Origin of the sequence: Bacillus sp. S/N-304-OC-R1, from assembly GCF_019749375.1 — a bacterium.
Taxonomy (GTDB): Bacteria; Bacillota; Bacilli; order Bacillales; family Cytobacillaceae; genus Cytobacillus.
Genome location: NZ_JACWFE010000013.1, coordinates 1 through 57,282 on the forward strand (window position 1 = coordinate 1; position 57,282 = coordinate 57,282).

General features: G+C 36.5%; 65 protein-coding genes and 1 riboswitch (1 of these 66 only partly in view). Of the genes, 49 read left to right on the top strand and 16 right to left on the bottom strand.

Going from position 1 to position 57,282, the window contains the following annotated elements; all coding sequences use genetic code 11:
* Positions 1–200: 200 nt before the first annotated feature.
* From cccA to H0173_RS10550, 3 genes are all read left to right on the top strand, one after another.
* Positions 201–563, top strand: a complete 363-nt coding sequence (gene cccA / locus H0173_RS10540; protein WP_221846489.1) for a cytochrome c550 — start codon at positions 201–203, stop codon at positions 561–563.
* 187 nt (positions 564–750) lie between these two features.
* Positions 751–1,479 (top strand): tRNA (adenine(22)-N(1))-methyltransferase, encoded by a 729-nt coding sequence (locus tag H0173_RS10545; RefSeq protein ID WP_221846492.1) that lies wholly within the window; start codon positions 751–753, stop codon positions 1,477–1,479.
* Complete coding sequence (locus H0173_RS10550; protein WP_221846493.1) at positions 1,457–2,572, top strand: Nif3-like dinuclear metal center hexameric protein; 1,116 nt, start codon at positions 1,457–1,459, stop codon at positions 2,570–2,572. Before H0173_RS10545 ends, H0173_RS10550 begins: the two co-directional genes overlap by 23 nt.
* Before the next feature lie 51 nt (positions 2,573–2,623).
* Here H0173_RS10550 and H0173_RS10555 read toward each other — a convergent pair whose 3' ends face one another.
* Both H0173_RS10555 and vrrA read right to left on the bottom strand, forming a co-directional pair.
* Entirely contained in the window at positions 2,624–3,562 is a 939-nt protein-coding gene (locus H0173_RS10555; RefSeq protein WP_221846494.1) for a 4-hydroxy-3-methylbut-2-enyl diphosphate reductase, read from the bottom strand.
* Positions 3,563–3,729: 167 nt separating this feature from the next.
* Positions 3,730–4,359 (bottom strand): VrrA/YqfQ family protein, encoded by a 630-nt coding sequence (gene vrrA, locus H0173_RS10560; RefSeq protein ID WP_221846495.1) that lies wholly within the window; start codon positions 4,357–4,359, stop codon positions 3,730–3,732.
* Positions 4,360–4,552: 193 nt separating this feature from the next.
* On the opposite strand from vrrA, the gene H0173_RS10565 reads away from it, so the two are divergent.
* On the top strand, positions 4,553–5,866 hold the full coding sequence (locus H0173_RS10565) for a DEAD/DEAH box helicase (protein ID WP_221846496.1): 1,314 nt from the start codon (positions 4,553–4,555) through the stop codon (positions 5,864–5,866).
* Positions 5,867–5,886: 20 nt separating this feature from the next.
* Positions 5,887–6,780 (top strand): deoxyribonuclease IV, encoded by an 894-nt coding sequence (locus tag H0173_RS10570; protein WP_221846497.1) that lies wholly within the window; start codon positions 5,887–5,889, stop codon positions 6,778–6,780.
* 64 nt (positions 6,781–6,844) lie between these two features.
* Here H0173_RS10570 and H0173_RS10575 read toward each other — a convergent pair whose 3' ends face one another.
* A complete protein-coding gene (locus H0173_RS10575; RefSeq protein WP_221846498.1) occupies positions 6,845–7,099 on the bottom strand; it encodes a DUF2624 domain-containing protein in 255 nt (84 codons plus the stop codon).
* A 164-nt stretch (positions 7,100–7,263) separates the two neighbouring features.
* Here H0173_RS10575 and H0173_RS10580 point away from each other — a divergent pair, with 164 nt between their 5' ends.
* The 3 genes from H0173_RS10580 to H0173_RS10590 are packed head-to-tail and all read left to right on the top strand — an operon-like array spanning position 7,264 to position 9,343.
* A complete protein-coding gene (locus tag H0173_RS10580; RefSeq protein ID WP_221846499.1) occupies positions 7,264–8,061 on the top strand; it encodes a metal ABC transporter ATP-binding protein in 798 nt (265 codons plus the stop codon).
* The gene (locus tag H0173_RS10585) at positions 8,055–8,891 is read left to right on the top strand and encodes a metal ABC transporter permease (RefSeq protein WP_221846500.1); all 837 of its coding nucleotides are present in this window, start codon (positions 8,055–8,057) and stop codon (positions 8,889–8,891) included. Before H0173_RS10580 ends, H0173_RS10585 begins: the two co-directional genes overlap by 7 nt.
* Before the next feature lie 38 nt (positions 8,892–8,929).
* Positions 8,930–9,343: a Fur family transcriptional regulator gene (locus H0173_RS10590; RefSeq protein ID WP_221846501.1), complete on the top strand. Its 414-nt coding sequence runs from the start codon at positions 8,930–8,932 to the stop codon at positions 9,341–9,343.
* A 31-nt stretch (positions 9,344–9,374) separates the two neighbouring features.
* Here the strand turns inward: H0173_RS10590 and H0173_RS10595 are convergent, their stop codons facing one another.
* Positions 9,375–9,944, bottom strand: coding sequence for a 5' nucleotidase, NT5C type (locus H0173_RS10595; protein ID WP_221846502.1), 570 nt, complete (start codon positions 9,942–9,944; stop codon positions 9,375–9,377).
* Positions 9,945–10,221: 277 nt separating this feature from the next.
* Between H0173_RS10595 and H0173_RS10600 the strand changes: the two genes are divergently transcribed.
* The gene (locus tag H0173_RS10600; RefSeq protein WP_221846503.1) at positions 10,222–10,617 is read left to right on the top strand and encodes a DUF308 domain-containing protein; all 396 of its coding nucleotides are present in this window, start codon (positions 10,222–10,224) and stop codon (positions 10,615–10,617) included.
* A 56-nt stretch (positions 10,618–10,673) separates the two neighbouring features.
* Here H0173_RS10600 and ispG read toward each other — a convergent pair whose 3' ends face one another.
* Positions 10,674–11,792 carry a flavodoxin-dependent (E)-4-hydroxy-3-methylbut-2-enyl-diphosphate synthase gene (gene ispG / locus H0173_RS10605; protein ID WP_221846504.1) on the bottom strand — a complete coding sequence of 373 codons (1,119 nt, stop codon included), beginning with the start codon at positions 11,790–11,792 and terminating at the stop codon, positions 10,674–10,676.
* Between the two features lie 125 nt (positions 11,793–11,917).
* Positions 11,918–12,250 carry a hypothetical protein gene (locus H0173_RS10610; RefSeq protein WP_221846505.1) on the bottom strand — a complete coding sequence of 111 codons (333 nt, stop codon included), beginning with the start codon at positions 12,248–12,250 and terminating at the stop codon, positions 11,918–11,920.
* Between the two features lie 167 nt (positions 12,251–12,417).
* Between H0173_RS10610 and H0173_RS10615 the strand changes: the two genes are divergently transcribed.
* Positions 12,418–14,124, top strand: coding sequence for a methyl-accepting chemotaxis protein (locus tag H0173_RS10615; RefSeq protein ID WP_221846506.1), 1,707 nt, complete (start codon positions 12,418–12,420; stop codon positions 14,122–14,124).
* A gap of 28 nt (positions 14,125–14,152) precedes the next feature.
* Here the strand turns inward: H0173_RS10615 and H0173_RS10620 are convergent, their stop codons facing one another.
* Positions 14,153–14,923: a DUF1189 domain-containing protein gene (locus tag H0173_RS10620; RefSeq protein WP_221846507.1), complete on the bottom strand. Its 771-nt coding sequence runs from the start codon at positions 14,921–14,923 to the stop codon at positions 14,153–14,155.
* A 197-nt stretch (positions 14,924–15,120) separates the two neighbouring features.
* Here H0173_RS10620 and H0173_RS10625 point away from each other — a divergent pair, with 197 nt between their 5' ends.
* From H0173_RS10625 to phoU, 10 genes are all read left to right on the top strand, one after another.
* On the top strand, positions 15,121–16,791 hold the full coding sequence (locus H0173_RS10625; protein WP_260631137.1) for a Na/Pi cotransporter family protein: 1,671 nt from the start codon (positions 15,121–15,123) through the stop codon (positions 16,789–16,791).
* A 64-nt stretch (positions 16,792–16,855) separates the two neighbouring features.
* Positions 16,856–17,335, top strand: a complete 480-nt coding sequence (locus H0173_RS10630; RefSeq protein ID WP_221846846.1) for a DUF456 domain-containing protein — start codon at positions 16,856–16,858, stop codon at positions 17,333–17,335.
* A gap of 178 nt (positions 17,336–17,513) precedes the next feature.
* Entirely contained in the window at positions 17,514–18,122 is a 609-nt protein-coding gene (locus tag H0173_RS10635) for a superoxide dismutase (RefSeq protein WP_221846509.1), read from the top strand.
* A gap of 123 nt (positions 18,123–18,245) precedes the next feature.
* Positions 18,246–19,463 (top strand): MFS transporter, encoded by a 1,218-nt coding sequence (locus tag H0173_RS10640; RefSeq protein WP_221846510.1) that lies wholly within the window; start codon positions 18,246–18,248, stop codon positions 19,461–19,463.
* Positions 19,464–19,642: 179 nt separating this feature from the next.
* Entirely contained in the window at positions 19,643–21,802 is a 2,160-nt protein-coding gene (locus tag H0173_RS10645; protein WP_396021215.1) for a peptidoglycan D,D-transpeptidase FtsI family protein, read from the top strand.
* 206 nt (positions 21,803–22,008) lie between these two features.
* On the top strand, positions 22,009–22,998 hold the full coding sequence (locus tag H0173_RS10650; protein WP_221846511.1) for a PstS family phosphate ABC transporter substrate-binding protein: 990 nt from the start codon (positions 22,009–22,011) through the stop codon (positions 22,996–22,998).
* Positions 22,999–23,076: 78 nt separating this feature from the next.
* A complete protein-coding gene (pstC, locus tag H0173_RS10655; RefSeq protein WP_221846848.1) occupies positions 23,077–24,021 on the top strand; it encodes a phosphate ABC transporter permease subunit PstC in 945 nt (314 codons plus the stop codon).
* Positions 24,022–24,900, top strand: coding sequence for a phosphate ABC transporter permease PstA (pstA, locus tag H0173_RS10660; RefSeq protein WP_221846512.1), 879 nt, complete (start codon positions 24,022–24,024; stop codon positions 24,898–24,900). It abuts the gene before it with no gap.
* Between the two features lie 64 nt (positions 24,901–24,964).
* On the top strand, positions 24,965–25,759 hold the full coding sequence (gene pstB, locus H0173_RS10665) for a phosphate ABC transporter ATP-binding protein PstB (protein WP_313770633.1): 795 nt from the start codon (positions 24,965–24,967) through the stop codon (positions 25,757–25,759).
* A gap of 25 nt (positions 25,760–25,784) precedes the next feature.
* Positions 25,785–26,441, top strand: a complete 657-nt coding sequence (gene phoU / locus H0173_RS10670) for a phosphate signaling complex protein PhoU (protein WP_221846514.1) — start codon at positions 25,785–25,787, stop codon at positions 26,439–26,441.
* Positions 26,442–26,469: 28 nt separating this feature from the next.
* Here the strand turns inward: phoU and H0173_RS10675 are convergent, their stop codons facing one another.
* Both H0173_RS10675 and H0173_RS10680 read right to left on the bottom strand, forming a co-directional pair.
* Positions 26,470–26,943, bottom strand: coding sequence for a hypothetical protein (locus H0173_RS10675; protein ID WP_221846515.1), 474 nt, complete (start codon positions 26,941–26,943; stop codon positions 26,470–26,472).
* A gap of 2 nt (positions 26,944–26,945) precedes the next feature.
* On the bottom strand, positions 26,946–27,320 hold the full coding sequence (locus tag H0173_RS10680) for a hypothetical protein (RefSeq protein WP_221846516.1): 375 nt from the start codon (positions 27,318–27,320) through the stop codon (positions 26,946–26,948).
* A 360-nt stretch (positions 27,321–27,680) separates the two neighbouring features.
* Between H0173_RS10680 and H0173_RS10685 the strand changes: the two genes are divergently transcribed.
* The 11 genes from H0173_RS10685 (at position 27,681) to H0173_RS10735 (ending at position 37,395) form a co-directional block, all read left to right on the top strand.
* Complete coding sequence (locus H0173_RS10685) at positions 27,681–28,322, top strand: hypothetical protein (RefSeq protein ID WP_221846517.1); 642 nt, start codon at positions 27,681–27,683, stop codon at positions 28,320–28,322.
* A gap of 77 nt (positions 28,323–28,399) precedes the next feature.
* Positions 28,400–28,549, top strand: a complete 150-nt coding sequence (gene rpmG, locus H0173_RS10690) for a 50S ribosomal protein L33 (protein WP_057771568.1) — start codon at positions 28,400–28,402, stop codon at positions 28,547–28,549.
* 74 nt (positions 28,550–28,623) lie between these two features.
* Positions 28,624–29,196 (top strand): 5-formyltetrahydrofolate cyclo-ligase, encoded by a 573-nt coding sequence (locus H0173_RS10695; RefSeq protein ID WP_221846518.1) that lies wholly within the window; start codon positions 28,624–28,626, stop codon positions 29,194–29,196.
* The gene (locus H0173_RS10700) at positions 29,189–29,968 is read left to right on the top strand and encodes a DUF92 domain-containing protein (RefSeq protein WP_221846519.1); all 780 of its coding nucleotides are present in this window, start codon (positions 29,189–29,191) and stop codon (positions 29,966–29,968) included. The genes H0173_RS10695 and H0173_RS10700 overlap by 8 nt, the downstream gene beginning before the upstream one ends.
* Before the next feature lie 59 nt (positions 29,969–30,027).
* Positions 30,028–30,225, top strand: a complete 198-nt coding sequence (locus H0173_RS10705) for a hypothetical protein (protein WP_221846520.1) — start codon at positions 30,028–30,030, stop codon at positions 30,223–30,225.
* Positions 30,226–30,364: 139 nt separating this feature from the next.
* Entirely contained in the window at positions 30,365–31,909 is a 1,545-nt protein-coding gene (locus H0173_RS10710) for a rhomboid family protein (protein ID WP_221846521.1), read from the top strand.
* A 36-nt stretch (positions 31,910–31,945) separates the two neighbouring features.
* Positions 31,946–32,146 carry a YqgQ family protein gene (locus H0173_RS10715; protein WP_221846522.1) on the top strand — a complete coding sequence of 67 codons (201 nt, stop codon included), beginning with the start codon at positions 31,946–31,948 and terminating at the stop codon, positions 32,144–32,146.
* A 435-nt stretch (positions 32,147–32,581) separates the two neighbouring features.
* The gene (locus tag H0173_RS10720; RefSeq protein ID WP_221846523.1) at positions 32,582–34,474 is read left to right on the top strand and encodes an LTA synthase family protein; all 1,893 of its coding nucleotides are present in this window, start codon (positions 32,582–32,584) and stop codon (positions 34,472–34,474) included.
* Between the two features lie 101 nt (positions 34,475–34,575).
* Positions 34,576–35,763, top strand: a complete 1,188-nt coding sequence (locus tag H0173_RS10725; RefSeq protein WP_221846524.1) for a M14 family metallopeptidase — start codon at positions 34,576–34,578, stop codon at positions 35,761–35,763.
* 154 nt (positions 35,764–35,917) lie between these two features.
* The gene (locus H0173_RS10730; RefSeq protein ID WP_221846525.1) at positions 35,918–37,060 is read left to right on the top strand and encodes a YqgU-like beta propeller domain-containing protein; all 1,143 of its coding nucleotides are present in this window, start codon (positions 35,918–35,920) and stop codon (positions 37,058–37,060) included.
* Between the two features lie 20 nt (positions 37,061–37,080).
* On the top strand, positions 37,081–37,395 hold the full coding sequence (locus H0173_RS10735) for an MTH1187 family thiamine-binding protein (protein ID WP_221846526.1): 315 nt from the start codon (positions 37,081–37,083) through the stop codon (positions 37,393–37,395).
* Positions 37,396–37,441: 46 nt separating this feature from the next.
* On the opposite strand, the gene H0173_RS10740 is transcribed toward H0173_RS10735, so the two are convergent.
* Positions 37,442–37,615: a DUF2759 domain-containing protein gene (locus tag H0173_RS10740; protein WP_221846527.1), complete on the bottom strand. Its 174-nt coding sequence runs from the start codon at positions 37,613–37,615 to the stop codon at positions 37,442–37,444.
* A 107-nt stretch (positions 37,616–37,722) separates the two neighbouring features.
* On the bottom strand, positions 37,723–38,214 hold the full coding sequence (locus H0173_RS10745; RefSeq protein ID WP_221846528.1) for a hypothetical protein: 492 nt from the start codon (positions 38,212–38,214) through the stop codon (positions 37,723–37,725).
* 119 nt (positions 38,215–38,333) lie between these two features.
* On the opposite strand from H0173_RS10745, the gene H0173_RS10750 reads away from it, so the two are divergent.
* The gene (locus H0173_RS10750) at positions 38,334–38,969 is read left to right on the top strand and encodes an MBL fold metallo-hydrolase (protein ID WP_221846529.1); all 636 of its coding nucleotides are present in this window, start codon (positions 38,334–38,336) and stop codon (positions 38,967–38,969) included.
* A gap of 177 nt (positions 38,970–39,146) precedes the next feature.
* Positions 39,147–40,202 (top strand): class I SAM-dependent methyltransferase, encoded by a 1,056-nt coding sequence (locus H0173_RS10755; RefSeq protein ID WP_221846530.1) that lies wholly within the window; start codon positions 39,147–39,149, stop codon positions 40,200–40,202.
* A 61-nt stretch (positions 40,203–40,263) separates the two neighbouring features.
* On the opposite strand, the gene H0173_RS10760 is transcribed toward H0173_RS10755, so the two are convergent.
* Together H0173_RS10760 and H0173_RS10765 are read right to left on the bottom strand one after the other, a co-directional pair.
* Positions 40,264–40,509 (bottom strand): DUF2626 domain-containing protein, encoded by a 246-nt coding sequence (locus tag H0173_RS10760; protein ID WP_221846531.1) that lies wholly within the window; start codon positions 40,507–40,509, stop codon positions 40,264–40,266.
* Between the two features lie 145 nt (positions 40,510–40,654).
* The gene (locus H0173_RS10765; protein WP_221846532.1) at positions 40,655–41,356 is read right to left on the bottom strand and encodes a helix-turn-helix transcriptional regulator; all 702 of its coding nucleotides are present in this window, start codon (positions 41,354–41,356) and stop codon (positions 40,655–40,657) included.
* A gap of 285 nt (positions 41,357–41,641) precedes the next feature.
* Between H0173_RS10765 and comGA the strand changes: the two genes are divergently transcribed.
* The 8 genes from comGA (at position 41,642) to H0173_RS10805 (ending at position 45,934) form a co-directional block, all read left to right on the top strand.
* Entirely contained in the window at positions 41,642–42,712 is a 1,071-nt protein-coding gene (gene comGA / locus H0173_RS10770) for a competence type IV pilus ATPase ComGA (RefSeq protein ID WP_221846533.1), read from the top strand.
* Positions 42,699–43,730 (top strand): competence type IV pilus assembly protein ComGB, encoded by a 1,032-nt coding sequence (comGB, locus tag H0173_RS10775; protein ID WP_221846534.1) that lies wholly within the window; start codon positions 42,699–42,701, stop codon positions 43,728–43,730. The genes comGA and comGB overlap by 14 nt, the downstream gene beginning before the upstream one ends.
* 2 nt (positions 43,731–43,732) lie before the next feature.
* Entirely contained in the window at positions 43,733–44,071 is a 339-nt protein-coding gene (comGC, locus tag H0173_RS10780; protein WP_221846535.1) for a competence type IV pilus major pilin ComGC, read from the top strand.
* Positions 44,068–44,508: a competence type IV pilus minor pilin ComGD gene (gene comGD / locus H0173_RS10785; RefSeq protein ID WP_221846536.1), complete on the top strand. Its 441-nt coding sequence runs from the start codon at positions 44,068–44,070 to the stop codon at positions 44,506–44,508. Before comGC ends, comGD begins: the two co-directional genes overlap by 4 nt.
* Positions 44,492–44,827, top strand: coding sequence for a phosphatase (locus tag H0173_RS10790; protein ID WP_221846537.1), 336 nt, complete (start codon positions 44,492–44,494; stop codon positions 44,825–44,827). Before comGD ends, H0173_RS10790 begins: the two co-directional genes overlap by 17 nt.
* Positions 44,784–45,254 carry a competence type IV pilus minor pilin ComGF gene (gene comGF / locus H0173_RS10795; RefSeq protein ID WP_221846849.1) on the top strand — a complete coding sequence of 157 codons (471 nt, stop codon included), beginning with the start codon at positions 44,784–44,786 and terminating at the stop codon, positions 45,252–45,254. Before H0173_RS10790 ends, comGF begins: the two co-directional genes overlap by 44 nt.
* Positions 45,247–45,627, top strand: a complete 381-nt coding sequence (comGG, locus tag H0173_RS10800; protein ID WP_221846538.1) for a competence type IV pilus minor pilin ComGG — start codon at positions 45,247–45,249, stop codon at positions 45,625–45,627. Before comGF ends, comGG begins: the two co-directional genes overlap by 8 nt.
* A gap of 94 nt (positions 45,628–45,721) precedes the next feature.
* Positions 45,722–45,934: a YqzE family protein gene (locus H0173_RS10805; protein WP_221846539.1), complete on the top strand. Its 213-nt coding sequence runs from the start codon at positions 45,722–45,724 to the stop codon at positions 45,932–45,934.
* 16 nt (positions 45,935–45,950) lie between these two features.
* Here H0173_RS10805 and H0173_RS10810 read toward each other — a convergent pair whose 3' ends face one another.
* Both H0173_RS10810 and H0173_RS10815 read right to left on the bottom strand, forming a co-directional pair.
* Positions 45,951–46,745, bottom strand: coding sequence for a YqhG family protein (locus H0173_RS10810; protein WP_221846540.1), 795 nt, complete (start codon positions 46,743–46,745; stop codon positions 45,951–45,953).
* A complete protein-coding gene (locus H0173_RS10815; protein WP_221846541.1) occupies positions 46,714–48,411 on the bottom strand; it encodes a DEAD/DEAH box helicase in 1,698 nt (565 codons plus the stop codon). The genes H0173_RS10810 and H0173_RS10815 overlap by 32 nt, the downstream gene beginning before the upstream one ends.
* Before the next feature lie 212 nt (positions 48,412–48,623).
* Positions 48,624–48,713, top strand: a riboswitch (glycine riboswitch).
* Between the two features lie 246 nt (positions 48,714–48,959).
* On the opposite strand from H0173_RS10815, the gene gcvT reads away from it, so the two are divergent.
* The 3 genes from gcvT to gcvPB are packed head-to-tail and all read left to right on the top strand — an operon-like array spanning position 48,960 to position 52,885.
* Positions 48,960–50,066 carry a glycine cleavage system aminomethyltransferase GcvT gene (gcvT, locus tag H0173_RS10820; protein ID WP_221846542.1) on the top strand — a complete coding sequence of 369 codons (1,107 nt, stop codon included), beginning with the start codon at positions 48,960–48,962 and terminating at the stop codon, positions 50,064–50,066.
* A 19-nt stretch (positions 50,067–50,085) separates the two neighbouring features.
* Positions 50,086–51,432 (top strand): aminomethyl-transferring glycine dehydrogenase subunit GcvPA, encoded by a 1,347-nt coding sequence (gene gcvPA / locus H0173_RS10825; protein WP_221846850.1) that lies wholly within the window; start codon positions 50,086–50,088, stop codon positions 51,430–51,432.
* A complete protein-coding gene (gene gcvPB, locus H0173_RS10830; RefSeq protein WP_221846543.1) occupies positions 51,425–52,885 on the top strand; it encodes an aminomethyl-transferring glycine dehydrogenase subunit GcvPB in 1,461 nt (486 codons plus the stop codon). Before gcvPA ends, gcvPB begins: the two co-directional genes overlap by 8 nt.
* A 50-nt stretch (positions 52,886–52,935) precedes the next feature.
* Here gcvPB and H0173_RS10835 read toward each other — a convergent pair whose 3' ends face one another.
* On the bottom strand, positions 52,936–53,316 hold the full coding sequence (locus H0173_RS10835; protein ID WP_221846544.1) for a rhodanese-like domain-containing protein: 381 nt from the start codon (positions 53,314–53,316) through the stop codon (positions 52,936–52,938).
* 174 nt (positions 53,317–53,490) lie between these two features.
* Between H0173_RS10835 and H0173_RS10840 the strand changes: the two genes are divergently transcribed.
* From H0173_RS10840 to H0173_RS10860, 5 genes are all read left to right on the top strand, one after another.
* Positions 53,491–54,327, top strand: a complete 837-nt coding sequence (locus H0173_RS10840; RefSeq protein WP_221846545.1) for a lipoate--protein ligase family protein — start codon at positions 53,491–53,493, stop codon at positions 54,325–54,327.
* 124 nt (positions 54,328–54,451) lie between these two features.
* Positions 54,452–55,351, top strand: a complete 900-nt coding sequence (locus tag H0173_RS10845; RefSeq protein ID WP_221846546.1) for an ABC transporter ATP-binding protein — start codon at positions 54,452–54,454, stop codon at positions 55,349–55,351.
* 2 nt (positions 55,352–55,353) lie between these two features.
* Positions 55,354–56,094: an ABC transporter permease gene (locus H0173_RS10850; protein ID WP_221846547.1), complete on the top strand. Its 741-nt coding sequence runs from the start codon at positions 55,354–55,356 to the stop codon at positions 56,092–56,094.
* A gap of 4 nt (positions 56,095–56,098) precedes the next feature.
* A complete protein-coding gene (locus tag H0173_RS10855; RefSeq protein ID WP_313770628.1) occupies positions 56,099–57,235 on the top strand; it encodes a sensor histidine kinase in 1,137 nt (378 codons plus the stop codon).
* A protein-coding gene (locus tag H0173_RS10860; protein ID WP_221846548.1) for a response regulator transcription factor crosses the window boundary here: on the top strand, positions 57,232–57,282 show its beginning. 552 nt of this gene lie beyond the right edge of the window; 51 of the gene's 603 nt are visible here — the first part of the coding sequence; it begins with the start codon at positions 57,232–57,234; the stop codon falls past the right edge of the window. Before H0173_RS10855 ends, H0173_RS10860 begins: the two co-directional genes overlap by 4 nt.

Genomic DNA, 57,282 nt, shown 5'->3' on the forward strand with positions numbered 1-57,282 from the left:
GCTGTAGCTAGACAAAGAAAAGCGGAAGCGCCATGTTAAGGAACTCCATCATAAAGATGGAGTTTTTGTCTAATTTTTGAATTTGATGTGACAAAGTTTGCTTTAGGGCTTTTCCTTCTCCTCATTTTGAAGTAGAATAGAAATTGTTTGTATAATTATTTACTTAATATGAGATGTTCTTACATAAGGGAGGTTTAAACATGAAAAATCCAGTAATGCCGTACATCTTAATTTTTGCATTCGGTATTGTTGCAATGTTCCTAATTTCCTTCAAAGGACTTGGAGATGCTGAACAACTGGCTGCCGAAAGAGAAGGCGGCGGGCAAAAAACCGAAGAAACGGCTGCAGCAAGCCCTGAGGAGATTTATCAAAAGAGTTGTATTGGCTGCCACGGTGATCAATACCAAGGTGCAGTTGGACCAGCTTTAAAAGGTGTGGGTGACCATTTATCACAAGAAGAAATTGCTAATGTTCTTGTAAATGGTAGAGGAGCAATGCCTCCGGGAATGGTACCTGCTGACAAGGCAGACGAAATGGCTGCATGGCTATCGGAATTAAAATAATTTCATATGTAATACGTTAGTTTGAATGGCTATGTTTCTTCATGCTAACGATGAAAGAAAGCCCTTTGCGTCTGTAAAGGGCTTTTTTTACACCTAAAGGCTTTGCAAAAACTTAATATATTTAATACTATTATAGAAACTAGAGGCCTTAAAGGCTTTCATTTTTCATTGAAATGTGGTGACCGAATTGAATACTGAAAAATTATCACAGCGGTTAGAGGCTGTTGTCAATTATATACCTAAAGGCTTTCGTTTAGCTGATATTGGCTCTGATCATGCTTATTTGCCATGCTATGCCGTGAAGCAAGGGATCGTTCCATTTGCCATCGCTGGTGAAGTTGTGGAGGGGCCATATCAATCTGCTAAGCGGCAAGTTGAATTTGAGGGCTTATCAGAGGAAATTAAAGTTCGTAAAGGAAATGGATTGGAAGTAGTTTCCCAAGACGAAGTAGATTGCATCACAATTGCAGGGATGGGTGGTGCATTAATCACGAGTATATTGGAAGAGGGAAAGGAAAAGCTCAGTACAATCAAAAGATTAATTCTACAGCCTAATATTAGTGCAATTTCCATTAGAAGCTGGTTATTAAGAAATGGCTGGGTTTTAATCGCTGAGGAGATCCTTGAAGAAGATGAGAAGATCTATGAAATCTTAGTTGCAGAAAAAGGAAATACAACCCAAAAGTCAGATTTAGAATTACAAAAGGAATTATTATTTGGCCAATATTTATTAAAAGATAAATCAACTGTATTTAAGAAGAAATGGTTAACAGAACTAAAGAACTGGAAAAGGATAGTAGAGCAGCTGGAAAAAGCAGCTGGTACAGAAGAAACAATAAAGAAAAAGAACGAGTTAATAGAGAAAATAAAATTGGCTGAGGAGGTATTAGGTCTTGAAGAAGGTCAACGGGCATGAAATTATTCAGTTATTTGAACAATTTGCTCCTAAGGGATACGCCATGGAAGGGGATAAGATAGGCTTACAAATTGGCAGATTAAATCAGCCGATAGAAAATGTCATGATTGCTTTAGATATTCTTGAAGAGGTAGTGGATGAAGCAATTGAAAAAAATGTTCAGCTTATTATTGCGCATCATCCGCCAATTTTTCGCCCGCTAAAATCGATTGCAACAGATACACCTTCAGGGAGAATAATTGAGAAGCTGATTAAACACGACATTGCTGTTTATGCTGCTCATACGAACTTAGATGTAGCTGCAGGCGGAGTTAATGATATGCTTGCAGATGCGCTGCAGCTTATCAATACTGAAGTGCTTTATCCTACATACGAAACAGTATTAAAGAAGCTGGTAGTTTATGTCCCTGAGGAAAGCGCAGAGGATGTAAAGAAGGCTCTAGGAGAAGCAGGAGCAGGAGCAATCGGCAACTATAGCTATTGTTCATTCACTTCTTCAGGTATTGGACAATTCATGCCTGGAGAAGGAACGAATCCGTATATAGGTGATCAGGGAAAGCTGGAATCCGTTAGAGAACAACGAATTGAAACTATTTTTCCTGCACATCTCGAAAAAAGAATCTTAAAAGCTATGTTTACAGCTCATCCATATGAAGAAGTAGCCTACGATATTTACATGCTTGAAAATAAAGGCGAGGTATTAGGGTTAGGCCGAATTGGTGAAATCCAAGAAATGACACTTGGTGAATTTGCGAGCCATGTGAAGAAGACATTGGATGTTAACGGAGTACGTGTTGTTGGAGATTTAAATTCTAAAGTGAAGAAAGTTGCTGTGCTCGGCGGAGATGGCAATAAATATTTTGCTTCTGCCAAATTTAAAGGTGCAGATGTCTATGTAACAGGAGATATGTATTATCATGTAGCACATGATGCGATGATGCTGGGGCTTAATATTGTTGACCCGGGACACAACGTCGAAAAGGTAATGAAAAAAGGTGTCGCCAAGCATTTAACTAAAATGTGCCAAGCAAAGGGATATGCAGTAAACATTTTTTCTTCTGACATCGATACAGACCCTTTCCAATTTATCTAAATATGGCTATAGAAAGAGGACGATCAACAATATCGTCCTCTTTTAATATGTTTATTTCTTTACTTTAGGCAAAATCTTGCTTAAAGGCACTTTTTTCTCCCTTACCCAAGTGCTTTCATTATTAGGGTCAAATTGTTCAATAAATGTAATAACTTCTTTAGTAATTGGGGTTGGTGTAGATGCACCTGATGTTACGGCCACTTTTGAAGCATCTTTAATCCAGTCAATATTAAGCTCAGACACATCAGCAATCCGGTAAGCTTTTGTACCAGCAATTTCTTTTGAGACTTGTGCTAAACGATTGGAGTTATTGCTCTTTGGATCTCCAACTACTATGAGTACATCCGCATCCCCAGCTTGCTCTGCAACAGCCTCTTGGCGAACTTGAGTAGCCAAGCAAATTTCTTTATGAAATTCTGCATGAGGAAATTTCTCTTCTATCTGCTCCATCACATGCTTTACATCCCATTGGCTCATTGTCGTTTGATTAGTGACAACGATTCTCTCATTCTGAAGGTTTAGTGCATTCACATCGTCAATTGTTTGGACTAAAAAAACATCATTAGGAGCAACACCTACTGCGCCTTCTGGTTCTGGATGTCCTTTTTTCCCAATGTAAATGATTTTGAAGCCTTCGCTTGTTTTTTCTCGTATTAAATCATGTGTTCTCGTAACATCAGGGCATGTTGCATCGATTGTTACAAGCCCTTTTTGTTTAGCTATTTCTCTAACCTGAGGGGAAATGCCATGAGCAGTGAAAATTACTGTCCCCTTATCGACCTTTTCGAGAATTTCTAAACGGTTACTTCCGTCCAATGTAATAATTCCTTCTTCTTCAAAGGCGTCTGTTACATGCTTGTTATGGACAATCATACCAAGAATATAAATCGGTCTTGGCAGAGTTTTATCAAGTGCTGCGTTTCTTGCTATGACCATTGCATCTACAACCCCATAGCAATATCCGCGCGGTGAAATCTTAATTACTTCCATGATCAAAAAACCCCCTTCAAGTTCACATTCTATATAAAGTGAATTGTGTTCTATTTCACAGTTTTACTAGATAATTGATTAATCACGTATACTATTATATAGGACTTTTGACAATAATAATACTAAAAGAGGGCTTCTAAATCATGGACAAAAATGAATATGGTTTATTATACATACAGCTTTGGCTTAGGGATACCATTATCTTTTTCTATTGTGCTTTCTGAAGAAGACTCGTGTTCCTCAACTGTGATTTCTTTTTTCTTTGTTTTCTTGCCAGTTTTCTTTGCCTTTTCGGACTCCTCGATTTCTTGAACCTTATCTTTTGATTCGTTTGAGTCATCTGAGTCACCCGTGTTTTTTAAACCTCTATAAAGCTTCCACATGGCTGGGAGGTTTTTTACTATCGGCCCATATTGTTGTACCATTGGCCCTATTTGCTGTGCTGTTGTCAAAACTTTTTGCGTATTTTGGAGAAAACCGGTGACGGCCCCTGGATTACTAAGCGCTCTTAAGATTCCTCCTCCTCCTCCAGTGGTTCCTGCTGCTCCAGTTGCTCCAGCTGCTCTACTTGCTTGTGCTATTCCAGAACCCATTCCAGTAGCTGGATTTCCGCGTCCAAGCAACCTGGAGAGCAGTCCTCCTCCACCTTGCCTCGCTTGCCCTAGTCCACCAGCTCCCCTTAAACCTCCGCCAGCCATAGGAGGTATAGGACCCATGGGCGGACGCGGAGGCATTGGAGTTCTAAATGCGTTTGGAGGCATTCCTCCACCAAAAGGTGCTCTTGGTCCTTGCATCATACACTTGACCTCCAATCTATTCTCTATTAGTAATAAACTATGCATCTTTTGGAAATTGGTTTTAGGAATTTTTAAATTTAAATGTAAATCAATGATTTATTCCGCCAATGAAGAAGGTATAGGTGGTTATTTCATGCAAACTTTATTATAATAACAGGATGGTTAAATGAATCGAAAACAAGGAGCTATATAAATGAAAGAGAATAAGTTTGAAAGTTATGATTTTAAAGGCTTTATTATGGATGCGATCAAGGAATTAGGCTTCTATGAGCCAACTGAAATCCAGGAAAGATTATTTCCAACAGTATTAAAAGCTGAAAGTGCCATCGGCCAATCACAAACTGGTACTGGAAAAACCCATGCCTACGTTTTACCGATATTACAGAAGGTAAATTATGAGAAGCAGGAAGTCCAGGCTGTGATTACGGCACCGACTAGAGAACTGGCGAATCAAATTTATCATGAAATATTAAAAGTAACGAAGCATTGCAAAGAAGGGCAGGAAATATCAGCTCGTTGCTATGTTGGAGGAACGGACAAGCAAAGATCAATTGAAAAATTAAAAATTCAGCCTCAAATCGTTGTCGGTACGCCAGGAAGAATAAATGACCTCATTAAGGAACAGGCATTATTTGTCCATACAGCCCAAATGCTCGTTGTGGATGAAGCGGATTTAATGCTTGATATGGGATTTATTGAGGATGTCGACCAGATTGCCGCTAGAATGCCAGAAAAGCTGCAGATGCTTGTTTTTTCTGCAACGATTCCAGAAAAATTAAAGCCGTTTTTAAAAAAATATATGGAAAATCCGAAATATATTCAAGTTGAGCCGAAGCAGGTAGCAGCAGCAAAAATCGAGCATTGGATCATGCCTTCTCGTCATCGAAATAAAATCAAGCTTGTTCATGATGCTCTAACTGCGTTCAATCCGTACTTAGCAATTGTGTTTACAAACACGAAGAAAATGGCTGATGAGGTAGCGGATGCTTTAATCGAAAAAGGGCTTAAGGTTGGGCGTATTCACGGTGACCTCAATCCTAGAGAACGAAAAAAAATGATGAAACAAATTATGGATTTGGATTATCAATATATCGTTGCAACCGATTTGGCAGCAAGAGGAATCGATATTCAAGGGATCAGTCATGTCATTAACTATGAATTGCCTTCTGATTTAGATTTTTATATTCACCGTGTTGGAAGAACAGCGCGTGCAGGGAATTCTGGTATTGCCCTAACAATTTATGAACCAGCAGATGAAGATGCTCTAAATCGCCTTGAAAAAATGGGGATAGATTTCCGCCATGTTGATCTTCTTAAAGGAGAATGGTCGGATTTAGGAAAAAGAAATAAGCGTAAACAACGCCAAAAGCAGACTGATGAAATAGATAAGCAGGCTAAGTCAATTGTTCAAAAACCGAAAAAAGTAAAGCCTGGATACAGAAAGAAAATGCAATCTGAAATAGAAAGCTTTAAGAAACGTCAAAAGAGATTGCAGCGTAAAAAGTAAGGAAGGAAAGGGAGAGAGAAATGCTGAAAATTGGTTCTCACGTTTCAATGAGTGGAAAGGATATGCTTTTAGGAGCTAGTAATGAAGCTGTCTCTTATGGAGCCAACACCTTCATGATCTATACAGGTGCACCGCAAAATACGAGAAGGAAGAAAATTGAGGATTTAAATATTGAAGCTGGTCTTAAGCATATGAAGGCAAACGGAATTGCTGATATTGTAGTCCATGCCCCATACATCATTAACATCGGCAATACAGAAAATCCAAGCACCTTCGAATTAGGCGTTAATTTCTTAAGAACAGAAATTGACCGTACAGAGGCTATTGGTGCAAAACAAATTGTCCTTCATCCAGGAGCCCATGTTGGAGCAGGCACCGAGGCTGGAATAAAGAAAATTGTAGAAGGGCTGAACGAAGTATTAAAAGGCGACGAAAAAGTTCAGATTGCTCTTGAAACAATGGCTGGAAAAGGCTCTGAATGTGGGAAAAGCTTTGAGGAATTAGCGATGATCATTGATGGAGTCAATTATAATGATCACCTTTCTGTTTGTTTTGATACTTGTCATACACATGATGCCGGCTACGATATTGTTGAGGATTTTGATGGAGTCCTAGAGGAATTCGACCGGATCATAGGGATTGACCGATTAAAGGTATTGCATATTAATGATAGTAAAAATGAACGGGGTATGAGAAAAGACCGCCATGAAAATATTGGCTTTGGCAAAATCGGTTTCAACGCTTTAAGCTATATTGTCCATCATCCTCAATTAAAAGATGTTCCTAAAATTCTTGAGACGCCATTTGTAGGTGAGGATAAAAATAATAAAAAAGCCCCTTACAAACATGAAATTGAAATGCTTAGATCAAAAGTATACAACGAAGATTTACTAGATCTAATTATGAAGGGGTAAAATTACTTGAAATGAAGAAAAAGCTGTGAATGCATTCGCAGCTTTTTTCATGGTTATTTGCTATTTATTTTGTTAATTGTATAAACAATTGATTCACTTGTTTAGCTGTGTCCGGACCGGCGATTCTAGCGATTTCCTTTACAATTTTAGTACGCTCAGCATCATTAAAAATATTTATGTTTTTTCCTTTGAGGTAATCTGCGATTTTCGCTGCTTGCTGCTTTGTAATTGATATTTGAAATTGGTTTCCATACTTTAATAATTCATCAGCAGTAATATTGTTTATCTTATGATTGATGATGTTTTCAAAAATTTTCATCTTGGCATCACTCCTCCGTAGTACTTTATGAAGGAGAAAGGTAATTTGTGACAGTAACATAATATTTCAGGTAATATGGCATGTTTCTTTACAAACATTTTTTCATGCTGTATACTAACTTTTGATAAATCGGAATGATTCTTAATTCTAAAAAGGTGATACTAATGCAGGCACAGCAGTCGATAATTGAGATTCATCAATTATCTTATAGATATGAAAAGGAAAATGTTTTAGAAAATATTAATTTGTCCATTAAAGAAGGGGCATTTCTTGGGATTGTCGGGCCAAACGGATCCGGAAAATCTACATTATTAAAGCTTATACTCGGTTTGCTGAAAGTGCAAAAAGGGGAAATTCGGCTATTTGGTGAAGATATTAATCGGTTTAAGGATTGGCATAAAATTGGATTTGTTTCTCAAAAAGCAAACTCATTTAATACCGGCTTCCCTGCCACAGTATATGAGGTAGTAGCAAGTGGGTTAACAAAGAAGCTTGGCCTCTTTAAGTTTATGAATAAAGAATATAAGAAAAAGGTTATGAAGGCTATTGATGCTGTCGGACTTCTTTCTTTCCAAAAGCGAAATATTGGGGAGCTCTCCGGAGGTCAGCAGCAGCGTGTATTTATTGCAAGAGCTTTAGTAAGTGATCCGAAACTAATAATTCTTGATGAACCTACTGTAGGTGTAGATGCGCAAAATGTTCAATCCTTTTATGAAATGCTTGATAAATTAAATAAAGATTTAGGAATCACTCTTCTTTTAGTTACTCATGATATTGGTGCAATCTCAGACAAGGTTACTCATGTTGCCTGTTTGAATAAGCATTTACATTTTCATGGAGAAACTAAAGAATTTGAGCAGCTTAAGATGGAGGAAATGTCATCCTTTTATGGCCATGACATTAATATTCTTACACATAATCATGATCATCATCACCATCATGGAGGAGCGGGGCAATGCTAGCAGGTATACTACAATATGAGTTTTTGCAAAATGCCTTTTTTACAGGAATTATCATTGGTATTATTGCTCCTTTATTAGGTGTGTTTATCGTTGTAAGAAGGCTTTCGCTTATTGCCGATGCTTTAAGTCATGTGACGCTTGCTGGAATTGCGGCAAGTCTGTTTTTAGAAAAGAAATTCATTGGACTAAGCGGTTTAAATCCAATATACATGGGGATGGCTTTTTCGGTTACAGGTTCTTTATTTATTGAGAAGCTTCGATCTGTTTATAAACATTATCAAGAGCTTGCAATTCCCATTATCTTATCTGGAGGTATTGGCGTAGGCGTAATTTTTATCTCTCTTGCCAATGGATTTAATACCGATTTATTCAGCTATTTGTTTGGAAGCGTCAGCGCTGTTAGCCGTGTTGATTTATGGACAATATTAATCATTAGCATTGTTGTTATTTCATTGATTTTTATATTATATAAAGAATTATTCTTGCTTTCTTTTGACGAAGAACATGCAAAAGCATCGGGAATTGCAGCTGGTGGGGTTCATTTTATTTTTATCATTATGGTTGCCCTTGTTATTGCAGCCTCAATGAGAATTGTAGGGATTCTTCTCGTTTCTTCATTAATGACATTACCGGTTGCAGCAAGCATCCGAATTGCCAAAGGCTTTAAACAAACAATCTTCTTCTCGGTATTATTCGGAGAAATCTCTGTTTTAGGCGGTCTTATTCTTTCCTATTATTTAGATTTGGCCCCTGGTGGAACGATTGTTATGATTGCGGTCTTCATTCTGGTGATGACCATTTTATACAAAAAATTTACAGCTAGAATATAGTACATCAAACATAGAGTTCATTTAAAGAGGTGAATGACGTGGATGTAAATGAAGCTTTGCAGCTATTAAAGGAAAAAGGCTATAAGCACACAGGAAAAAGAGAAGAAATGCTGCAATTTTTTGCAAAAAGTAATAAATATTTGACGGCAAGAGATGTTCTTGCTTGGATGAAGGACGATTATCCAGGTTTAAGCTTTGATACAATTTATAGAAATTTATCATTATTCGTGGAACTGGGTATTTTTGAAATGACTGAGCTTTCAGGGGAAAAACACTTTCGATATACTTGTTCACATGATCATCATCACCATCATTTTATTTGTATGGATTGTGGAAAAACGAAGGAAATTGATACTTGTCCAATGCAGGATGTAAAGGAAAATTTAAAAGGCTATAATATTTCCGGTCATAAATTTGAAATTTATGGACGCTGTCCAGAATGTGTTATATAAAGTAAAAAACGGCTATTAGCCGTTTTTTACTTTATTTCTCCTTTAACCAACTCTCTACCCAATCGTAAGCTTCTATCCAGTTTTTTACACGGATCACGCCAGATGGAATTGGATCCTGATTGTATGGAGTATCAAATAAAATAACTGGAATATTACATTCCTCATGTATCATGACAGCATTATCATGCTTATCCTCAAAGAATATATCAACATTATATTTTTTAGCGGTTTCTACCTTATAATGTGTACCAATTAATTCAATATGGTCAAATAATAGAGCATTCTTTAAAAACCATTCCTCCGTCACTTCGTGCAAGTGTGAACCACGGGCACTGATAAAAAATAATTCATGCGCCTTTTCCCATTTTTTTAATACTTCCTTGGCACCTTCTGCAAGAGGTGATTCTGCATAAATGATGGGCTCACTTTCGCTAAACCAATTAGCAAACTCCTCTGGCGATATATCAACTAAATGGGTTAAGTCATATTGTTTAACATCATTTAGCGTAATATTCAAATTAAAGTCTTTATTTAAATATGGAATGAGCGAAGACGGACATGTAACCGTTCCGTCAATGTCTATGCCAAACCGTCTTTTCATAAGGATACTCTCTCCTTTTACAAAATTCTCTTCTATCTTATCAGAAGAATGTACTTGACTAAAAGAACTTTGCTGGTTGGGTAGTAAAACATTAACATCTTTAAAATGACCATTTTTGCAAACAATATTAATGCTCCAAAAAGAAATTGATTTTTAAAGGGAAACGAGAGTGCTTTGAATTACGAGCAGAATCTTTAAAGATGCAAATAAATCTTTGTTTCCCATAAAAATCAGCTGTAAATGGATTAGTTTCCATACTTGAAAGCGAGGGATTAGAATGGCAGATCAAGAACGCGACTACGAAGATTACGACCTTCGATATAGTGAAAAAATTGGAGAGAAGAACGAATCTGGAGCTGCGGACTATGATGAAGAAACCTCTGCTGAACTTGCTGCACCGATTACGTATGATAGGGGTGCAGTGACAAATAGGAATTATACAGCAATGAGTGAAACAAGAAGAGAGACTGAGACAGCGGGAAGAGGAATTGGGATCGCTGCATTAGTTCTTTCAATCATCTCATTGTTTGTATTCCCAGTCTTATTTGGAGCTACAGGAATTGTACTTGGGTTTGTTGCTCGCCGCAGAGGCGCATTAAGCCTTGGAAGCTGGGCAATTGGAATCGGGGTAGTATCAATTATAGTGGGGATGTTCATTCTTCCTTTCTTTTAACATAATTTAATCAATAAATAAAGAAGAGGGCGACTATATGTCTCCCTCTTCCTTTATTAATTAACAGTTTCAGCATTCTTTTTTTCTTCTTCTTGTTTTGCAAAGTATTCTGCAGCAATTTTATCAATTTCAATTTTTAGTTCCTCAACCATTGTTTCTTCTGGAACTTTTCGGACAATTTCTCCTTTACGGAAAAGTAAACCTTCTCCTCTTGCACCAGCAATGCCAATATCAGCCTCGCGTGCTTCCCCTGGGCCATTTACTGCACAGCCGAGAACAGCAACTTTAATTGGTGCTTTAATCTTTTGAATATAATCCTCTACCTCATTAGCGATGCTAATTAAATCAATTTCAATCCTTCCACAAGTCGGGCAAGAAATTAATGTAGCTGCATTTGAGGAAAGTCCAAACACCTTTAACAATTCGCGAGCAACTTTTACTTCTTCCACAGGATCTGCGCTTAAAGAAATACGAAGTGTATTTCCAATTCCTTTATTTAGAATAACGCCTAATCCTGCTGCACTTTTTACAGTACCAGCAAAAAGAGTGCCGGATTCAGTAATGCCTAGATGAAGAGGATAATCGAATGCCTTTGCAGCCTTTTCATAAGCTTCAATTGCCAAGTTTACGTCAGATGCTTTCATCGAAACGATAATATCATGGAAATCCAGATCTTCAAGAATTTTAATATGATGAAGAGCACTTTCAACCATGCCATCAGCAGTTGGGTAGCCGTATTTCTCAAGAATTTTCTTTTCTAATGAGCCCGCATTAACCCCAATTCTGATTGGAATGCCTTTTGCCTTCGCAGCCTTTACAACTGCTTCTACCTTTTCGCGCTTTCCAATATTTCCTGGGTTGATTCTGATTTTATCAGCTCCGCCTTCAATTGCTTTAAGGGCAAGCTTGTAATCAAAATGAATATCAACAACTAGCGGGATATTAATTCGCTTTTTTATTTCAGCTATCGCATCCGCTGCTCTTTCGTCGGGACATGCTACACGAACGATTTGACAGCCAGCTTCTTCTAATCGTTTTATTTCAGCGACAGTCGCTTCAACATCATGTGTTTTAGTTGTTGTCATACTTTGGATAAATAGCTCATTACTGCCGCCGATCGTTAATGGTCCTACCTTAACTGGACGTGTTTTTGTACGATGTATGATTTCACTCAATGGAGATTCGCTCCTTCTATTAACAGTTCTAAATACTAGTTCTTTTAAACCCTATATTATTGTATCAATGAATCATTGAAATTGACAAGAATGATGATATATCCTGCAGCGGGAAAAATTTATTGTTATTGGCGGTAATCTGGAAATTTATAAACAAAGCCAGACTTTATTTTTTCTGGGCTTAAGCCATTATTTAAAATTTTGAAATCAGTAATAACTTCATTAATGGATACTGAAATCGGGCCATCCATATTTTTCTCTACGACAGATAAAACAGTATCACCAGATAATACCTTTTCCTCGAAATAAGGAATAGGGGAGGCTAGTGTAGTATTTTCTGCCATCGTTTCAATTGCCTGTTCACGTTCATTAGCATTAGGAAGCATTCCTTTTGTTAAGTCAACATAAATGACATAAATAATGAGAACTGTTATTAGAAAGAAAGCTAATCGCTTCATATTAGAAACCCTCCGGAATAAATAAGCTGTTTTCCAATATGTATGCTTGTACAAAAAGATTAGAACTATTTTGAAAAAATTAATAGAAATATTACCCTTCCTTTACAAAGACTTAATATTTCTTCGCCATAATCAAAAGTATATTCGGAGAGGGGAAATTATTTTTTATGGGGAAGATAAGAGCTTCGACATTAAATTTACTAGGAAAAATTACATTGCAAACTAGACTGCTTATCTTAATATTAAGTTTGCTCCTATTTTCAGTTTCGACTGTGGCGTATATCTCTTATGTAAAATCAAAGGAGACAACTGTAAAATTAATTGAACACCGGATGTTAAAAGAAGTAAATACAATTTATGATTTGTCACAAAATCTAATGCTTATCTATGTTGGGGATGAAAATAAATTTTTTAAGAAAATAAATCAAGTTATAAAGAGCCAAGATGCAGAGCTTGCGCAGGATGGAATAAGCGGGAGTTTTTTTCTAGTTGATAAGGGAGGCGCTCATCCATTTCCATTAAGTAAAAACACGAAAATTAATATGTCTCCATCCATTATTAAGAAGATAATGAATAAAAACAATGGTATTATTCATCAAAAAATCAATGGCGAAGATTACACCATTTCATTTAAATCTATTCAGGAGTTAAAAGGAATTTATGTCATCGCTATTCCGCAAAATCAGTATTTAAAAAAAATTAACGAAATGTCTACATACATATTAATTGTTGTTATGATTTGTCTTTTCATAAGTTCTATAATTGTTATTCTGTTAGTCAAAAACTTAACAAATCCATTATCAAGGCTAAGAGAGGTTATGAAGGAAGCAAGGAATGGGAATTTAAATGCACAAGTAAAAGCAAACACAACAACGCCTGAAATCACCTCACTTATTAAAAGCTTTGATGCAATGATCAAACAAATGAGTTCTCTTTTATACAAAATGGCTTCAACGACTAGTGATTTATCAGGCACTGGAAGTGAGCTTCAGATTATATCTAGTGAAGTAATCCAGGAAAATGAGCAATTAATGAAGGCCATACAAGTAGTAAAATTAGGTGCTGAGCAAACGGCGAGCAGCTCAGAAGAAAGTATTCAAGTGTTTCAAAGCATGAGTGAGGCGATTAATGATATTTTTGAGAAAATGAAGGAGATTATGAATAAGACAACATCTATGAATGAATCCGCCAAACAGGGTGAACTTATAGTCGGGGATCTTATTGGAGCGTTTGATCATGTAAGCCATGAATTTAAAAACGTTTCAACAACCGTTTATGAAGTAAAGAAACATTCATCTTCTATTGCGGAAATTGTAACGTTAATTCAGCAAATAGCAGGACAAACGAAGCTGCTAGCTTTAAATGCAGCGATTGAAGCGGCAAGAGCTGGAGAGGCAGGAAGCGGTTTTGCTGTTGTGGCAAACGAAGTAAGGAAATTAGCTGAGCAATCGTCATATGCAACAGAGGAAATTAAAAAAACAATACATGAAATGGAGTTAATCTCTCTTAAAGCTTCTAATGAATTTGAAGATATGCTCGTTAGCTTTCAGTCCCATCTTGAAACTGCATCTTTAAGCCGCAAATCATTTGATCTATTAATGCTTGAAATTGAAGCCGTAAGTGGAATGATTACACATGTTCAAGGTGAATTAGTTGGGTTAAATGATACATTGCCAAAAATGGAATCGGCAGCGGAAAACTTTGTATCAGTCTCTCAAGAAACCTTTGCAAGTGCAGAGCAAGTAGTGGAAGCGTCCCAAAAACAAATGATAAAAGTAAAAAAGAATCATGAAGCCGGGGAAAAGCTAAAAGACCTATCTCAGTCTCTCGCTAACCTAAATGCTGAGTTCCGATATTCACAAAATATAGATTGAACAAAATAAAACGCGCAATTTGCGCGTTTTATTTTGTCTTTGGCTGAGGAATTTCTTTAATTGTTAAGAAGAGGATGATATAGGCAACAAACCAATTAATCAGTGCACCATTAGGTACGGCTGTTTGAAGGCTATCCATAATGGTAAAAAAGATGGTTGGCAATGTGACGCAATATGCTGCAAGTCTCCATGTGTGGCGATATTGAATATTTCTATTAAGCATTTTTTTCAGGAACAAACCTAGCAGAGCAAGGAATGAAATCTCAATAAATTTCATACCACTTGCAAAGATATAAATCACTACAGACAGCAACGGGATAATGATTCCTAATGAAGTATCAACTGTAGACAGCATGCTAAGCAGATCGTCATTTGTAAGTGAAATATCGCTAAACATGGAATAAGGTAATGACTGAACCTGACCGCCAGCCATAAAATAGACTTCATTTTTTAAGATGGCAATAGTATTTTTGCTTTTAGTGAGATCATCTTTATCTACTGTCCCAGTGGAGTCAAATAGAATAGTAAAATTCTCCTTATTAATGATCACTGGTGCATCTTCCTTTGATTGCAATTCTCCATTTTCAATCAAGAAGGGAGGAAGCTCAGAGCTTAGGCCTTTTTCAACGGCATTTAAGCCATTAACAATTCCAGAACTCAAATAGTAAACGGAAGGAAGAATTGATATTAGCGTTAGCAAAAAAACATACAGTATTGTTTTTCCTATTCCTTGAAAGCGAAACATGGCGATGTCCCGCGGAGAGTAAAGACTTTTAAATAATTGTTTGAAAATATTCATTTAGACACACCCTTAGAAAAGTTCATCATATAATTTTAACTCCATAAAATCTTCTGTACAAGCATTATGTATATATTGAGTTTTCAGAAAACCGTAACGCAATTGTAATAATAACCCGATTTGTTAAGGTATTGTAAATTTAGTCTAAGTTCCCTTTACTTCCTGTATATATTTTATTAATAATTGTATGGGATTTGATGATAATTGTCGAAATAACGGTTAGGGGTTGTGGAAAAGTGGAACTGAATATTCAGCAGATGCTTTTTGAATTTTTAGGTGGACTTGGAATATTCTTATTTGGTATTAAATATATGGGTGATGGGCTTCAGAAATCAGCCGGTGACCGTTTAAGAGACTTATTGGATCGTTTCACTACCAATCCAGTTATGGGTGTATTTGCTGGTATGCTCGTAACCGTTCTTATACAAAGCAGTTCTGCTACTACTGTTATTACCGTTGGATTAGTCAGTGCTGGATTTATGACACTAAGACAAGCCATTGGAGTCATTATGGGCGCTAATATCGGTACGACAGTTACTGCATTTATTATTGGTATAGATGTAGGGGAGTATGCACTGCCGATTATCGCAGCAGGAGCAATATTACTATTCTTCTTTAAAAATAAAAAGGTTCATAATTTTGGACAAATTGTGTTTGGCTTTGGTGCTTTATTCTATGGACTAGAACTTATGAGCGGGGGAATGAAACCGCTTAGAGCACTTGAATCTTTTCATGAATTAACAGTCAGCTTGAGCAGTAATCCAGTTTTAGGAGTGATAGTAGGAACAGTATTTACTGTTATTGTCCAAAGTTCAAGTGCAACAATTGGGATTTTACAAGGACTATTTTCTGAAAACCTTCTTGATTTAGATGCGGCATTGCCTGTACTATTTGGTGATAATATTGGTACAACGATTACAGCAGTACTGGCTTCTATTGGAGCATCTGTTGCCGCAAAAAGAGCAGCAGCTGTTCATGTCCTGTTTAATTTAATCGGAACGGCTATATTTTTAATCTTATTAAAGCCTTTTACTCTCTTGATTGGGAATTTGCAAGAGGCCATGGGATTGAATCCTGAAATGACCATTGCATTTGCACATGGAATCTTTAATGCTTCAAATACAGTTTTCCAATTGCCTTTTGTTGCCGTTCTCGCCTTTATTGTAACGAAGCTGATTCCTGGTGAGGATTCGGTTATTGAGTACAAAGCAAAGCATCTTGATCCTGTATTTATTGAGCAATCACCTTCCATTGCATTAGGACAGGCGAAAGAGGAAGTTCTTCGCATGGGCCACTTTTCTATTAAAGGGCTAGAAGAAACACATGAATATTTAAAAACAAAGCTTCAGAAGCATTCAGATAATGCCATGCAAATAGAAGATGCATTAAATAATTTAGATCGAAAGATTACCGATTATTTAGTAGATTTAGCTACCAGTTCATTAACTGAACATGAATCTGAGGAGCATACAATGCTAATGGATACTGTTCGAGATATTGAAAGAATTGGCGATCATTACGAAAATATTATCGAGTTAATCGAATATCAGCTGGCCAATAAAGTTGTTATTTCAGATTCAGCTATGTCAGACTTAGATGAAATGTTCATGCTAACTATTTCTACCGTTTCTGAATCTATCGATGCACTAGATCATAATGATAAAGAAGCTGCTCTTCATGTAGTACAAAAGGAAGAAGAGATTGACAAGATGGAACGAAAACTTCGTAAGCAACATATCATTCGGTTAAATGAAGGCTTATGCTCAGCACAAGCGGGAATTGTTTACGTAGATATCGTAAGTAATCTTGAAAGAATCGGCGATCATGCAGTAAATATTGCTGAAGCTATTTTAGGTGAAGAGGATTAGTCTATAATAAGAGTAAGGAGGGGAAACCTCCTTACTCTTTTCATATATGGAGGAAATGAAAAAAATGGAATATATGTATTGGACATTTATCATAATACTATTTGTCATAGCATTTATCGGTCTTGTTTATCCTATTATCCCCAGTGTTTTATTTATTATTGGCGGGTTTTTATTATATGGTGTTTTCTTTTCATTTGAACCGTTTAATTGGCTATTCTGGACTATTCAAGGCCTTTTCGTCATATTGCTATTTGGTGCAGATTATTTAGCTAATGCCATCGGAATTAAGAAATTTGGAGGCTCAAAAGCGGGAATTTGGGGAAGTACGATCGGAATAATAGCTGGTCCGTTTATTATCCCTGTGTTTGGCATTCTGATTGGGCCATTTTTAGGAGCTATCATAGCTGAACTTGCTGTCAATAAAAAGGAATGGAAGGAAGCCATAAAGATAGGTTTCGGCTCCGTCATTGGTTTTATAAGCAGTGTTGTAACAAAGGGGATTATTCAGGCGGTAATGATTATTTACTTTATATTCGTTGTTTAGAAAGGATATTTAGTAGTACTAAGGGAATTATATATTGATGTGGAAGCTTTTTGATTGAAACGATTTTGCAACTTTGGTAATCTTAAATTGAACCATGTAGAATGATTCTAATTTCAGAATTGTAAGAAATCCAGGATTATTCCAGTGGAAAATATTATTTACATAGGAGGAATTTATTATGGCTTTTGAATTACCACAATTACCTTATGCTTATGATGCTTTAGAACCACATATTGACAAAGAAACAATGAATATTCACCACACAAAGCACCACAACACATATGTTACAAACTTAAACAACGCTTTAGAAGGAAACGAAGAGCTTCTTTCTAAATCAGTTGAAGAAGTAATTTCTAACTTAGATGCAGTTCCTGAAGCTGCACGTACTGCTGTTCGCAATAATGGTGGCGGTCATGCGAACCATACGTTATTCTGGCAAGTTATTTCTCCAAACGGCGGCGGTGAGCCAACAGGAGAATTAGCTGAAGCAATTAAGAGCAAATTTGGAAGCTTAGACAGCTTCAAAGAAGAATTTACTAAAGCAGCAACTACTCGCTTCGGTTCTGGCTGGGCTTGGCTTGCAGTTAACAATGGCGAGCTTGAAGTAACAAGCACACCTAACCAGGATTCTCCATTAATGGAGGGTAAGACTCCAATCCTTGGCTTAGACGTTTGGGAGCATGCTTACTATTTAAACTACCAAAATCGCCGTCCTGATTATATTGGTGCATTCTGGAATATTGTAAACTGGGATGAAGTTTCAAAACGCTACAACGCAGCAAAATAATTAATTTTTTTAACGACACGGCATGGGGAAAACCATGCCGTGTTTTTTAAATTCCTGAAAAATGGTATAAGAGTATTTGATATGTTAGAAACTACCCTTTAGATGCAAAGGGGAGTTTTTTTTATGAGTAAGGTTAAAAAGCTGATTGGTGATGTGGAGCTTACTAAAGATTTAGGGCTGCTGCTAATAATTGGAGGGCTATATTCTTTAAGTGTCGCTCTATCGAATACGTTTGTTAATATTTACCTTTGGAAACAGTCAGGTGATTTTAAGGATTTGGGAATATACAATCTTACAGTTGTGATTATTCAGCCGCTTACATTTATTCTTGCGGGCAGATGGGCAAAAGTAGTCGACCGAGTCATTGTACTGCGGATTGGCGTTATTTTTCTTGCCGTATTTTATTTAACTGTATTAATTATAGGTACACAAGCATCGAAGTACTTGCTGCTCCTTGGGGCATTGCTTGGTATCGGGTACGGCTTTTATTGGCTTGCATTTAATGTCTTAACTTTTGAAATAACTGAACCTGAAAATCGCGATTTTTTTAATGGCTTTCTCGGAATCCTCTCCTCTGTAGGAGGAATGATTGGACCAATAGCAGCGGGATTAGTCATTTCTAAGCTTGAGAAGTTTACTGGATATACAATAGTTTTTGGGGCATCCCTTGCACTTTTTTCATTAGCTGTTTTTTTAAGCTTTTTTATTAAAAGAAGGCCGGCAAAAGGAAGGTATTGGTTTAGCCGTATTTTGGCAGAACGAAAAAATAATCTAAATTGGAAGCTAATAACAAACGCTCATTTTTTCCAAGGTCTTCGTGAAGGGACATTTGCTTTCGTTATATCCGTTTTTGTATTTATTTCAACTGGAAGTGAGTTAGCTTTAGGTGCCTATGGCTTAGTAAACTCCGGAGTTTCCTTTATTTCATATTATTTTGTTTCACGTCTTCTGAAAAAGGAATATCGTAAAAGAGCCATTTTAATTGGAGGCATTCTCTTGTATTTAGCGATATTCCTAATTATCTATGATGTCACTTACTCAAAATTACTTATATATGCTGCAATCATTGCAATGGCTTACCCTCTTTTACTCGTTCCTTATAATTCAATGACTTATGATGTGATTGGAAAAGGGTGGAATGCTGCTGAAATGAGAATAGAATATATAGTTGTCCGGGAACTATTCGTCAACTCCGGAAGAGTTTTTTCTATTTTATGCTTTTTAGGAGCAGTCACTTTTTTAAATGAAGAAAAAAGCATTCCTATTCTATTGTTATTTCTCGGTGCCGGTCACTCCATTATTTATTTTTTCATAAGAAAAATTCAAATACAATCTGCCTAAGAGAAGAGAGCTGCCTCTTCTCTTTTTAATTGAAGATTTGTCAAAAGGGCAAAGAATTAAAGTTTACAAATATTGCATTGTCTTTATATAGGTTCTTCCTAGAATAATTTGCAGATTTCTTATAGAATGGGATAAGAGCAACTGAAGTAACTTTGTTTTAAAGGAAGTGTCAAATTAAATTGAATAAAAAGAAAAAGAAGAAAAAGTCACATGTTCCCATTCGGCTGAACATTTTATTTTTTATGGTATTTATACTGTTTTCTGTACTAGTACTTCGGCTAGGGATCGTGCAAATTGTTTATGGCGATGATTATAGACGGGAAATCGAACGGACTGAGGATATTACTGTAAATAACCCAGTACCAAGGGGGAAAATGTTCGATCGTACAGGGAAAGTCATAGTTGACAATACCCCGGAAAATGCCATTACGTATACGAATCGTGGTGCAAAGCAAGATGAGATGCTGCAAGTAGCAAAAAGACTTGCTAAACTAATTGATAAAGATACGGATAAACTTCATGATCGAGAAAAAAAGGATTATTGGATACTTAAGAATCCAGAGCGGGCTGATAAAAAGGTTTCTGAAAAGGAAATAGAAAAATTAAAAGAAACATATGAAGGTAAAGAACTTGATAAAGAAATTTATCGCATTAAGGTTGATCGAGTGACGGATAAAGAGCTGCAGGAGCTTACACCGGATGATTTAGAAGTCTTAGCGATTTATAAAGAGTTTACAAGCGGATATGCTTTAACACCGCAAATTGTAAAGAATAAGAATGTAACACCAGAAGAATTCGCAGTTGTAAGTGAGAATCTTCAATTGCTTCCAGGTGTTGATACGACTACTGATTGGGAGAGATCCTATGCATTTGGCTCAACCTTAAAATCAGTTCTTGGAAAGATAACTGATTCGGATGAAGGTCTGCCAGCTGAGCAGCTTGACTATTACTTAGCAAGAGATTACAGCCGAAATGATCGAGTAGGAAAAAGCTATATTGAAATGCAGTATGAGGATGTTCTGCACGGTCAAAAGGCAAAGGTGAAGAATGTAACTGATAAAGCGGGTAATGTATTAGAAACCATTCCGGTTACAGAAGGTAAACGAGGAATGGATCTCGTTCTAAGCATTGATATGGATCTTCAAGTAGCAGTTGAAAAAATAATCGAAGAAGAATTAAAGGCCTCCAAAGCGAAGGCAAATACTAATTTGCTTGATCGAGCTTATGTTGTTTTAATGGATCCGCATACTGGTGAAATCTTGACAATGGCCGGAAAACGGATTGTTAAGGATGAAGAGACTGGCAAGAGTGTTATGCAGGATGATGCGCTTGGAAATATAACAACAAGTTATAACGTAGGTTCTGCTGTTAAGGGAGCAACGATCCTTACAGGCTTTAAAACAGGTGTTATTTCACCTGGTACAACGTTCTACGATGCTCCGATTTTAATTAGCAGAACACCGCCAAAGAAATCATGGAAAAACCTTGGTTCCATGAATGACATTAATGCACTTAAATATTCATCAAACGTATACATGTTTTATACGGCGATAAGAATTGGTGAAGGAACGTATATTCCAAATGCTCCGCTCCCATTGAAATTGGATAAAGGATTTACAACGTTTAGGGACTCTTTCGCTCAATTTGGATTAGGAGTACGTACTGGAATTGATTTGCCAAATGAGACAGCTGGCTTTAAAGGCAATTATGGTAATACGACTGGACTATTGCTTGACTTATCAATCGGCCAGTTTGACACTTATTCTACTATGCAATTGGCACAATATGTTTCAACCATTGCAAATGGAGGAAACCGGATGGAACCGCATATTGTGAAAGAAATTCGTGAACCATTATTGGAAAACAATGAGCTTGGCCCAATTGTCCAAGAGATTAAGCCTAAGGTTCTTAACCGAGTTGATGCAAAGCCAGAATGGTTTGATAGAGTTCATCAAGGGTTCAAAAAAGTGTATCAGGAACCGGGAGGAACTGCTTATTCTTATTTCGGCAGTAAAGATTATAATCCCGCTGGTAAAACAGGAACAGCTCAAGCCTTCTATGACGGTCCAGAGCGTAAGAAATTTGGCAAGGAACCGCCAGAGGTGATCAATTTAAGCCTTGTAGGGTATGCACCAGAAGATAATCCAGAAATTGCGATGGCTGTTATAGTTCCATGGGCATATCAAGGAGGACAAGGGCACTCTGCGAATTTAATTATCGGTCAAAGAGTCATGGACACTTATTTTGATTTAAAGAAGCAGCGACAAATGGGCAAAAAAGACCCCGCACAAGACCAGCAAAATAGTACGGATGAAACAGAAAGTGAAAAAACTGAATAAATATATCTATAAAAGTCTGTCATTTTTAAATAATGACAGGCTTTTTTCTTGGCAAATAATAAACTCTGTCCATTTTTCGACAAATTACCACATGATTTATCACGATTTACAAAACCTTTACATTTCATTAAAACCCAATTTACACTCATGCTTTATTCTAATACATGTAGGACAAATCATTGAAAACTCTTAGGGGGAATAAAGAAATGAAAAGCTTTAAGTACGTAGCACTATCAGCAATGATTGGGGCAGTGCTAGCATTCACTGCAGCTTGTGGTTCATCTGACGCAGGAACAGCAAATGGTTCTTCTCAAACAGAAGGAACAAAAACTGAACAAGCTGGTGAGGAAAATAAGCAACTTCAAGGTGAAATAAATATTGACGGATCATCTACAGTATTTCCTATCATGGAGGCTGTTGTAGAAGAGTTTGGCATGGAACAGCCTGGAGTTAAAGTTTCTGTTGCTTCCTCTGGTACAGGTGGCGGATTTAAAGCATTTATTGCTGGAACAACTGATTTTAGTAATGCGTCTCGTCCAGTTAAAGATGAAGAAAAAGCTCAGCTTGATGAAAAAGGTATTGCCTTTACTGAATTTAAATTAGCAAATGACGGATTATCTGTTGTTGTTAATAAAGACAACACATGGGTGGATTACCTAACTATAGATGAATTAAAGAAAATGTGGCTGGAAGATGGAACAGTGAAGAAATGGTCTGATATCCGCAAAGGATGGCCAGAAGAGGAAATTAAATTCTACTCACCAGGTACTGATTCCGGAACATTTGACTACTTTGATGAAGTAATTCTAGAAGATCAGCCGTTAGTAGAAAAAGCTACTCTTTCAGAAGATGACAATGTACTTGTTCAAGGTGTTGCTGGTGATAAAAATGCAATCGGCTACTTTGGATATGCTTACTATGCTGAAAACAAAGATAAGTTAAAAGTTGTACCGATTGATGGCGGTAATGGTCCTGTAGAACCAACAAATGCAACAGTTGAAAGCGGAGAATACTCACCGTTATCCCGTCCACTGTTCACATATGTGAAGAACGAATCAGTAAAGAAAGAAGAAGTATATGAATTCTTGAAATTTACTTTAGAAAATGCAGCCGTGCTTTCTGAGGATGTAGGGTATGTAAAATTAAAGGATGAAGATTATAAAAAGGCTTTAGAAACATTAAAAGGTCTTAAGTAAATCTAAAACTTAATGGTGGGAAGCGCGTCACTTGTGCTTCTCATCTTGTTGTGGATGAAGGGGGTTTTCACTTTGGATATGCAAAAGTCATCAGCTTCATTTTCAGTTCAGGAAATGATTCAAGCTAAAAAACAAAAGAAAAATACAAATGCAGCTATGGAAAAGATCATGCCAATCCTTTTATTATTAACCGCAGCGGTTTCAGTCTTAACTACACTCGGGATTGTGCTTACATTGATTGTAGAAACCTTTACCTTCTTCAGTAAAGTTTCCGTTATTGAATTTCTAACCTCAAAAAGGTGGTACCCGTTTTCTTCGACTCAGGGGTCATTTGGAGTCATGCCGCTTGTTTTAGGGACTTTAAAAGTAACGATTATTGCTGCAATAGTTGCTGTTCCAATTGGATTAGCATCAGCCATTTTCTTGAGTGAGTATGCTTCTGATAAAACAAGAAGAATTATTAAACCGATTTTAGAAGTTTTAGCAGGGATTCCTACAATTGTCTATGGATTTTTTGCTTTAACTTTTGTAACGCCGATATTAAGAGATTTAATACCTTCCCTTGAAATATTTAATGCATTAAGCCCGGGGATTGTGATTGGGATTATGATCACGCCAATGATTGCTTCGTTATCAGAAGATGCAATGACTTCTGTACCAAATTCGATGAGAGAAGGAGCACTTGCTTTAGGATCAACAAAGCTTGAAGTAGCGATTAAAGTAGTTCTGCCAGCTGCTATTTCTGGTATCGTAGCTTCTATAGTACTGGCTGTTTCCAGAGCAATTGGAGAAACGATGATTGTTGCTGTGGCTGGAGGATCAACGCCTAATATGAATTTGGATGTAACAAGTTCGATTCAAACGATGACAGCGTATATTGTTCAAGTAAGCCAAGGAGACGCGGGCTACGGAACGACAATTTATTACAGTATTTATGCTGTAGGATTTACTCTGTTCTTATTTACAATGGTTATGAATCTGCTTGCCCAATTTATCTCTCGACGCTTCAGGGAGGAATATTAAATGAAATTAATTGATTCAACATCAGTGATTAAAAGGATGAAAGCGAGATTGGCTGCCAATATCGTCTTTAAATGTTTATTTTTCGCAGCGACAATGTTTGGCTTACTCGTTCTAGGCATTTTATTATATCGGATACTCACTCAAGGACTTGCTTATCTTGATTTGCAATTTTTACAGAGCCTGCCTTCAAGAAAACCTGAGAATGCAGGGGTGAAGACAGCTTTAATAGGTACAGTGTGGCTAATGGGGGTAGTAGCGCCTGTATCTTTAATATTAGGTGTGGGGACAGCCATTTATTTAGAGGAATATGCGAAGAAAAACCGCTTTACGAGATTTATTCAAATAAATATTTCGAATCTTGCTGGTGTTCCATCTATCGTATTCGGGTTATTAGGATTAACTGTCTTCGTTCGAGCGCTTGCACTTGGCACAAGTGTGTTAGCTGCAGGACTTACAATGAGTCTGCTAGTCCTGCCTATTATCATTGTTGCTTCTCAGGAAGCAATCAGATCTGTGTCGAAGGAGCTAAGAGAAGCTTCATATGGAATGGGCGCAACAAAATGGCAAACAATTGTTCATGTCGTTCTGCCAGCTGCAATCCCAGGGATCTTAACGGGAGGAATCCTGGCGTTATCAAGAGCAATCGGAGAAACAGCTCCTCTAGTTGTTCTTGGATTGCCACTATTCCTTGCCTTTTTACCAAAGTCAGTTTTTGATATGTTCACCGTTTTGCCTATGCAAATATATAACTGGACCGGAAGGCCGCAAGCTGAATTCCAATCGTTAGCTGCTGCAGGCATTATCGTGCTGCTTATTCTATTGATCTTTATGAATTCAATTGCTGTTTTAATTCGAAATAAATTCCAAAATAGATATTAGTCTTCTTAATGGATGAAGGGAGAACTGAAATATGAAAGCGACAATGGAAAGACAAAAGGTACGTATGATTCATAGAACTGACATTCAGTCTGAAGAGGCAGCAAAAAATATCGTTTATAAAACCGATAGTCTTAATTTATGGTATGGGGAAAATCATGCGTTGAAAAATATTAATCTAGATATTTACGAAAATGAAGTAACAGCCATTATTGGCCCATCCGGTTGTGGGAAATCTACCTATATTAAAACGTTAAACCGAATGATTGAGCTCGTCCCAATTGTTAAAACGTCCGGTGAAATATTGTACCGTGGCAGAAATATTTTTGATAAGTCATATGGAGTGGAAGAATTGCGGACAAAGGTTGGAATGGTGTTCCAAAAACCAAATCCATTCCCAAAGTCTATTTATGAAAATGTAGCCTATGGCCCAAAAATTCATGGTATCCGTGATAAAAAAATTCTTGATCAAATCGTGGAGAAAAGCTTAAAGGGTGCTGCTATTTGGGATGAAGTAAAGGACCGACTGCACCAAAATGCATATGGGCTTTCAGGTGGACAGCAGCAGCGTCTATGTATTGCCCGCTGTTTAGCAATTGAGCCGGACGTCATTTTAATGGATGAACCAACATCAGCGCTTGATCCGATTTCAACTTTAAAAGTAGAAGAGTTAGTACAAGAATTAAAGAAACAATTTAGTATCATAATCGTTACACATAATATGCAGCAGGCTGCCCGTATTTCTGATAAAACCGCCTTTTTCCTAAATGGGGAGGTTATCGAGTTTTCAGAGACAAATAAAATTTTCTCAACACCTTCAGATAAACGAACAGAAGACTATATTACAGGAAGATTCGGCTAATTGCACGGAAGGGAGACCGACAGCCATGTCAGTTCGTGAAAAGTTTGATATCGATTTGAAAGAGTTACAGGGGAAACTATTAGAAATAGGAGGCTTTGCAGAAAAGGCCTTATCCAAATCTATTGAGGCGTTAGAAACACAAAATCTTGAATTGGCTCTTGAAATTATCGATAATGATTCACAGGCAAATTTGATGTATGAAGATATTAATGATTTCGCTATCTTGCTTATTGCTAAGCAGCAGCCGGTAGCTATTGATCTCCGCAGGATCATTGTGGGTATCAAAATAGCAACAAATATTGAAAGAATCGCAGATTTTGCTGTTAATATTGCAAAATCTACGATTAGAATCGGTTCTGAGCCGCTAGTAAAACCGATTGTGCATATAAAAGAGATGCATACAATTGCATTAGAAATGCTGAGATTATCTTTAGAGGCTTTTGTAGATGAAGATATTGTAAAAGCTAAAAAACTCGCTGACATGGATGACCGTGTAGATGATTTATATGGTCAGACCATTATAGAATTAATGCAAATCAATTTGCAAAAGCCAGAATCACTTTCACAAATAATCCAGCTGTCATTTATTTGCCGATATCTTGAAAGATCTGCTGATCATATAACGAATATTGCAGAAAGTATTTTATACCTTGTAAAGGGAAGGCAATATGATTTGAATTAATATGAATCAAAAAAGCTAAAGGACTCCTTTAGCTTTTTGTTATGATTTTTGCAATTTGTTTGTAGCTCATTCCTGCAGTTAGTTCAAATTTCCCAAGTTGAATTCGTTTGCTGTAGCCATTTTCTTCAAGGTAAGTTTCAAACTCATTAGCATCATCAATAATTTTTTTCTGTTCCAATAGGGAAGCAATCTCATGAGAAACCATTCCAGCTGCAATTTCTAACTTATATGCATGAATCGTATCTTCTTCTTTTTGAGGAGTGGCAGGATCCTGCTGCGTTGCTTTCGCTTCCTTATTCTTCTCTTTAATCGCTTCTTCCATATTCTGATATTTTTCTTTTGTTAAGATGATATATCCTTGGTCAGCTAGTAAGTCCTTAGCATTAACGATATTTAATTCATCCGGTGTAGCTCTATCCAAAACATAATAGTAATAGGAACCGATTATGCAGACAGCTACTAATATTCCTAGTGCAAAGGCACGTGTATTTCTTTTGTTCATATTTAGCCTCTTCTCATCTTCTCAGCTATGATCGATTCAACTTCCTCAGGTGTAAGGGAGGATTGGCGTGCAATTTGATCAGTTGTTAATCCTTGCTGGACAAGGGACCATACCTGATTCTTGATTATCTCATGAATTTCTTTTTTTTCACTTGATGCCTTTGAAATGGCTGATACCGGTTGGAAATCAATATCATTAACAAGTAATTCTTCTTCAAGAACCTTTAATTTTTTCTTCACTACATACATATCTTGAATTTGCTGCATAGAAAGCTGGTCCATTTCTTCACGGAGAATCTTATATGGATCCTTCATAAAGGCTGAAGAAATTAGCAGGATCATTGCAAAGGCCAGTAAGCCTATCATTAAGTATTCCAAGTCAGTCACCTCAATCTTTTACCTATCCTTATTTTAGCATTAAAAAAGCCAAATTTCGATTTGAATTGTACAGGATAAGCCAATTGTTAAAGTATTTGTCGGATTTTTAAAGAACTATGGGAAGTTTTTTTGTCGAAAAAGGACAATTATTAATAATATATTTTCCGAGAAAAATTTTTCATCTCCTGCAAATGTATGCATAATCACGTAACGCAGGATACGACAATTTCCGTTTATTGTGAGAGTAAGTTTTCAGTGATAACATATAGAAATAAGGAATAAATTTACTCGTGTACACATATATTGAATATTTTGTTTCGTGCAAATTACATATGAAAATTTTTGCGGAGGTGATATCGTATGAAGATTAATACTTGGGTGCAGTCAAAGGATACAGGAGAAATTTCAGTATCTAATCATGAGCGGATAGAAGTAATTCCCGGGGTTTGGATTAATGGAAAAACATATTGGCTAACTCCCGGAGTGGAATCAATGATTCCAGAGGAAGGAATTTCAGTCCACTTAAAACAAGAGGAAGAGACTTCTGAGATTAAATTATATCATGTTAGCATTACGAATTATCGTGAACGGCATCTAAATGTGAAACTGCTTATTCAAAATCGTCATTATTTGAGCGGAAATGAGTTGAAAAATTTATTACAGAAGCCATATCATTTATCCTTTATTTCACCATCTGAAAAGGTCGTATTCCATCTCGATCATGATAATGTATACTTGGCTAATGGCTGTTTCCATGAAAATAATTCTGGCATAAGCACTATTCAATCTCTTAGGAATGTCTTTACTGATAATATCTGGAATTGCCAAAGATCTGGCAAGCTTAAATACAACCCAATGGCTAATGGGGATGCAGTAAGTCTCTTTATTTACGACTTTCATTTCAAGGGAAAACAAACTTTGGAAGGTAAATCGTGGGTGATTACCGGTAAAGACGAATCGGAACTTGTAAAAATAAACGAGACACTTTTAAAAACACACTAGCATTTACCTCTGAAAAATGATATTATAGAAAAGTCGTATGAACGAACTAGTTTGAACATAGTTTGGAGGGATATTACATGCGTGTGAATATTACGTTAGCTTGCACAGAATGTGGAGATCGTAACTATATTTCTAAAAAAAATAAACGAAACAATCCAGATCGTCTTGAGCTTAAGAAATACTGCCCAAGAGAAAAGCGTTCTACTACACATCGTGAGACAAAATAAGCAGTGGGGTGATTCCTACTGCTTTTTTTGTTGTTTCATTACGTAAAAAAAATATGACAATTGGGGGAGCCAAAATGATAGGAGATAAAAAAGAACTTCGTAAACAAATAACAGAAAAGCTTTCGAAAGTTACAAAGCCTCAATATGAACATCTTTCCTATCACATTGCAAAAGGTCTTTATCAGGATGAATACTGGCGAGATGCAAAAACAATTGGACTAACCATATCTAGACAGCCTGAAGTTGATACATATCAAATTATTCGGAGAGCTTGGGAAGAAGGAAAACAGGTCGTGATTCCTAAATGCTTACCAAAAAATAGAGAAATGATTTTTCGAACATTAAACCAATTTGATCAATTAGAATCTGTATACTATGGACTTTTAGAGCCAATTGAATCTGAAACAACTGAAATCTGTCCAAGTAGTATCGATTTATTAATTGTTCCAGGTCTAGCCTTTACAGAGAGCGGATATAGGCTCGGTTTTGGCGGAGGCTATTATGACCGTTTTCTTACAAAATATAATGGACATACATTATCTCTAGCCTTCCAGCTTCAAATTGTTTCACAGCTGCCAGTGGAGACTCACGATATCCCAGTTGAAAAACTTATTACAGATCAAAAGGTAATGTTTGTAAATGGATGATACGGGTTTACGGTTATTGTTCATTGCAGCTACAGCTCTTTGCGGTTATTTGCTAAGATTGCTCACAATGTCAGGAAGTTTGGCTGCACTTACAGTTGGTATTCTGATTGGGCTTGGTTTTGGGGTTAAAGGCCTTCTGCTGTTAGGCTTCTTCTTTGCCAGTTCTAGTTTTTGGTCAAAATACAAGCGAAGAAATAAAGCAAAGATTGAAGAACGGCATGAAAAAGGTTCGCAAAGAGATTGGATTCAGGTTGCTGCAAATGGAGGAACTGCGGCTATTTGCAGTTTACTTCATTTAGCAAGCCCGAATGAGCTTTGGTTATACGGCTTTGCCATTTCAATTGCTGCTGCAAATTCAGATACATGGGCTTCTGAAATCGGCTCACTTAGCAAAAGGGCACCCATTTTTATTCGTTCATTCAAAAGTGTGGAAGCTGGTACATCAGGTGCAATTAGTGTATTGGGGACAGTTGCGGCATTATGCGGTTCTTTAACTATTTCTTTACTAGGTTATTATTTATTTCATATTTCATTTTCAAGGATGTTAGTTATTTTTCTTTTTGGATTCATTGGGAATGTCATCGACACTCTATTTGGAGCTTTTATACAGGTTGTATATCAATGTAAAAAATGCGGAGCAGAGGTTGAGGTCCGAAGCCACTGTGGTACAAAAACTGCCAATAAAAGGGGCTTACTAGTCATGAATAATGATGCTGTAAACTTTATCTCAGGATTTATGGCTGCATTAATAGGACTACTTTTCTTAAAATAGTAAATGTCTATGGATAAAAAAGAGTCTTTCATCTCACACTAGTGACAGGAGGGATGAAAATGGGACGTATTTTATCTATTATAATGATTGGTGTAGGCGGGTATATAATTTTTTTAAATCGGTATCGTGCACTTAATTTACTTTTTAGAAATGCTATATTAAGACGTATTTTTGTCAGCTCGATTATGGGGCTTCCGGGTGTAAGAGATCGAATGCTAAAAATGGTCTTTCCTCCTGGCACCGCTGAAACACATTAGAAAAGACCTTTAAGGTCTTTTTATTTTGCGTTTATAGCAGTAATTGCCTATAGTAAAAAAGGAAGTTTAGTTTTTTGGCGTTATCTCACATTTAGATTAATATAAATAAGTAAGCTTGATAAAGAGAGTAGGGGGAAATGTGAATCTTCAAGAAGAGTTTTTATTTTGGAGGCTTGCCCAATATTTTATATCAGTCAAAGAATATCGAATTATTCAATTGTCTGAGCAGCATAATGAACTTTGGCTTGAGAAGATGGAGAACAAGGAAGCCCAAGTCATTCGATTGCTTCGATTTAACTTGGATTGGAGCAATTGGATGCAAAAGGATATCGAGAAAACCGCCATTAATGGCGAAAGAATTCGAAAGCAGCTTCTTCGAGGGGAAATAAATGTCATTAATTTATATATTTCCGCTTATCCACCAGTAGATGATTATGAATTTAGAATCGAAAAGCCTTTTATAGTGCCGGGGAATGAGAAAACTAGGGTCACTTCCATTATTATAGATCGTGCTCATTATAAAGAAGGCACTTCTAAGCTTTATAATATTTTTCATGATGACATTTCATTATCGCTGAGCAGTGAAGGTTATTCAGAAAATGAAGTGGACGCAATGAAGCTGGCAGCGTTAACCGAAGCCTCTAATCGATCTAAAAAGGAACAATCCCTTTTCCAATATGGAAAGCCATTTTTTACATATATGTTTTTGATTATTCAAATAGCGATGTTTCTCTTCTTGGAAATAAAAGGAGGAAGCACGAATACATCCACTCTTATACAATACGGAGCTAAATTTAATCCGTTAATTATTGAAGGAGAATGGTGGCGTTTCTTTACACCTATTTTTCTTCATATTGGTTTGCTTCATTTATTAATGAATTCGCTCGCACTTTATTATTTAGGTTCGACAGTGGAAAGGATATACGGAAATTTTCGCTTTCTTTTTATTTACTTATTTGCTGGTTTTTCGGGCTCTTTAGCAAGTTTTATTTTTAGCCCTACATTATCAGCGGGAGCAAGCGGAGCCATTTTTGGCTGCTTTGGTGCTTTGCTTTATTTTGGAGTTATTTACCCTAAGCTTTTTTTCAGGACGATGGGCTTTAATATTATTATTATTCTTGGAATTAATCTTGTATTTGGATTTTCGATGTCAAGCATTGATAATGCAGGTCATATCGGGGGACTGATTGGTGGATTTTTGGCAACAGGAATTGTACATTTTCCGAAGAAGAGAAAACTGCTTTTCCAATTGATTTCCTTTGCCATTGCAGCTTTCTTAATTGTAGGTTTATTAAAATTTGGTTATAGCAATCCTGAAAAACTAATGAATGAAAATTCTGCACTTGTCCTTGCTCAAGAATATATGAAAACAGAGAAATACGATAAAGTCCGAGCTGTTCTCGAAAATTTTGCAAATGATGAATCGGCTTCTCCAGAAGTATATTTTATACTATCTTATGCAGAAATAAAGACAAATGAAATTGCAAAAGCAAAAGAGCATCTGCACTTAGCTATTGACAAAAGACAAGACTTTCATGAGGCATTTTATAATTTAGCTTTAATATATGTTCAGGAAGGTAATTTACTTGAAGCCCAAAAGTTTGCCAGTAAAGCTGTGGAATTAATGCCAAATCAAAAAGATTATCAAAAGCTTTTGCAGCAAATAAATGATGAAGTACAATAAGGTATATGGAACTTTGAGAGATAATGAGGGAAGAGAATGAAAACGATTTTTGAAATTCAGCAATTCCTAAAGAAATTTGGCACGATTATTTATGTTGGAGATAGAATTGCCGATTTGGAATTAATGGAAGAGGAAATAAAAGAACTTTACCAAGCACAGCTAATGGAAACGCAAGATTATCAAATGGCTATTTTATTATTAAGACATGAAATCCAGCTTTTGAAGAGAAAAGCCTAACTAACATGCTGAAGTAACGTAATATTTTTATAAGGGAAAAAAGAATATAGGGCTTATTGCTGCTTCGGCAAAAAGGGTATTCGGCAATGCACGGATGCCCTTTATTTATTCTATGTAATGAATTGAAGTGCGCCTGCAAAAAATGTTGACTAAAAATTTATTTTCATACTGATAATAAATAAAAGGAAAGTCCTATGACTAATTATTCATTTTTTGAAAAAGGGACAAATTCGAAACTTTTAAAGGTTTAGAACGTCTTATAAGATGGGTAAAGAGAAATCTATAATTATATAAAAATATAGTTTAACCTTATTTGATTTTTTGTAAAAAAAGTATTAAGATAAGGTTTGGTTTGTAAAAGGTCATCCTGTAATTGTAAAAAATACTAATATTTTCCATATCTGTTCCAAAAAAACAGGGAGGGTAACACTAAATATGAAGAATTTCAAATGGTCAAAGGTATCGCTAATTGGGATTGCGATTGTACTGCTTTGGCTAAAAACGTACATTACCTACAAGACTAGCTTCGATATTAAGATAGAAAATTGGAGGCAAGAATTTATTTTATTTATCAATCCATTAAGTTTCTTGCTTTTTGTTTTTGGCATTAGCTTATTTTTAAAAGTAAAAAATCAAAACCTATATATTCTGTTTACAAGCTTTTTGATATCTGCTGTGCTTTTTGCTAATGTGGTGTTTTATCGGTTTTTTAATGATTTTCTTACGATTCCCGTTCTATTCCAGACCAGCAATATGAGTGATTTAGGCAGCAGTGTGTCTGAACTGCTCCAATTATCTGATATTTTATACTTCGCCGATTTTATTATTTTGACATTAATTGTTATTCTTAAACCAGCATTTGTTTCATATCGGAAGTTTTCAAAAGTAGATCGAAGAGCGTTTTTCTTAATTGCGACAGCGATTGCTTTTTTTAATCTAGGATTGTCTGAAACAGAGCGCCCACAGCTTTTAACTCGGACTTTTGACCGCGAAATGCTTGTTAAAAACATCGGGACGTATAACTATCATATTTATGATATGTTTCTCCAATCGAAGTCCTCTGCACAAAGAGCTTTAGCAGATGGCAGTGAGTTAGTTGACATTGATAACTATATTCATGCAAATTACAAAAAACCAAACGACAAAATGTTTGGGATTGCAAAGAATAAGAATGTAATTTTGATTTCAATGGAGTCTACACAGAATTTTGTCATTAATGAAAAGGTAAACGGTCAAGAAATTACTCCATTCTTAAATCAGTTTATTAAGGATAGTTATTATTTTGAGAATTTTTATCACCAAACTGCACAAGGAAAAACTTCGGATTCAGAATTTATTGTAGAGAACTCTCTATATCCATTAAGCCGAGGAGCTGTTTTCTTCACACACTCAGGAAATGAATATACAGCTACACCTGATATTTTGCGTAACAATGGCTATTTTACTGCTTCCTTGCATGCAAACAATAAAAGTTTCTGGAACAGAGATATTATGTACCAATCATTAGGATATGACCGTTTCTATTCACTTCCGGATTATGATGTAACAGATGAAAATTCTGTTGGCTGGGGGATGAAGGATATTGATTTCTTTGAACAATCGATTCAGCATTTAAAGGAAATGCCTAAGCCGTTTTATGCGAAGTTTATAACATTAACAAATCACTTCCCATTTGAACTAGGGGAAGAAGATCGTTTTATTGAGCCATATACTTCCAATAATAAGACGGTTAATAATTATTTCCCAACCGTTCGATATACGGATGAAGCTTTAAAGATTTTTATCCAACGGTTAAAAGAAGAAGGCTTATATGATGATTCCATTATCATTATTTATGGAGATCACTATGGTATCTCAGAAAACCATAATAAAGCAATGGGTGAATTTTTAGGAACGGAGGTTACTCCTTTTGTAAGCACACAGCTACAAAGAGTACCATTAATAATTCATATTCCAGGTCAAAAAGGAAAAACAATCCCGACTGTTTCCGGGCAAATTGATTTAAAACCAACAATTCTTCATTTATTAGGTGTTAATACGAAGAATAATATTGATTTTGGATCAGATTTATTTTCAAAAGATAAGATGGAATTTACAGTTTTACGTGATGGAAGCTTTATTACGAAGGATTTAATCTATACTCGAGAAACATGCTACGATAAGAAGACAGGAGAGCCAACCGATAATAACGCTTGTGAGCCTTATATTGAAAAGGCGAAAAATGAGCTAGAGTACTCTGACAAAATCATCTATGGTGACTTATTGAGATTCTATGAGGATAAAGAACTTAGAGGTCCAAATTTTGATAACGATGTCCAAATTGATTAACAATAAACTAGAAAAAGTCTGCAAACCATTGCAGGCTTTTTACTTTGCATTTTTTCAGCTATTTGTTCATAAAAATGAATGGATAAGGGAGGAAGATAAAAATGAGAGTGAAAGTACGAGCTGGAGATACACTATGGTATTATAGCCGCCTTTTTATGATCCCTCTAAATTTGATTATGGATTCAAATCCATCAGTCAATCCGAATACATTAAAAATTGGACAGGAAATTCTCATTCCGGGATTTATTGCACAATCTTATATATTGAAGAAAGGGGATACTTTTTGGAAGCTTAGTGAAGCCAGACATATGTCTGTTGATGCATTGCTTATAGTAAACCAAAAAGTAAACCCGAATGAGCTTCAAACAGGAGAAACGATATTAATTCCATCTAGGGTCATTACACCAATTGTGAATGGAAGAAGGAATTATCATTATGAAGTCCTTTCTGAAGATATTAAAGGCTTACAATCCATTTATCCTTTTATAAAGGTAAAAACAATCGGCAAAACTGTACTTGGTAAGCCTATACAAGAAATTCGCTTTGGAAAAGGTACTAAAAAGATTCATTTTAATGCTTCTTTTCATGCTAATGAATGGATAACCTCTGGCATATTAATGGCATTAGTAAATCATTTTTTGCTATCGTTAACAAATGTAACTCCGATAAGAGGTGTTCAGACGATGCCTTTATATCAGAATGCTGATGTTTCAATTGTTCCAATGGTTAATCCAGATGGTGTAAATTTGGTGGTTAATGGTCCCGAAGAGAAGGAAAGAGAACGAGTTATCGAAATCAATCGAGGAAGTACTGATTTTAGCGGATGGAAGGCAAATATTAGAGGAGTCGATTTAAATGATCAATTTCCGGCAAAATGGGAAACTGAAAGAGATCGTTCTGAACAAAAGGCTCCAGCTCCAAGAGACTACCCGGGAACTGCGCCTCTAACTGAACCAGAAGCCATTGCAATGGCAGAATTGACTAAAGCTAGACAATTTAACCGTGTGCTTGCACTTCATACACAAGGGGAGGAAATTTATTGGGGGTTTGAAGGATTGGAGCCTCCAGAATCAAGCGTGCTAGCACGAGAGTTTGCAAGAGTAAGCGGATATCGTTCAGTCCAATACATTGAAAGCTATGCAGGCTACAAAGATTGGTTTATTCAAGATTTTCGAAGGCCAGGTTTCACAGTTGAACTGGGAAAAGGAATAAACCCGCTGCCAATATCTCAATTTGATGATATATTTGAAGAGGTTTTAGGTATTTACCTAGCTGCTTTATACATGTAAAATAATAGGGGAATTTAAATATTAGCTGTGTTTCAGCTTTTTACAAAAATTAAAGTATTTTTAGGAGGCTGTTAGGTAGAAATAGCCTCCATTTTTATGAAACATTTTAGAGCTTGTTTCGTATTACTATGTAGAACAAAAAGGGGGGAGGATTTTGGAGCAAAAGAAGATAATGAATTACCGGTTGCTTCTATTTTTATGTCTTATCCTCCTTATTGGATTAGCTGGGTGCCAGCAAAAGAGAGAAGCTGGTATGCAGCCGATGCAAAAACATGGTAAAACCTTACAGAAGGAGGCTGTTCCTCCATCCTTTTTGTTAAATAAAGTCCAAGCTCCTATACCTATTAAGCAAGGAAAATTTAATACGGTAAATGGCTGGCTGAGCAATGACACAATTATGTATATGACCAATGTTAATTTAGGGACAAATGTTTATACCTATAATTTATATACAGGTGAAACAAATCTATTATTTGAAAGTGAATCTCCTATTTCAACTGTAACGGCAAGTCCATCCGGCACCTATATATTGATTCATTCCTCCCCTAATACCTACGAAGGAATTATTTCAATTATTGATGGATCAGGAACGGAAATTCTTAGTAAGCGGATTAGTGCATTTGAATTTAATTTCGAGTGGAATCCATATAATGAGAACAAACTGCTTATTTCATCATTTACCGAAGACTGGGACTTTTCTATGTATGTGCTTAATATTAAGGAAAAAACACTGAATCATTTTGAAAATAATGAACCATTTGTTTTCTGGAATGGGGAAGATGAAATAATATATTTAGGATGGAGTCAAAATGATCCTTCACTCTTTGCATCGCTAATGAAAAGGGCAATTACTAGCACGAAGGAAGAACTTATACTAAATGACATTTATTATATAAAGGCTGTTAAGGATCTATTGTTGTCTATAACTATAGATGATAAAAATAGTGAACTAGCTGTATATACATTTTTCTCCAATAAGTTTGAAAAGCTTGGTTCGTTTTCAGTTCCACAATTAAGCCGGTATTCAGACTGGCTTGTACCTTTTTTTGATATTGGCAAAAGTCATTTTTTATCGCTGCAGCCTGTTTTCAGTACAGATGCTGACACGTATAACAAAGGATTTGAATTAACTACTTTTGATTTTAAAAATGGGGATAAACAAGTATTAATGGAAGGATTGAAAAATGAGCCATTAAGCTGTTCCCCAAATGGAAATCTATGCTTATACGGATTTTATTATGATAAGCTTATTAATATAGAAACAAAAGAAATCCTTGAGCTTGCAAGCCATTTATAAAACGAAAGGAAGAAACAAACATGGCAATTGTAGATGTAACAGTTATTCCAATAGGAACAAGTACACCAAGTGTGAGCACATATGTTGCTGAGATTCAGCGTGTATTAAAGGTCTATGAGGATAAGGGGCAAATTCGTTTTGAATTAACACCAATGAATACAATTATTGAAGGAGATTTACCTGTTTTGTTTGAAGTTATTCAGGCCATGCATGAAGTGCCTTTTCAAAAAGGACTAATGCGTGTTGCCACGAATATTCGTATCGATGATCGCAGGGACATCACCAGAAGAATGGAAGAAAAAATTGAAGCTGTTGAAAAGAAGTTAAATGACTAAAAACGAAAAAAAAAGACTGTCTTTTAGACCGTCTTTTTTTTCGTTCTTAGTGAACAGCTGGGTAACCGCTGTTAATTAGTGTTAATAGTGCAAATCCGCCGAAAACTACGAATGAGCCAGCGCCAAAAACGATGCCAAGAACATTTTTGTTCTTAAGTGCACTTAATGTGCCAATTGCTGCAAGAACAGCAACTAATGCAAAAATAATAACTAATCCCATTATTAATAGCCCCCTTTTTATGTTCATCAGCAGGCAATTGCCTTTTAATTTAGTAAAACTGTTAGGTAAAACCTATATGTAACTTATTTTTACATTCGTCTTATATTTTATAGAATTTTCCTCTGTTTGTCGAGTTCAAAAAATGACACTTGTATGTCATATGCATTTGCAATCCCATTTATTAAGTCCTTAAGATGATGTTCTGTAAAAAATACTTCACGATCATCATAGCTTGTTTCGTATATTACATGTTCTTGAAGCTGAAATTTGGCCATTTGTATGGCGGTTTCTTCACCGCCGACGATAGCGAATACACAAATTAATTCCTTTAGAAGATAAGTATTGGTGTTTGTTACTAACCCGAAATCATTAAAGTTTTCTCCTTTTATTCCTTGGTTAGTATAGATGAGCTCAAAGCGATTTTCAAATAGCCCAGCTTCATTTAATAATAATTCTGTTTGTTCAGCTTCATTGTCCAATTTATAGATAAATAATGATTCAATACAATCAAATACTTTTGTTTCACTTAAAATAAGTGCTTTAAATTCAGGTACATCTTCAATAATATTATTTGCCTCAACAGCATAAAATATTTTCATTTTTAACTCCTTTGCAAATAATTAAATGGGTGCTAGCAGGTAAAGGGTGTTTTCTTTAATTAAGCAATATATTTAGTGTAGAATATAATTATCAAATGTTCCAAATGGAGGTGCTTATAATGGAATGGAATCAAATTCCTTTAGGTCCATTACAAACGAATTGCTACATATTGTCAAAGGAAAACAATACTTGCTTAATCTTTGATCCAGGTGAAGAAAGTGAAAAACTTAGCCAATACATCCAGGATAATAATTTAAAGCCCCTTGCCATAATTCTTACTCATGCTCATTTTGATCATATTGGTGCTGTAGATGATATTCGTGAAGAATTTAATATACCAGTATATATTCATGAAAAAGAGTCTGATTGGCTCCTTGATCCAGCATTAAATGGCTCTGCAAGATATGAAATGATTAAGAACATAAGTGGGAAGCCAGCAGACATTACGATCAAAGAGGAGCAATCCATCACACTAGGGGAATTTACCCTTGAAATTTATGAAACACCTGGTCATTCACCGGGAAGTATCTCTATTTACATAAAGGATGCTGGATTAGTCATTGCTGGCGACGCTTTGTTTAATGGGAGTATAGGGCGGACAGACTTGCCTGGCGGAAATCATAATGAGCTGTTAGACAGTATTCACCAAAAGTTATTAGTATTGCCTGAAGAAACGATTGTACTTCCTGGTCACGGTCCTGCTACAACGATTGGCCAAGAAATGGATACAAATCCTTTTCTTAATGGGTTTTAAAGGGTTATACTGAGAAATAAAGGAAGTATAAATAGAAAAGCCCTTCTCAAATGAGAAGGGCTTTTCTGGGGGATGTTCTATTCATATAATGGGAGGGGATATAGTTAAGCTACTAAAATTACAATATAATAAAGTTTGCACTATGTCAATAGTGATAATATAAAAAAAGGAGTAGTTATGATAAATTTTATTAAAAAAATAATTTTAGATCATCCGTTAAAAAGGATATCATATGCAGAATATATGGAGTTGGCTCTTTACCATCCTGAATATGGCTATTATATGAGGGAAAAAGCAAAGATTGGCCGAGAAGGAGACTTCATTACAACTAGTAATATTTCTGATATTTATGGAAGATTAATTGCAAAATGGTATTTTAAGCAAATGAATATGTATAAATTTCCCCCATTTATTTGTGAAATCGGAGCGGGCACAGGCAGGTTTGCAAAAGCATTTATTGAACAATGGAATGAAATATCATCTGACCCAATTACCTATTTTATTGTAGAAGCAAGCCCTTATCATCGTAAAATCCAGGAGGAAGCGTTAAGTTCCTTCAATAACGTTAAACTAATAGACAATATTGAAGAGATTGCTCCGTTTAATGGGCTCATTTTTTCGAATGAATTGTTTGATGCTTTCCCTGTTCACGTTATCGAAAACCATAATGGGACATTCATGGAGGTTATGGTTGAAGTACATAATGATCAGCTTTCAGAAAGGGTTGTTCCGTTAGAAAATCCTCTCATTGGAACATTTATTGAGGAAAGTGGTTTAAGATTAAAAAATAAACAGAGAATAGAAATTCCCTTATTTATGGAGGATATGATTAGTCAAATAGGGAAGGTTCTTTCAAATGGATTGGTGCTGACGGTAGATTACGGCTATACAAATGAAGAATGGCAAGAACTGGGGAGAAACGATGGCAGTTTAAGGGGATATTATCAGCATCAGCAAATAAACGATGTTCTCCTTTATCCGGGAGAGATGGATATAACAAGCCATATTCATTTTGATTCTTTAATACGCATAGGAAATAATCATGGTTTGGCCTTTCAGCAAAAATGGCGTCAGGATGAATTCCTTCTTGAGGCAGGTATACTGGATGATTTACAGGATCATTATGATCCAGATCCATTTTCACCTGTGAGCAAAAGAAATCGCGCGATCAGAAGTTTAATTATGCCGGGGATAAGTTCGTCGTTTCATGTGATACTGCAGAAAAAGGTTTAGAAGAAAAATAAAAAAGCGATTGTTTGCAATCGCTTTTTTATTTATGTAATGTATTTAATTCTTAGTGACCACTTACACCTGGAGTCATCATAAATGTTGTCCAGTAAGTGAAGCCAATAAAGAATACTGTTAAATATGCGCCAAAAACATACATGTACATACGTTCTGAAAGCTTTAAATAGCTTAAAAGCAGAAAGAATCCCGTTTGGCCGAAGAAGATTAAAGATGTTGTGTACATGTCACCTACAAAGAACATGACAGCGAAAATCCCCGTCCAGAAGCCTAATACTCTGTACATACGATCCATATGTATCCCCCCTTTTAGCAATACGAGTACATCATTACATATTATAAGTTATTTCCAGCTTAAAAGTAAACCACTCTTTACCACTCTTTGTGAATATTGTTTGTATATAACCATTTCAAGAATGTATGCATCTTACAAGCAATTTTTACTTTGTTACAATAGCATGATATGAACAAGATTCACACCCATTAAGCATATTGGCCTTCTCCACTAGCTCAACAGAACTAAATAACGCTTCAAACATACCTTTTAAAAATTCTGCATGCATATTACATACTGAAGCTTCATAATCCTCTGAAACTTCTTTAAACGGACAGTTGAAAATTTGGAAAAATACTTTTGATTGATCTTCTTCCACTTCAAATTCCGGATGAAAACCTGACATAATGGCAGCATTTCTAATAATATTTAATTTCTGTTCAAAGGAAAGAGCCTCATTAAATAGGTTTGAACGGCTTGTCTCCTGTTCAATTAGCTCATGGCCAAACTTTTTGCCTGTATCATAAAGAGCTTGTTTAGCAACATCACCTAGCGAAAGCAATGTTTGCATCGCAATTTTTGACAGCAGCTGGTAGTCGCGGTACGGGAAATGAAGCTGGATAACATCATCTGACAGACGGTATAGCCTGCTTGGTCTTCCGCCTTTACCTGTCTTTTGCGTTTCAGATGTCAGCATATTCACATCTTCTAATTTTGAGAGGTGAAGTCTTGCTACATTTGGATGAATTTCAAAATTATCAGCAATTTCTTGTACGGTTACATCCTTATGTTTTTTTGTAATGTATTGATAAATATAATAGCGAGTTGGATCTGATAAAACATTTGTTATCTTTAAAGTTTGTTCCACCTAAGCTCACCTCAGAACGATATTGGTACCATTATAATACAGTTTTTCAAACTAAACACTGTATTCACTATAAGTTTCTAATTTGTTCACAAATATTCTGTGTGTATTTAGGCTGTGAAATATGAGTTTATTAGTGATTGGTAATATGAATATAACCATTATTGTAAGGAAAATTATTTTTTATATGCGAAAAATTTGTCAAAAATAAAAGGAAAATATATAATAAGGTCGAATGTGATATATGTGACTATTCTAAATTTTATAAAAAGGTGGTGCGATGTTCAATTGAACATGATCGAAAAATTAGCAGAAAGAGTCATTAAAGATGCAGTTAGAAATCACGCCTCAGATATTCATATTGTCCCCAGAAGAAAAGATACCCTTATCCAATGGCGCCTCGCGAATAAGCTAGTACCGAGACTTTATCTCCCTAGAGAAGAATGCGACAGATTAATTTCACACTTTAAATTTACTGCTTCCATGGATATTGGTGAAAAAAGAAGGCCGCAAAGCGGTGCCTATTCATATGTCATTGATGGCAAAATAATCGGATTGCGATTTTCCACTCTTCCCTCAAGCCACAATGAAAGTCTTGTTATCCGAATTCTCCCTCAGCAAGATCAAATCCCTTTTTTTCAAATCTCTTTATTTCCAAGTATGACTCGAAAAATGCTCGCCCTGCTCAAACATGCCCACGGATTAATTATACTTACGGGTCCAACCGGCTCAGGTAAGACATCAACGCTTTATTCACTTCTAAACGAAACTTCCCATATGTTCAACCGCAATGTTATTACTTTAGAAGACCCCATTGAAAAAGAGAATGATCTGGTGCTTCAAGTCCAAGTGAATGAAAAAGCTGGTGTTTCTTATGCAGCTGGTTTAAAGGCAATCTTAAGGCATGACCCAGACATTATTATGGTTGGTGAAATTAGGGATGCGGAAACGGCCAAAATTGCTGTAAGAGCAGCGCTGACAGGACATTTAGTACTCACAACCATGCATACAAGGGATGCGAAGGGGGCAATTTACCGATTACATGAATTTGGAGTGAATTGGCTGGAAATTGAACAAACTCTAGTTGCGGTAACAGCTCAAAGACTTGTTGAATTATCTTGTCCATTTTGCCAGGATGAATGCTCGACTTTCTGCTATAGCTATGGAAGATGGAAAAGAGCAAGTGTTTTCGAACTTCTTGCAGGTCGCGCATTAAATGCTGCTTTGCAGGAAGCAAAGGGGGAGAGAATGGGAGCAAGCTATCTCAGATTAAAGGATATCATTAAAAAGGGGATTGCCCTAGGCTATATAAAAGATACAGAATATGATCGCTGGGTGCTGGATAATGAAGAAATGTAGATGGAATCTGCAGGAACAAAGCCATTTTTTAAAAAGGACAGGAGAACTGCTTTCTAGAGGCTACCCTCTATCTGAAGCGATAGAATCTATTTTGTTTCAGCTTCCCAGAGAAAAGAAAAAGGAGGTAAGTAGATGTTTATCCGATTTGAGAGAAGGATATCCGTTTTATCAAATTCTATCAAGGCTTCATTTTAATAAAAATTTGATTGGCTATGTGTATTTTGCTGAGCAGCATGGCAGTTTGGCTCAAGCCTTTCAAGAAGGAAGCGAGATGATGCTGAAAAGAGACAAGGATTTTGAAAAGCTAAAAAAACTCCTTGTTTATCCAATATTATTAATCTTCATCACTATTATTTTATTCCTCTTTGTTGATTTTATTATTCTACCTAGATTTTCCTCTTTATTTACTTCGATGAAGCTAAAACCAAATTTTTTTATGAAAGCAATCACCGTTTTAAGTCACATTATGCCTTATCTTTTATGGGCTATCCTCGTTTTTGTGCTGCTTCTTCTTTGTTACTATTTTTTGCAATTCCGCAAAAAATCACAAATTGAGCAAAAGACAATTCTTATAAGCATCCCGATTATCGGTCCATTTTTAAAATTATTTTATTCCCACTATTTCTCCATTCAGACAAGTTATTTACTTTCTAGCGGTTTGTCTATTCATGAGGCACTAAGCAGTTTTGAGCAAAATGAGACACAGCCTCTTTATCAAGAATTGGGGGCTCTTATTAAAGAGAGTCTGCGAAAGGGGGAGAGTCTGGAAGAAATTCTGATAGAGTATTCATTTCTAGAAATAGAGCTTCCACAAATTATTAGACATGGGCAAAAAAATGGAAAACTTGATCAGGAACTCGCATTCTTTAGCAGGCATTGCTTGAATCTTATTGAAGAACGGTCGGATAAATTATTAAAAACCGTTCAGCCCATTCTGTATTCTGTAATTGGAGTAATGATTGTATTTATGTATTTAGCTGTGCTATTACCGATGTTTCATTTACTGGAGGGATTTTAATAATGAAAGCTTTAAGAAATAAAAAGGGTTTTACACTAATTGAAATGATGATTGTTTTGCTTGTAATTTCTGTTTTATTAATTATTACGATTCCAAATATAACAAAGCATAATTCGAAAATTAACAGTAAGGGATGCGAGGCATTTGTACAGATGGTGCAAGCTCAGGCGCAGGCTTATGAAATTGATAAGAAAAGTCCGCCAGCAGATGTTCAAGCACTTGTTGATGAGAAATATCTTAATCCTAAAGAAACGACATGCCCAAATGGCGAAAAAATTCTTATTTCGGCTGAGGGTAAAGTTACATCTGAAAATGCCGGCAAGGAGTCAGACTCAGATTGATTCGCAAACAAGCTGGTTTTACATTAATTGAATCCCTGTTTGTCTTAAGTGTTTTCCTCTTGATTGCTTCTATCACCGCCTTTCTACTAAAACCGCAGTATACAATATTAGAAAGACAGCATTTTATTTCACAGCTGCAAGCAGATTTGTTGTTTGCTCAGGCCTATGCACTTTCTCATCACCTTGAAGTTATTGTTCATATTCTCCCGGAACAAAACCGTTATATTATTCATGAAAAGCAAAGTGAAAGATTTCTAATTGAAAGGGAGATTCCAGATTTGATAACTATCAGGGAGGAATCCATGATGCTTTATTTTTATTTTCTAGCTGATGGGAATATTAATCGATTTGGGTCATTTGCGATATATGCAGGTAAGGAACGTTATAAGTTTACCTTTTTAATTGGAAAGGGAAGATTTTATGTGGCGAAGGAATGATGGATTTTTCTTGCCGGAATTGATTTTATCGTTATCAGCCTGGCTTCTGATTGCAGGAATCTTTTTCCCATTAGTAATGAATATTGTTAACCAATCCCTACAGCTGAAACAGGAATTTGAAGTGTCCCGTCTTTTATACGAAGAATTAATAAGAGCTAAAAAGGAAGGAGTGCTGCCTGTTTCTCATTCGCTTCTAGTCAATGGAACACAATATACTATCTCCCTTGATTCTTCTGGAGGAAACACTGGAGTGGAGGTTTGCATTAAATATGAAAATGTGTTTAAAACAGAGCAAAAAAAATGTGAAATATTTGAATAATAGAGGGTTTACAATGCTTGAAATGCTATTTGCTTTCTCGATTTTCTTGCTCATAGTATCCTTTTTCCCAATAACAATGAAATTTTTATTGGATAATGATCAACAGGATGCTAGAACGAAAAGCATGGAATGGCATGTATTCGTCAATCAACTAAAAAAAGAGCTTAGGCTTTCCGAAGGTCTAGCTGTTACAAACAATTCCCTTTTATTAAAGAAGCATGGTCAAGATATTCTCTATGAAAAATATGGATCTAATTTGCGAAGACGAGTTGATTATAAGGGACATGAAGTTGTATTTCAGGGGGTAAAATCCTTTCAGTTTTCCCAGATTCAAGATGGAGCAAGGCTAATCTTGACCGATAGCTATAATCAAGCTTACTCTGTTTCTTTATATTCCTATTTAAGTTTGGAAAAAGAAGATGATTAAGAACGAAAAAGGCTTTACTTATCCCCTTACTTTTAGCATAATCCTTATTTTTGCTCTTCTGATTACGATGAGAATTGAATTTTATTTATTGGAGTTTCGTTTTTACAAGGAATCAGAGACGAATTTAAAACAGGAGTTTTATTTTTATAGCTCTGTGAAACAAATGGAAACAATATTATCAGAAGAGGATGAGGTTTATTCTGGTGTTTTTATCTTTAATGATGGTGAAGTCAGTTATCAAACAACTAAATTAACCGAAACGCTATTTATGACGACATTTTCTTTGCGTATGGAGTCAAGCGGTGAAATTTTAGGGTATGGCTATTTTGATAGGGAAGAAGGAAAAATGATTAAGTGGCTGGAAAGGAACTAATTTTACCTAATTGTCAATTGTTTAAATCCAACAATTGAGGACATACTTTAGTTAGAAGCGTATTAAACTTTTATGAATTTACAGGGTGTATGATATGAAATCGAATGACTATGTAAAGTATATAACCGAAACAGTTGTGAAATATATTGATCAGCCAAAAGACGTTCGCAAAAGAACCAGATTAGAAAGGAAAGACCAGAAGGAACCTTTTTTGTATCGCTGGTTTGGTTTAATTCCCTATATTCTCTACTATAGTTTAAAAAGGAAAAAAGAAAGTAAATTTGAAAAAAAACCGTTCAAACTTTGAACGGTTTCTTCGATTGCTAGACAGCTCGATCTGTTAAATAAAATAGTCCGCCGTTCACGATCGATATTTTTACTCTTGGCTCATATTGTTCCTTAAGTGCAGCCTTTTCAATTTCGTAGCTTTCATCTTTTTCCTCAGCATCTTCGTAAAAATGCTCCAGAAGCATTAAATCCTTTTGCCAGCGTTTCCTTGCTTCTTCTGCCCAGGTGTGATCTTCTTGTTCAATTTGAAATTTAAAATAATTCTCTACTCTCATAATTCCGCTTCTCGGCATGATTAAAGGAGAAAGAGTAAACGAATAGTCAGGAATTTTCGGTGTCAGCTGGAGTTCAAGCAGCCGATCATGAAAATCCTCTACCATTTGTCCATTTATTAACTGCAACCCAATTGACTTAAAAACATCTCGTTTTCGATCACATTCAAATGAAATACGAACGTTCATACCAAGCCATGGTCTTAAAGGTATTTGCTGGCCAACTGGCATGCTGTGATTTTCATATAATCGAATAAAGCCTGCTAAATTTTTTGCGGATTGGAAAATTTGGTGCAGGCGAGGAGAACCAAAATGTAGGTTTTCCCCCTTTACGTGTTCTGGAGCATGCTCAGGATTAGTTATAAGTGTGAGTTTCATCGGATTAGGAATTCCGCCGGTTTTTTCTAAATAATGCCAATAAAATGGTCGGTTCATTAGTTCCTTATCTAATTCAATAGTCAGTTGAACCGTCATATAGCCGTGTCCATTTTCTACAATCTCACAGCCATTTGCATGAAAGTATCTCTCAAGAAAATGATGAATCTCCTGTTGTTGCATTTATTTCACCCTCCCGCATCTCTTCAGCAAATTGAATCATTGATGTTAGATTCTCCATTTTAATTCTCATCTCACCTTCCGTTGCAGATTTTCCAAAAATGTCAATAAGGTGATCTTCTACATTGCCGAAGTCAAGCTTGGTTAGAATATCATCTAAATCTCCAATAACTTTTTCAAACAGGTTGATTTTCTCATACAATAGCTTTAAAACATGTTCCTCAACAGTATCTTTTGTGGCAAAGTTATAGATCATAACATCTTTTTCTTGTCCCAGACGGTGTATCCGTCCAATTCTTTGCTCGAGTCTCATCGGATTCCATGGCAAATCAAAATTAATAATATGATTGCAGAACTGAAGGTTTATTCCCTCACCGCCTGCTTCAGTAGCAATGAGAACTTGTGCGTTTTTTTGGAATAGCTCCCGCATCCAGTCCTTTTTCCCTCTCTTAAATCCGCCTCTAAAGGGAACAGAGGTGATGCCATGCTGCTTTAGAAACCATTGAAGGTACATTTGTGTTGCTCGATACTCTGTAAAGATAATAACCTTATCATTAATTTCCTGGATTAATTCAAGTGCCTTTTCAGCCTTTGAATTTCTTTGAACTGCTTCAACTTTGGAAATTAAATATTGAATTTGCTCTCTAAAGGAAGCAGAAGGTGCTTCTTGTCTATCTAGCATATTTTTTATTGTAAAATAGACCGCTTCTCGGCTGCTGCAGGCTTCACGCTGAAGAGTCATTACAGAAAATTGGCTTGAGCTGATCCAATTTCCATCCCTTCGCAGGCTAGAAACCGCACTATATAATTCTCTTTCTTCAGCTGAAAACTCGATGGGAATAGTCTCGACAACACGCTTTGTCCATTGGATCCCGGTATCAGCACGCCTATTGCGAATCATCACCTTATTCACTAATTCCTTCAAGTGTTCGTCATCGTTCAAATCTCGTGCATCTTTATTATATTTTTTATAAAATGCAGATTCAGTTCCTAAATGACCAGGCTTTAATAAAGAAACCAAGTTAAATATTTCACTAATTCGGTTTTGAATAGGAGTAGCTGTTAAAAGTAAACAAAACTTCTTTTTTAAATTTTGTACAAACTCATAGTTCTTGGTTTTATTGTTTTTTAGCTTATGAGCTTCATCGATAATGATTAAATCATAGTCTTGCTTATAAATGATATCTCTGTGTGGATTACGTTTTGCTGTATCAATAGAAGAGACAACAATGTCACATTGTTCCCAAACATAGCTTTTGCGCTGTGTGACAGCCGGAATAAAGAATTTTGTATTAAGCTCAATTGCCCATTGAGTGACAAGTGATGCTGGAACAAGAATTAATACTTTTTTCACAAGTCCGCGAATCATATACTCCTTTAAGATTAAGCCTGCTTCAATCGTTTTCCCTAATCCAACCTCATCTGCAAGTATCGCTTTGCCGTTCATATTTTCAACTACTTGTTTTGCTACCTCCAATTGATGGGGCAATGGGGTTAGACCAGAAAGATGCTTTGGAGCCTGCAGCCCTTCAAAATCTGGTATTGTAGTATGTCTTTCAACCTCAATTGCTAGTTTAAACAGCTCCCAATTTCCCCAAGGCCCATCATGATCAATCCTTTTCAAAAATTCTTCCTGCCATGTTGAATTAAATTCAATGTTTACTGTCATAAAATACTGCTCCTTTTAATTTCAGAAAAAATATTACCCATTGCTCAAATAGGTTTCTAATGGTAGGATAATAATAGCTTTGAAAGTTTTGAAATTTGCTACAATCACTTAGTTTATCGAACTATTTATTCATTGGATTATATTGATGAAGCTTTTATTAACGAAACATTTTTGTATAGTATGAACCAACTTGGAAAATTTTATAAATGCGGATGATGATAAGGGGAGAGACTACCTTTTGTAGCGCCGAAGGAGCAAGCAATTATTGTGAATCTCTCAGGCAAAAGAACCCTTGTTTGACGTAGCTCTGGAGAGTGCTTCTTTTAAAAGAGAAGCCACCAAAGGGGAAAACCGGTTTTTTCGGTAAACTTTCAGGTGCAAGGACAGGGACCTTCTCATTTTTGAGGGGCTTCTCTGTCCTTTTTTAGTTTTACAAAAGTGTATTGCTGAAGCGCCAAGGGTTCGAGAAATAAGTCACTGGTCAAGGCGTTTTTGCTTTCAACGGTAAATTTCAAAACTTGTTATAAGGATAAAAGGGGGACAAGTGAATGTCACAGTTAAAACGTACACCATTATTCGATGTTTACAAAGACTATGGTGCGAAAACAATTGACTTTGGTGGCTGGGATCTGCCTGTTCAGTTCTCAAGCATTAAAGAAGAGCATGAAGCAGTTCGCACGAAAGCGGGATTGTTTGATGTATCCCATATGGGTGAAATTGAAGTGAAAGGTTCTGACAGCCTTTCCTATCTTCAAAAAATGATGACCAATGACATCTCTAAACTAAAAGATTTAGGTGCCCAGTATACAGCAATGTGTTACGAAAATGGCGGGACTGTTGATGATTTACTTGTCTATAAATTTGCAGACAATCATTACCTACTTGTAGTGAATGCTTCAAACATTGATAAAGATTATAAATGGCTAGAAGACCATCTTGAAGGCGATGTTACAATTGAAAATCTTTCTGATAAAACGGCACAGGTTGCTATCCAAGGTCCGTTAGCAGAGGGTGTCCTTCAAAAGCTTACTGCAGACACGAACTTATCAGAAATCGGCTTCTTCAAATTTAAAAATGATGTAGATATTAATGGTAAAAAAGCGCTTGTTTCCAGAACTGGCTACACAGGTGAAGACGGTTTTGAAATTTACTGCGATGCTAACGATGTCGTTTCTATTTGGAAGGATATTTTAGAAGCTGGGAAAGAAGAAGGAGTAATTCCATGCGGATTAGGTGCTCGCGATACTTTACGCTTTGAAGCAAACCTTGTTCTTTATGGCCAAGAAATTTCTCCGGAAATATCACCTCTTGAAGCAGGAATCGGTTTTGCTGTTAAGGTAAATAAAGAAGCAGACTTTATTGGAAAAGAAGTTCTATTAAAGCAAAAAGAAGAAGGCTTGTCTAGAAAATTAGCTGGAATTGAAATGATTGACCGTGGTATTCCGCGTCATGGCTATCCAGTTTTTATAGGCGAAGAGCAAATTGGGGAAGTAACAACTGGAACTCAATCTCCAACTTTAAAGAAAAATATTGGGCTAGCACTGCTTAAGATTGACCATGCAGCTATCGGTACAGAAGTAGAAGTAGAAATTCGCGGAAAGCGCCTCAAAGCAGTTGTGGCACCTACGCCTTTTTATAAAAAAGAGAAAAAATAGGAGAGAGGAGACATAAATGATGAAACATCGCTATTTACCGATGACAGAAGCAGATAAAAAAGAAATGCTCGCAACGATCGGTGTAAACTCAATCGATGAATTATTTAGTGATATTCCTGAAAGTGTAAGATTTAAAGGTGAATATAATATTAAGCCGGCAGCAACTGAGACGGCATTAATGAAAGAACTTTCAAAAATGGCTCAAAAGAATGCTGATCTAAAGAGCAACACTTCTTTTATTGGTGCAGGTGTTTATGATCATTACATGCCTGTAATTGTAGACCATGTTATTTCTCGTTCTGAATTTTATACAGCATATACACCATACCAGCCGGAGATTTCTCAAGGGGAGCTTCAAGCAATTTTTGAATTCCAAACAATGATTTGTGAATTAACAGGTATGGATGTAGCGAACTCTTCTATGTATGATGGCGGTACTGCTTTAGCGGAAGGAGCTATGCTAAGTGCAGCTCATACGAAGCGCAAAAAAGTTTTACTTTCAAGTGCTGTACATCCAGAATCTAAAGATGTTGTGAAAACATATGCGAAAGGCCAGTACATCGAGGTTGTTGAGATCCCGCATAAAGATGGTGTAACTGACATGGATGCACTTAAAGAAATGATCAATGATGAGATTGCGGCAGTTATCGTTCAATATCCAAACTTCTTTGGAAGAATTGAGCCATTACAAGAGCTTGAAGAAATCATCCATGCACAAAAGTCATTATTTGTTGTTTCAAGCAATCCTCTTTCACTTGGAGCATTAACACCTCCAGGAAAATTCGGAGCTGATATTGTTGCAGGAGATGCACAGCCTTTCGGTATTCCAACGGCATTTGGCGGTCCACACTGCGGATACTTTGCTGTTACAAATAAATTAATGAGAAAAGTTCCTGGTCGCCTTGTAGGACAAACAGTGGACGATGAAGGCCGCCGCGGATTTGTTTTAACACTTCAAGCTCGTGAACAGCATATTCGCCGTGAAAAGGCAACTTCAAATATTTGTTCAAACCAAGCATTAAATGCGCTTGCTGCTTCAGTAGCCATGACAGCACTGGGTAAAAAAGGTGTAAAAGAAATGGCTCTTGCTAATATCCAAAAAGCAAACTATGCGAAAAAGGCATTTAAAGAAAAAGGATTTGAAATTGTGTTTGAAGGTGCATCCTTTAATGAATTTGTCGTTAAATTAAATAGTCCTGTTAAAGAAGTAAACCAGAAGCTCCTTGAAAAAGGCATTATTGGCGGTTATGATTTAGGCCGTGATTTCGCTGACCTAAAGAACCATATGCTAGTAGCGGTTACTGATTTAAGAACGAAAGAAGAAATTGATACTTTTGTTAAAGAAATGGGGGAGTACCATGCATAAGGATGATCAAGCACTCATTTTTGAATTAAGCAACCCTGGCCGCATCGGTTATAGTCTCCCGGAAATGGATGTTCCGGAAACTGATATTAATGACCTGATCCCAGCTGGCTATTTACGTGAAGAAGAACCAGAGCTTCCAGAAGTGTCTGAATTAGATATTATGCGTCATTATACAGCACTTTCTAACCGTAATCACGGTGTAGATTCGGGCTTTTATCCGCTAGGATCTTGTACGATGAAATATAATCCGAAAATTAACGAAAATGTCGCACGTTTCCCTGGATTTGCACATGTACATCCATTACAGGATGAAAGCTCTGTCCAAGGTGCTTTAGAATTATTGTATGATCTTCAGGAGCATTTAATTGAGATTACTGGTATGGACGAGGTTACACTTCAGCCTGCTGCAGGTGCACATGGTGAGTGGACTGCCCTTATGATGGTTCGTGCATTCCATGAAGCAAATGGCGACCATAAGCGTACTAAGGTTATTGTTCCTGACTCAGCACACGGTACTAACCCTGCTTCTGCTACCGTTGCTGGTTTTGAAACAATCACTGTAAAGTCTAATGAAGACGGTCTTGTAGATTTAGACGATTTAAGACGAGTGGTTGGTGAAGATACTGCTGCACTAATGCTTACAAATCCTAATACATTAGGTTTATTTGAAGAACAGATTCTTGAAATGGCAGAAATTGTTCACGGGGCAGGCGGAAAGCTTTACTATGATGGAGCTAACTTAAACGCAGTAATGTCTAAGGCACGTCCTGGTGATATGGGATTTGACTTAGTACACCTTAACCTTCACAAAACATTCACTGGTCCTCACGGCGGTGGCGGTCCAGGTTCTGGTCCTGTTGGCTGTAAAGCTGATTTAATTCCTTATTTGCCAAAGCCAGTATTAGTTAAACAAGGTGATCAGTATGTGCTTGATTATGACCGTCCGCAATCAATCGGCCGTGTGAAGCCATACTATGGAAACTTCGGAATTAATGTTCGTGCTTATACGTACATCCGTTCAATGGGTCCGGATGGATTAAAAGCAGTAACGGAATATGCAGTATTAAATGCAAACTACATGATGAGAAGACTTCAAGGTGCTTATGATCTTCCATTTGACAGACATTGTAAGCATGAATTCGTTCTAAGTGGAAAGCGTCAAAAGAAACTAGGCGTACGTACACTTGATATTGCGAAGCGTCTGTTAGACTTTGGCTACCATCCGCCAACAATTTACTTCCCGTTAAACGTGGAAGAATGTATCATGATTGAGCCAACTGAAACGGAATCAAAGGAAACTCTAGATGCATTCTGTGATGCTATGCTTCAAATTGCAAAAGAAGCAGAAGAGAATCCGGAAATCGTTCAAGAGGCTCCTCATAATACAGTGATTGGCCGTCTTGATGAAACAATGGCTGCTCGTAAGCCAGTCCTTCGCTATCAAAAGCAATAATCTATCAAAAAAAGACCTCTGCGTTAAAACGCAGAGGTCTTTTAAACTAATTATTTTGTTTTAACTTTACCGGACCATTTTTTAAATCCGCCTTGGAGATGGGATAGGTCTTTATACCCTCTTCGATTAAGAAACTGGGCTGCTCTTCCGCTTCTCATGCCGCTCTGGCAATACAAATAGACAGGCTTGTCCGGGCGAAGTTCCTTTAATCGCATTTTTAGCTGCGATAGCGGAATGTTCCGTGCACCTAGAATATGTCCGTTCTCAAACTCATTAGGCTCACGGACATCAATAAGTTGAGCTTTTCTGTATCCTTCACGGAATTGCTCTTCTGTCAGTGTTTTGACAATCCTTTTTTGATAAAACCACATTATTAGGGAATATGAAAGAAACCCAGCTAACATGATTAGAAGGAAATAAATAGTTTGCAAAATGTCTTTCTCCTTTCGCACTAAAACTTGCGCCTATTCTATTATATAAGCGTTCTATAAGGCGAGTAAAGGAAATCAGACAAATTCCCTGCAAAATTCATGCAGCTTTGATTTTTTGCTATTTTTTGATAGACTAAAAATCGCATATATAAATAAGTAAATGAGGTTTGTACGATGGCTAAAGAAACTTGGCGTTTTATTGATAGTGGTGCCGGTTCTCCTTCTTTCAATATGGCACTGGATGAAGCACTCCTGGATTGGCATAGCGAAGGAAAAATTCCTCCGACGATCAGATTTTATGGGTGGAATCCAGCAACCCTTTCAATTGGTTATTTTCAAAAGGTTGATAGAGAGATTGATATGGAAGCCGTTAAGTCTCATGGCCTAGGATTTGTCCGCCGGCCAACAGGCGGACGTGGGGTCCTTCATGAGCATGAATTGACGTATAGTGTTATTGTGTCTGAAGAACATCCGGAAATGCCTAAAACAGTGACAGAGGCTTATCGAGTTATTTCAGAAGGGATATTGAAAGGCTTTCATCATTTAGGCATGGATGCTTACTTCGCGGTTCCTAGAACAGATGAAGAAAAGGAATCTCTCAAAAATCCCCGTTCTGCTGTATGTTTTGATGCGCCAAGCTGGTATGAGCTTGTAGTAGAGGGCAGAAAGGTTGCTGGGAGTGCTCAGACACGGCAAAAAGGTGTCATTCTTCAGCACGGATCAATTTTACTGGATATTGAAGAGGATAAATTGTTTAGCCTATTTAAATACCCAAATGATCGGGTTAAGGAAAGAATGCAAAAGGCATTTAAAAATAAGGCTGTTGCAATAAATGAAATTAGCAAAGAAAGAATTACGCTTGAGCAGGCAAAGGAAGCTTTTCAGAAAGGGTTTGCAGAAGGGCTTAATATTGAACTGGTTCCATATGAGCTTTCTGCTGACGAATTGGCGTATGTAAATAAAATAGCAAAAGAGCGTTATGAACAAGATGAATGGAATTTCAAAAGGTAAAAAGCGGGCCAATTGGCACCGCTTTTTTTTATGACATTTGTCATCCGAAAGAAATGACATAATCCACTAACCCTAATTTGGTTCCAATAATAAAATGAAGAAAGAAATGATGGAGGTGCAAAAAATGGAATCGATTGTAGTGCTTAATCATGTAACAAAAACATTTAAAAATAAAAAGGCAGTAAATGATGTTTCTTTTACCATTGAAAAGGGTGAAATAGTAGCGATCCTTGGGCCGAACGGAGCTGGAAAAACGACAACCATTATGATGATGCTCGGACTTCTTGCTCCTTCAGAGGGGAGTATTCATATTTTTGATATGCATCCAAAGGACAAAAAAGTTCGCGAGAAGATTGGTGCTATGCTTCAAGAGGTAAGTGTCATTGATGGGCTCACAGTAAAGGAGATCATTCAATTATTCAGAAGTTATTATCCAGATCCACTTGACTTTGAGGAGCTTGTCGCATTAACGGGCTTGAAGTCAGATGAATTGAAAAAAAGAGGAGATAAACTTTCTGGTGGACAAAAAAGGCGTCTTGGTTTTGCACTCGCGATGGCGGGAAATCCGGATTTGTTATTTTTTGATGAACCAACAGTAGGATTAGATATTACGTCTAGAAAACGATTTTGGGAAACAGTGGATGTCCTTAAGGAGAGGGGGAAAACAATCATTTTTACAACTCATTACTTACAAGAAGCAGATGATGCAGCAGAGAGAATAATCCTATTTCATAATGGGTCAATTATTGAAGACGGTACACCAACTGATATTAAGGCAAAATTGACAAAACAGTCGATATCTTTTACACCATCAGAAAGGATATCCCTTCATACGTTGAAACAATTACCTACTGTTTCTCATGTATACGAAGAAGGAAGCCGGATTATTATAGAGGCTGAAAATACAGACCTCGTGTTAGCGAAACTGTTTGAACAGAAGATACAAATGTCAAGGGTTGAAATCAACCAAGGACGGCTTGATGAAGCATTTTCACAATTAACCGAAAATCAGGAGGCTATATAGATATGAAGGCATTTAGTATGCAATGTAAAGCTGAAATGATCAGAATTTTGCGTAACCCGTATTTTGTTTTTTGGTCACTTTTAATGCCCATACTATTTTATATTATTTTTACGAAAATCTTTAATACAGGGATTGAAAATAAACAAGAATGGCAGGCTCATTATTTAATGTCCATGACTGCTTTTAGTGTAATGGGTTCAGCGATCATGACACTTGGAATCAGACTAGTTGAGGAACGGACAAAGGGCTGGTCTATGTTTATGCGTATTACCCCATTATCGGGAACTGCTTATTTTGCATCAAAAATGATTGGTCAAACGGTTATTCATATATTTTCGATTACAATAATCTTTATTACAGGGGCCCTCATTAATCATGTTACCTTATCTCCTTTTGAATGGATGATGAGTGGTGTTTGGATATTGGCAGGTTCTTTTCCTTTCCTCGCATTAGGTACTTTGGTTGGGACGATGAAAAGAGTAGATACTGCGTCTGGGATCAGCAATGTAGTCTATATGATTCTCGCTATATCAGGGGGCATGTGGATGCCAATGGAAATCATGCCTGAGTTTGTACAAAACTTTGGAAAATGGCTTCCGTCCTATAACTTTGGAAATGGTGCTTGGCAAATTATTCGTGGCAATAGTCCGGAGTGGATAAACGTACTAATTTTATTAGGGTACCTTCTCGTTTTTATGCTATTATCAGGATATATTAGGAGAAAGCAGGAAGCGGCGGTGTAACATAGTGCCAAAGAAGAAAATTGAAATTTTCCCAGCCAAGTTTGGATTTTTTCCATATATGTTTTTAATGTATCTTTCCATGCCAGCATACTATATATATTTTGAACCAGGATGGAAAAAGGTTACCGGTTATGTCCTGTTAGTAATATTTCTAGTCACATACCGACAGCTTTATCAATATATAGAACGGGACAATATACAATATACAGTATGGCTTGTCGTTCAAATTGGCATCATGTTAATTCTTTCAATCTTTTTTAATATCAATAATATTTTTCTAGGCTTTTTCCCAGCTAATTTTATTGGCTGGTATAGGGAGAAGAAAAAGTTCATGATCGCCCTGATTTTATTTGGCACTACGATCATAATACCAATCTTGGTCCGAATTAATGAACTTATACCAAATAACATCTTTTATTTTGTACCTTTTATTGTGATTATGTTCATGTCCCCATTCGGTATTAGATCGATGGTTAATAAAATGGAACTTGAAAAGCAGCTAGATGAGGCGAACGAAAGAATTAAGGAGCTAGTGAAGCGGGAGGAGAGAATGCGGATAGCTCGTGATCTACATGATACATTGGGGCATACATTATCTTTAATTACGTTAAAAAGTCAGCTAGTTGGCAAGCTAATAGATAAAGATTCCTCTAGAGCAAAGAACGAGGCCAAAGAAATTGAAAGAACGTCCCGTGCTGCCTTGTCACAGGTTAGAGAGCTTGTTTCGGATATGCGAGCGATTACAGTTTCTGAAGAGCTAATTGAGTCGGAATCCATTCTAGAGGCTGCGGGGATAACTTACTTTCTCAATGTTGAGACACAACTTGAGGAAATTCCAGTATTAACTCAAAATATTCTTAGCATGTGCCTGCGAGAAGCGGTGACAAATGTTGTAAAACATAGCGGGGCAAAAAAATGCCTAATTCATATTGTTGAAAGAGCTGGAGAAATTCAGGTTAGTATTCATGATGATGGCAGAGGGGTATCGATTAGTAATAGGGCAGGCAATGGATTAAATGGGATGTCAGAAAGACTTGCACTATTAGATGGAACCTTAAATATTGCTTCTGAAAATGGAACAAAGCTAAGGATTACTATTCCGATTATTGTAAAAGAGAGAGAGGCAGGGATTGTTTCATGATTAGAATTGTCATTGCGGAGGATCAGGGGATGCTTCGCGGGGCTCTT

Bases quoted from the DNA above. Each gene is read 5' to 3' on its own strand.
- H0173_RS10615 (WP_221846506.1), top strand. From the start codon at position 12,418: ATGGGGAAGATAAGAGCTTCGACATTAAATTTACTAGGAAAAATTACA.
- H0173_RS10595 (WP_221846502.1), bottom strand. From the start codon at position 9,944: ATGAAAAGACGGTTTGGCATAGACATTGACGGAACGGTTACATGTCCG.
- H0173_RS10810 (WP_221846540.1), bottom strand. From the start codon at position 46,745: ATGCAACAACAGGAGATTCATCATTTTCTTGAGAGATACTTTCATGCA.
- H0173_RS10760 (WP_221846531.1), bottom strand. From the start codon at position 40,509: ATGGATCGTATGTACAGAGTATTAGGCTTCTGGACGGGGATTTTCGCT.
- H0173_RS10705 (WP_221846520.1), top strand. From the start codon at position 30,028: ATGGGACGTATTTTATCTATTATAATGATTGGTGTAGGCGGGTATATA.
- H0173_RS10790 (WP_221846537.1), top strand. From the start codon at position 44,492: ATGTGGCGAAGGAATGATGGATTTTTCTTGCCGGAATTGATTTTATCG.
- H0173_RS10815 (WP_221846541.1), bottom strand. From the start codon at position 48,411: ATGACAGTAAACATTGAATTTAATTCAACATGGCAGGAAGAATTTTTG.
- H0173_RS10755 (WP_221846530.1), top strand. From the start codon at position 39,147: ATGATAAATTTTATTAAAAAAATAATTTTAGATCATCCGTTAAAAAGG.
- H0173_RS10745 (WP_221846528.1), bottom strand. From the start codon at position 38,214: ATGAAAATATTTTATGCTGTTGAGGCAAATAATATTATTGAAGATGTA.
- pstC (WP_221846848.1), top strand. From the start codon at position 23,077: ATGCAAAAGTCATCAGCTTCATTTTCAGTTCAGGAAATGATTCAAGCT.
- H0173_RS10580 (WP_221846499.1), top strand. From the start codon at position 7,264: ATGCAGGCACAGCAGTCGATAATTGAGATTCATCAATTATCTTATAGA.
- H0173_RS10555 (WP_221846494.1), bottom strand. From the start codon at position 3,562: ATGGAAGTAATTAAGATTTCACCGCGCGGATATTGCTATGGGGTTGTA.
- rpmG (WP_057771568.1), top strand. From the start codon at position 28,400: ATGCGTGTGAATATTACGTTAGCTTGCACAGAATGTGGAGATCGTAAC.
- H0173_RS10610 (WP_221846505.1), bottom strand. From the start codon at position 12,250: ATGAAGCGATTAGCTTTCTTTCTAATAACAGTTCTCATTATTTATGTC.
- pstA (WP_221846512.1), top strand. From the start codon at position 24,022: ATGAAATTAATTGATTCAACATCAGTGATTAAAAGGATGAAAGCGAGA.
- comGB (WP_221846534.1), top strand. From the start codon at position 42,699: ATGAAGAAATGTAGATGGAATCTGCAGGAACAAAGCCATTTTTTAAAA.
- H0173_RS10600 (WP_221846503.1), top strand. From the start codon at position 10,222: ATGGCAGATCAAGAACGCGACTACGAAGATTACGACCTTCGATATAGT.
- comGF (WP_221846849.1), top strand. From the start codon at position 44,784: ATGTGTTTAAAACAGAGCAAAAAAAATGTGAAATATTTGAATAATAGA.
- H0173_RS10635 (WP_221846509.1), top strand. From the start codon at position 17,514: ATGGCTTTTGAATTACCACAATTACCTTATGCTTATGATGCTTTAGAA.
- H0173_RS10850 (WP_221846547.1), top strand. From the start codon at position 55,354: ATGAAGGCATTTAGTATGCAATGTAAAGCTGAAATGATCAGAATTTTG.
- H0173_RS10570 (WP_221846497.1), top strand. From the start codon at position 5,887: ATGCTGAAAATTGGTTCTCACGTTTCAATGAGTGGAAAGGATATGCTT.
- H0173_RS10585 (WP_221846500.1), top strand. From the start codon at position 8,055: ATGCTAGCAGGTATACTACAATATGAGTTTTTGCAAAATGCCTTTTTT.
- H0173_RS10740 (WP_221846527.1), bottom strand. From the start codon at position 37,615: ATGGGATTAGTTATTATTTTTGCATTAGTTGCTGTTCTTGCAGCAATT.
- pstB (WP_313770633.1), top strand. From the start codon at position 24,965: ATGATTCATAGAACTGACATTCAGTCTGAAGAGGCAGCAAAAAATATC.
- H0173_RS10630 (WP_221846846.1), top strand. From the start codon at position 16,856: ATGGAATATATGTATTGGACATTTATCATAATACTATTTGTCATAGCA.
- H0173_RS10845 (WP_221846546.1), top strand. From the start codon at position 54,452: ATGGAATCGATTGTAGTGCTTAATCATGTAACAAAAACATTTAAAAAT.
- H0173_RS10720 (WP_221846523.1), top strand. From the start codon at position 32,582: ATGAAGAATTTCAAATGGTCAAAGGTATCGCTAATTGGGATTGCGATT.
- comGC (WP_221846535.1), top strand. From the start codon at position 43,733: ATGAAAGCTTTAAGAAATAAAAAGGGTTTTACACTAATTGAAATGATG.
- H0173_RS10805 (WP_221846539.1), top strand. From the start codon at position 45,722: ATGAAATCGAATGACTATGTAAAGTATATAACCGAAACAGTTGTGAAA.
- gcvPA (WP_221846850.1), top strand. From the start codon at position 50,086: ATGAAACATCGCTATTTACCGATGACAGAAGCAGATAAAAAAGAAATG.
- H0173_RS10575 (WP_221846498.1), bottom strand. From the start codon at position 7,099: ATGAAAATTTTTGAAAACATCATCAATCATAAGATAAACAATATTACT.
- H0173_RS10685 (WP_221846517.1), top strand. From the start codon at position 27,681: ATGAAGATTAATACTTGGGTGCAGTCAAAGGATACAGGAGAAATTTCA.
- H0173_RS10695 (WP_221846518.1), top strand. From the start codon at position 28,624: ATGATAGGAGATAAAAAAGAACTTCGTAAACAAATAACAGAAAAGCTT.
- vrrA (WP_221846495.1), bottom strand. From the start codon at position 4,359: ATGATGCAAGGACCAAGAGCACCTTTTGGTGGAGGAATGCCTCCAAAC.
- gcvT (WP_221846542.1), top strand. From the start codon at position 48,960: ATGTCACAGTTAAAACGTACACCATTATTCGATGTTTACAAAGACTAT.
- H0173_RS10650 (WP_221846511.1), top strand. From the start codon at position 22,009: ATGAAAAGCTTTAAGTACGTAGCACTATCAGCAATGATTGGGGCAGTG.
- gcvPB (WP_221846543.1), top strand. From the start codon at position 51,425: ATGCATAAGGATGATCAAGCACTCATTTTTGAATTAAGCAACCCTGGC.
- H0173_RS10565 (WP_221846496.1), top strand. From the start codon at position 4,553: ATGAAAGAGAATAAGTTTGAAAGTTATGATTTTAAAGGCTTTATTATG.
- H0173_RS10750 (WP_221846529.1), top strand. From the start codon at position 38,334: ATGGAATGGAATCAAATTCCTTTAGGTCCATTACAAACGAATTGCTAC.
- phoU (WP_221846514.1), top strand. From the start codon at position 25,785: ATGTCAGTTCGTGAAAAGTTTGATATCGATTTGAAAGAGTTACAGGGG.
- H0173_RS10675 (WP_221846515.1), bottom strand. From the start codon at position 26,943: ATGAACAAAAGAAATACACGTGCCTTTGCACTAGGAATATTAGTAGCT.
- H0173_RS10625 (WP_260631137.1), top strand. From the start codon at position 15,121: ATGATAATTGTCGAAATAACGGTTAGGGGTTGTGGAAAAGTGGAACTG.
- H0173_RS10715 (WP_221846522.1), top strand. From the start codon at position 31,946: ATGAAAACGATTTTTGAAATTCAGCAATTCCTAAAGAAATTTGGCACG.
- H0173_RS10640 (WP_221846510.1), top strand. From the start codon at position 18,246: ATGAGTAAGGTTAAAAAGCTGATTGGTGATGTGGAGCTTACTAAAGAT.
- comGG (WP_221846538.1), top strand. From the start codon at position 45,247: ATGATTAAGAACGAAAAAGGCTTTACTTATCCCCTTACTTTTAGCATA.
- H0173_RS10735 (WP_221846526.1), top strand. From the start codon at position 37,081: ATGGCAATTGTAGATGTAACAGTTATTCCAATAGGAACAAGTACACCA.
- H0173_RS10840 (WP_221846545.1), top strand. From the start codon at position 53,491: ATGGCTAAAGAAACTTGGCGTTTTATTGATAGTGGTGCCGGTTCTCCT.
- cccA (WP_221846489.1), top strand. From the start codon at position 201: ATGAAAAATCCAGTAATGCCGTACATCTTAATTTTTGCATTCGGTATT.
- H0173_RS10725 (WP_221846524.1), top strand. From the start codon at position 34,576: ATGAGAGTGAAAGTACGAGCTGGAGATACACTATGGTATTATAGCCGC.
- H0173_RS10620 (WP_221846507.1), bottom strand. From the start codon at position 14,923: ATGAATATTTTCAAACAATTATTTAAAAGTCTTTACTCTCCGCGGGAC.
- H0173_RS10700 (WP_221846519.1), top strand. From the start codon at position 29,189: ATGGATGATACGGGTTTACGGTTATTGTTCATTGCAGCTACAGCTCTT.